A 57,233-nucleotide genomic window follows, 5' to 3' on the forward strand; every position below is an offset into this window, starting at 1 on the left:
GCCTCTAGCCGCACGCCCCCCCCCACTCTCGGGGTTTGGAGTGGCCTGCGCCCCGCACCACCGGCCGGGCGTCGCAGGCCACTCCAAACCCCGAGAGTGGGGGGGGGCGTGCGGCTAGAGGCGGGACTGGAGGGCGGCGTTCTTCTGCTCGACGGAGGCCGTGAGGTTCTCGCGGTAGGCCGTGAGGGCGTCGGCGAGCGAGGAGTCGGGCTCAGCCGCCGCGAGGATCTGCACCGCCAGCAGCGCAGCGTTCGTCGCCCCGCCGATCGAGACGGTCGCGACCGGGATGCCCGCGGGCATTTGCACGATGGAGAGCAGCGAGTCCATGCCGTCGAGGCGCGCCAGCGGCACCGGAACACCGATGACCGGCAGCGTGGTGACCGCCGCGAGCATGCCCGGCAGGTGCGCCGCTCCCCCGGCGCCCGCGATGATGACCCGCAGCCCGCGGCTCCGCGCCGAGCGGCCGTAGTCGATCATCTTCTCGGGTGTACGGTGCGCCGAGACGACCTGCACCTCGTGTGCGACACCGAAGTCCCGCAGCACCTCCACGGCCGCCTGCATGACCGAGTAGTCGGAGTCCGACCCCATGACGACACCGACGACGGGAAGTTCTCTGCTCATGCCGCCAGCCTACCGGCGGGCCTAGAGCGGGATGTTCCCGTGCTTCTTCGCCGGCAGCGACGCCCGCTTCGTGCGGAGGGCGCGCAGCCCCTTCACGATCGCCACCCGCGTCGCCGCGGGCTCGATCACGCCGTCGAGTTCGCCGCGCTCGGCCGCGAGGAACGGCGACGCCACGTTGTACGTGTACTCATTCGCCAGCTTCGTGCGCACCGCCGCGACATCCTCCCCCGCATCTTCTGCGCGCTTGATCTCGGGACGGTACAGGATGTTCACCGCACCCTGCCCGCCCATCACCGCGATCTCGGCCGTCGGCCAGGCGAGGTTGAGGTCGGCGCCGAGCTGCTTCGAGCCCATCACAATGTACGCGCCGCCGTAGGCCTTCCGCACGATGACCGTGATCAGCGGAACCGTCGCCTCGGCGTACGCGTAGAGCAGCTTCGCGCCGCGACGGATGACCCCGGTCCACTCCTGGTCGGTGCCGGGCAGGTACCCGGGAACATCCACCAGCGTCACGATCGGAATGGAGAACGCGTCGCAGAAGCGGACGAACCGCGCCGCCTTCTCGCCCGCCTCGATGTTCAGCGTGCCGGCCATCGCGTTCGGCTGGTTCGCGATGATGCCCACCGAGCGCCCCTCGACGCGGGCGAACCCGATGAGGATGTTCGGGGCGTACAGCGGCTGCACCTCGAGGAAGTCGCCGTGGTCGACGATGTGCTCGATGATCGTGTGCATGTCGTACGGCTGATTCGGGCTGTCGGGGATGATCGTGTTGAGCTTGTGGTCACTGTCGGTGATCTCGAGCTCGGCCGTCGATTCGTACACCGGCAGTTCGGCGAGGTTGTTGTCGGGCAGGTAGCCGAGCAGCGTGCGCACGTAGTCGAGCGCGTCGTCTTCGTCGCTGGCGAGGTAGTGCGAGACGCCCGAGACGGTGTTGTGCGTGAGCGCCCCGCCGAGCTCCTCCATGCCGACGTCTTCGCCGGTCACGGTCTTGATCACGTCGGGGCCGGTCACGAACATCTGGCTGGTCTTGTCGACCATGATCACGAAGTCGGTGAGGGCGGGTGAGTACACCGCGCCGCCCGCCGCCGGGCCCATGATGATGGAGATCTGCGGGATGACGCCCGACGCCTGCGTGTTGCGGCGGAAGATCTCGCCGTATTTGCCGAGCGCGACGACGCCCTCCTGGATGCGCGCCCCACCCGAGTCGAGCATGCCGATGATCGGCACGCCGGTCTTCAGCGCCAGGTCCATCACCTTGATGATCTTCTCGCCGGCCACCTCGCCGAGCGACCCGCCGAAGATCGTGAAGTCCTGCGCGTAGACGGCGACCTGCCGGCCGTGGATCGTGCCGGTGCCGGTGACGACCGCGTCACCGTAGGGGCGCTTCTTCTCCATGCCGAAGGCGTGGGTGCGGTGGCGCACGAACTCGTCGAGCTCGACGAACGAGCCGTGGTCGAGAAGCTGCTCGATGCGCTCGCGGGCGGTCTTCTTGCCCTTCGCGTGCTGCTTCGCGATCGCGGCCTCACCCGACTGCGTGACAGCCTCGTGGTAGCGGTTCTTGAGGTCGGTCAGCTTGCCGGCAGTGGTGTACATGTCGGGGCCTGAGGTGGTTTCGTCGCTCACGGGAGTTCACTCTACCGGCCAACACTTCGGGCGAGCCGTTGACGATTTCCTCCACATTCTCTCGGTGTTGCCAGAGGTTTCCGTGACCCGGGCACCCTAGGGTCGAGGTATGCACGCCGAGAAGAGCCGAACACTGGTGCCGCGCCTCGACTGGCTGGCCGAGGCGGGGTCGACGAACTCCGTTCTCGTCGCGCACGCGGGCGGGCCGGATGCCGCGGGCTGGCCCGATCTCTCTGTGGTCGTCACCGACAACCAGACCGCTGGCCGTGGCCGCCTCGGCCGCGTCTGGTCGGCGCCCGCGGGCGCCTCGCTCGCGATCTCGCTGCTGCTCCGCCCCGCGCTTCCCTCGGGCGCCCCGCTGCCCGTGTCGTCGCTCGGCTGGATTCCGCTGATCGGCGGCGCGGCGATGGCCAGCGCGGCGAACACCGTGCTGGCCGGAGCCGCGACTGCCTCGGTGAAATGGCCGAACGACGTTCTCATCGACGGTCGCAAGGTGTCGGGGGTGCTCTCCGAGCTCCTTGCCGGTCCGAACGGCGCCCCCGCGGGCGTCGTCGTGGGCGCAGGGGTCAACCTCTTTCTCACGGCCGAGCAGCTGCCGGTGGCCACCGCAACCTCGCTCGCCCTCGCCGGCGCCACCGGTTTCGGCGCAGACGATGTTCTCGCGGCCTACCTCGGCGCGATCATCCCGCTCTACCGCGCGTTCGTGGCGGCGAACGGGGATGCCGCGGCCAGCGGTGTGGCGGCGGCCGTCACGGCCCTCTGCGGCACCCTGGGCCAGTCTGTGCGGGTCGAACTGCCGACGGGCGAGACCGTCGTGGGCCGGGCCTCCGCCCTCGACTCCGACGGGCGGCTCGTGGTCACCCGCGACGACGGGCAGGGCACCCTGGTCGTGTCGGCGGGCGACGTGACCCACCTCAGGTACTGACGCCGATGACCGACTTCACTGCGGTCGTGCGCCCCGAGCTGCCGCCGGAGCGCATCGTCGCCCGGTACCGCTCACACAGCCGCGCGCTGTTCTGGCCGTCGGTCGCCCTGGTCGCCATCGCCACAGCGAGCGGGTACTTTCTCGGCCGGTTCGCGGTGGAGTGGCAGAACACGGCGGCGCTGGCGGCCGCGATCGTGCTCGCGGTGCTGTTCTGGCTGCTGCCGACGCTCCGCTGGCTCGCGAGACGGTGCACGGTCACCACGAGGCGGGTGATCAGCGTGCGCGGGCTCGTCGTGCGCGAGAGGCAGGAGGCATCGCTGCTGCGCGGCTTCGACGTGACGCTGCGGCGGCGCGGGCTGCAACCGCTCTTCCGCTCGGGGGATGTCACCGTGCACTCGGGCTCGGAGCATCCACTGGTCATCAGCGACCTGCCCGACGCCGGGCTGATCGTCGCCGCGCTCACCGAGCTGGGTGACGACGCCTACGCGCACGGGGCCCGGCGCCCGCAGTTCGAGTGACGGGGGTCGTCAGTTGCTGACGAGGGCCTTGTCGCGTTCGGCGGCGACGGCGGCGATCTTCTGCATGCCGTCGCTGCGCTGCTCGCCGTAGACCCAGTAGCGGTAGAGCACGAAACGGAACGCGGTGCCGAGAGCGAGGCCCACGACGTTCGCCGCGATGTTCGTGGCCAGCACGCTGGTCAGGCCGAGCACGTGGTGGGTGAACCAGATGCAGGCTTCGGCGATGACGAGGCCGCCCACCGAGACGAGGGCGTACTCGACGAGTTCGAGGCCGACGTTCTTGCGCCGGTTCTCCCGAAAGGTCCAGTAGCGGTTGCCGATCCAGTTGAAGACGATGGCGACAGAGGTGCTGATCAGCTTCGCGCCGATGGCCGTGGCGAAGAAGTGGCCCGTACCGAATGCGCCGAGGAACAGCAGGTTGAACAGGCCAACATCGATGAGGAAACCCGCGAACCCGACGACCCCGAACTTGACTGCGTAGGTGAGAAAGCCGTTCCAGGCGCGCTCAGCCAGTCGTTTCAACCCGTTCAAACCGTATGCTTTCCCGCGGCGCCCTGACAGGAATACGAATCGGCCCGCTGTTTCATGAGATTGTGTTTGTTCAACGACTATAGGTGACGCTCCCGTTCTGTGGCTGAATCTGAACACCCTCCCGTCACCTGCACAGCTTCAGTACAGTGGGTGGGTGACTTTACGCGTAGGTGTGATCGGTGGCGGCCAGCTGGCCCGGATGATGATTCCCGCGGCGGTGAACCTCGGCCTCGAGCTCGACGTTCTGGCCGAAACAGAGGGTTCCTCGGCGCGACTGGCCGCGACGGCGGTGGGCGACTACCGCGACGCCGAGACGGTTCTGCGTTTCGCCGAGACGGTCGACGTGGTCACCTTCGACCACGAACACGTGCCTGAGTCGATTCTCAGACAACTCGTCGCCGCCGGGCACTCCGTGCAGCCGGGCCCGGATGCGCTGCGCTTCGCGCAGGACAAGCTCGACATGCGCCGGCGCCTGGGTGAGCTCGGTGTTCCGATGCCCGACTGGGCCGAGGTGCGCAGCGAGCAGGAGCTCGAGGCCTTCCTCACCGACCACGGCGGCGAAGCGGTGGTGAAGACGGCGCGAGGCGGTTACGACGGCAAGGGTGTGCGCCTCGTCTCCGACGCCGCAGAGGCCGCGGACTGGTTCACGGCGCTGAGCGAAGACGGCCGGGGCGGTGCCCTCCTCGTCGAGGAGCGCGTCGACTTCTCGCGCGAGCTCGCGCAACTCGTGGCCCGGCGACCCTCCGGCGACACCGCCCTGTGGCCGGTCGTCGAGACGGTGCAGCGCCGCGGCGTCTGCAGCGAGGTGTTCGCCCCCGCGCCGGGAGTGTCGGCCCGCGTCGCAGAGGCCGCGGCATCCATCGCCACACTGATCGCCACAGAACTCGGGGTGACCGGCGTGCTCGCGGTCGAACTCTTCGAGACGACGGATGATCGGCTGCTCGTCAACGAACTGGCCATGCGGCCGCACAACAGCGGTCACTGGTCGATCGACGGCGCGGTCACGAGCCAGTTCGAGCAGCACCTGCGGGCCGTGCTCGACCTGCCGCTCGGCGACACCAGCCCCACCGCCCCGGTCAGCGTGATGGTCAACATTCTGGGTGGCCCGGCCACCGGCACCCTCGCCGACCAGTACCCGCACGCCCTGGCCGACCAGCCGGCGGCGAAGGTTCACAACTACGGCAAGGAGCCGCGACCCGGCCGGAAGGTCGGGCACGTCACCGTCGTCGGAGACGATCTCGACACCGCGGTCTTTCGGGCGCGGGCGGCCGCAGCCCTGCTCGGCGCCGACCTCGGAGACGGGGCGGCGTCGTGAGTGACGCGGAGCGCACCGGCGGCGCAGGGCCCACGGCCCACGCAGGGCCCACCCCCGACGCGCCGGCCGTCGTCGTGACGACCGGCAACGCGACCCCCGTCGAGATCGCTGCCATCACCGCCGTGATCAGCGGACTGCTCGCCGAAGAGGGCGAGGCGCGCCGCGAGGAGGAGCCCGTGGGCACGAGCGCGTGGCAGCGCAGCCAGCGCGCGCTTCGCGGCACCCTGCAGCCCGGCCCCGGGCGCTGGGTCGACTGACAGCCCCGTTCAGCCATCGCCCTCACAGGTGAGCGGAAACGTCGATTCCGACGTTTCGAACGAGTGTCCCCCAAAGTGCCGACTAGGCAGATTCCCTGCCTCGCGGCACTATTACAAGTGCTTGGTGTCTCTCATTCGAGTTTCACCGCCAGGCGCTCGCTATCTAGGGTAAGTAGGCGAGTGCCTGGGGGCGAGTCACGGTCGTATTCGGGTTACGACCGTGGCCCGAGAACTGCTGGGGGTTGGCGTTTCGCCGGCCCCCAGTATCTTTCGCAGGCACCGGGGGGTGCCTGGCGGGAGGGGCGTCGCAGCGCCCCTGTTCCGCCTATTTCGGAATCTCTAGCCACTCCGCCACTTCGGCGTCGTCGCCGCCGTTGCCGAGCACGGCTGCCGTGGGGTCGTCGCCGCCGCGCAGCCCCACCACTGTGACCGCGGCCGTGCTGCTGTCCACACCCGTCCGCACGATGAGCCGGTCGGCGTGGGAGCGCGAGATCTGGTCGGCCAGCCGGGAATGGATGCGGGTGCGGGCCCGGTCGGAGAGATCGTCGAGACCGCCGTCGTCGAGCAGCGTCACCTCGATTCCGCGCCGCCTCGCCGCCAGCACCTCTGTTCGCACGTCTTCGTTCAGCAGTCGACGGCCGCGGATCTCGTCGCGGATCGCCCCCTCGAGGTGCAGGCACTCGCGACGATCCTCCGCGCTGATCGATCCGCCGGAGTCGACGATGTGGTGCAGCATCGGGCCGGCGACCCTGTTCATGTTGTCGAGGCGGTAGCGCCCCTCGGTCAGCTGCGCCTCCTGCGTCGCGTGCCAGGCCGCCGCGTCGAGTTCCGCGCGGGCGAAGAGGCTGGTGTCGCGGGTCGCCCGGCCGAGAGCCCGGCTGAGCGCCTGGGCGACGGCGACCCACACAGAGCTGCCGATCCAGCCCGTCGTGGTGAGGGCGAGCGGGTTGGCCCACACCATGATGAGAACCGCAAGGCCGGCGATGCCGAGCCACGCGAAGGGGGCGCGGCGCCGCACGGCGGTGATCGTCAGCAGCGTTCCGACCGCCGCGACCGGCCAGGTGGCGTAGCCGTTCGTGACGGAGCCGTCGAGCTGTGACAGCACGAGCCCCGTGACCGCCATGCTCACGACCACGTTGAACACGGCTATCCAGAGCGGCATCTCGGTGGGGCTGCTCGGCCAGAGGCTCACGGCCGTCGCGACGGCGTAGAGCACCATCGCCACGATCACCGGCACGGGTGAGCGAGGGGTGTCGAGCGAGTACACCGCGAGAATCAGGTGATACGCCGAGAAGAGCGCGGCGAGCGCCAGTACAGACCAGCGGGCGATGGCGTTCACGACAGGGGCCGCCATTCGATGATGATGGATGTTCCGCCGCCCGGCATCGAGAGCACGCTGACCGTGCCGCCGACCGCCGCCATGCGTTCGCGGATCGAGACGCGAAGACCGAGGCGGGCGTGCGGAACCCCGTTCACGTCGAACCCGCACCCCGTGTCGGAGACCTGCACGGTGAGGCCGGACTCCGCGTTGCACTGCACCACCACGGTGCGCGCGACATCCCGCTCCTCGTCGCTCGGGCCGCCGGCTCCCGCAGCGCCCAGCCCGGTTGCGCCGCTCGCGCCGTTCGCGCTTGCGCCGTTCGCGCTCGCCTCGCTGCCGCCCGCCCCCGCGTGCTGCAGGCTGTTGATCAGCGCCTGCTGGGCCGCGGTGAAGACGGCCTCGGCGACCGGGCCGGGCAGCCGGGTGTCGTCGACTCCCGCCGACGCGAAGCCGATGCGCGGGCTGAGCAGCCGGGCGGCGTCGGCCAGCCGGTCGGCCAGCTGGCTCGCCGGCACCTCCTGCTCGGGGTCGAACGCCACGGGCGCCTCCTGCAGCGTCTGCAGGGCCCGTACGCTCATCTCGACGGCCGCGCGCCTGTCCTCCTCGGTCTCGGCCCGGGCCGCAGCGATGAGGGTGCTGAGCACCGTGTCGTGCACGAGGGCGTCGACGCGGGAGCGTTCGAGTTCTGCGGCGTGATTGCGCGCGGCCCGCGCGTACTGCTCCATCGCCGTGGACTGGGCGGCATCCACCCGCACGGCGGCCGCACGGATCGAGGTGATCGTCGCGAGCGCGAAGGCGCCGAGCAGCACGACGTAGAACCCGTCGAGCAGGGCGAGGGCCAGGGGCGCCGCGCCACCGGCCGGCTGCGTACGGATCAGAACGTAGATGACGGTGATGTCGACGATGTAGAGCACGGCCCAACGCGGCGAGAACGCGATCACGGCGAAGATCATCGAGATGGTGATGAGGTACCAGAGCCACGGTTGGTCGGCGACCACGGTCGGCCCGTGCAGCAACCCGGCCGGCCAGAGAGCGAGCGCGACCGTGTAGACCACGGTGAAGATTCCCATCACCACCTTCGCCGGGCGGGGGCCTCCGCGGTTCAGCGCCGCCAGAACCATCACGACGAACAGCAGACCGAAGAGCACGAGGGCGATCGCCAGCGCGAACCCGTCGTGCAGGTAGACCGACGACGCACTCACGGCGGGAATCGTCTGCACGGCGAAGACGAGCGCGAAGATGGCGGCGGCGCGCGTCAGGATGCGCTCGACCCGCGCACGGCTGATCGCACCGCGCAGGCGGAGCGGTGTCGGCCCGGCGGCAGCGGTCTGCCTAACGACCGACATTGCTCACATCGTCGATGGCGAGGATGCCGTCTTCGACGGCCCGTCTCAGCAGGTCGACCTTGGTCGGGGCCGGCCTGCCCACCTCGACGTACTTCGCGCGGACCCGGTCGAGGTACTCCCGGGCCGTCGACGGTGCGATGCCGAGCTGGGCGGCCACGGCCTTCAGCGGCAGACCGGAGGCGTAGAGATGCAGAACGTGCTGCTCCCGTGGGCCGAGCTGGGCCCTGGCGAACTCCTGGTCGGCGTCGATCGCGCTGGCCCACTCGAGGTTGTTCAGCACGTCGCCCCGCGCCACGCTCGCGATCGCCGCCATCACGATGCTGGTCGCGCTGGTCTTCGGGATGACGCCGGCCGCCCCTGCCGCGAGCGCCTCACGGATGCTCGCGGTGCGATCGGCGATGCTGTGCACGAGCACGGCCGCTCCCGTCGCCCGGGACCGCAGCACGTTGTCGGTGACGCTCGACCCGTCGCCGAGGCTCAGGTCCATCACGATCACGCCGGCGCGGTTGCCGCCGAGACTCTGCAGCAGGGCATCCACCGTCGCACCGGAGCCGACGACCTGGTAGCCGGCGTCGAGGCAGGCGGCGCGGATGCCGAGCAGCACGGACTCGTGGTCGTCGACGATGCCGACCCGCACCTGGGCGGCTTCGGCGGCGGCCGTCGTGGCTTCGGCGGCGGCCTCGGCTTCGGCGGCGGCTTCGGGGTTCGGGGTACCGACCATCGTGCCCATCACCCCCACCTCACGCCTCGTGGAAGCAATCGTAGTCCCGCAGGCCTCAGCCAGCAGGCGTCAGCACCGCCAGGGCCTCGACGTGGTGGGTGTGGGGAAAGAGGTCGAAGGCCCGCAGGCTCCGCAGCTCGTAGCCGCCGGCCGTCAGCTGCCCGAGGTCGCGCGAGAACGCGACGGGGTCGCAGGCCACGTACACGAGCTGCGCCGGCCGCATGCCGAGCAGACTCGAGATCACCTGCTTGCCCGCACCGGCGCGGGGCGGGTCGAGGATGACGGATGCCCGGCCGAAGCCCCGCCGGTCATCCGGAGTCGCAGCCTTTGCCACGCCCGTGAGGTACCGGTCGACGCGGGCGGTCACGGCGGTCGCCCTGCGCACGTCACGGAGGTTGTGGGCCGCGTTCGCGGTCGCGTGCCGGTCGCTCTCGACGGTCTCGATGCGGATGTTGCCGCCGAATCGGTCGGCCATCGCCGCGGCGAGCAGCCCGACCCCGCCGTACAGGTCGAGGTTCGGAGCGTCGGCGTCGAAGGCGTCGTCGAGGAGCTGGTCGCGGATGGCGCGGCTGAGCGTCTCGGGGGCGCCGTGGTGCACCTGCCAGAAGCCGAGCTCCTCGAGGCGGAACTCGCGGTCGCCCACCCGCTCGGTGATCGGGGCGCCCGGCTGCGCGCCTCTCGGTTTCCCGCCCTGCGGTTTCCCGCTCGCCCGTGTCCCGCCTGCCCGCGCACCGCCCTGCGGCCTCTCGCTCGCCGTGCGGCCCTCCGCGCGCACCACCACGCGCGCGCCCCGGCGGCCGTCGGAGATGACGTCGACGCGTTCGGCACCCATCAGCCGCTCGTCGAGCGGCGAGGCGTACTCCACGGCGGGGGTGGCCAGCGGCAGTGTGTCGACCGCGACCACGCGGTGCGAGCGGGCGGCGTAGGGGCCGACGATGCCGTCGTCGTCGACGTGCAGGCTGACCCGCGTGCGCCAGCCGAGTCCGTTCGCGGCGTCGTCGCCGGCGACGGCCTCGACCTCCACCTGCCGTGCCGGGTGGTTCTCGGCCAGCTTGCCGAACCGGCCGAGCGAGTCGACCAGCACCTGGCGCTTCAGCTCGCGTTGCCAGCCCAGCTCGATGTGGCCGAACTCCGCTCCCCCTGCGCGGCGTTCGGGCGCGCGCTCGAGGGCGGCGTCGGCCCAGATGTGCGGTCGGCGGTGCGGCGACGCCTCGAGCACCTCGACCGTCTCCGCCCGCCAGAACGAGGAGTGGTCGTCAGCCGAGATGCGCGCCCGCACCCGCTCGCCGGGCAGGCTGTCGGCGACGAAGACCACGCGGCCGTCGAGCCGTGCCACCGAGACCCCGCCGTGCGCGACGTTCACCACGTCGAGCTCCACCTCGCTGCCGAGGGGGACATCTGCGGCCGGGGTCGTGGCGTTCCGGGGGGAGTCAGTCATGCCTCAAGCCTCGCACGTTAGGCTTCCCGGCATGCGGCTCTACCTCGCCTCGACCTCCCCCGCGCGCCTCGCGCTGCTCCGTCAGATCGGCATCGAGCCGGTGATCCTGCCCTCGCAGGTCGACGAAGAGGCGGCGGTCATCGCCGCAGAAGCCGCCTCCGGGCCGCTCAGCGCACCCGCGCTGGTGCAACTGCTGGCGCGGTTGAAAGCCGAAGCCGTGCTGGCTGCCACACCCGGTGGCCAGCCGCTCGACGGCTTCGTTTTGGGTGGCGATTCGGCGTTCGAGTTCGACGGGGTCATCTACGGCAAGCCGCACCGGCCCGAGATCGCGAAGGAGCGCTGGCTGCGCCAGCGCGGGCGGTCGGGGGTTCTGCACAGCGGGCACTGGCTGGTCGACCGGCGGGCGGGTGCTGCTGTTGCTGCTGGTGCGGCCGGTGCGGCTGGAGCGGCTGGTGCGGCTGGTGCGGCCGGTGCGGCCGGTGCGGTCACGTCCGCCACTGTCGAGTTCGCCGCCGACATCGCCGAGGCCGAGATCGACGCCTACATCGCGAGCGGTGAGCCACTGGAGGTCGCCGGGGCGTTCACCGTCGATGGGCTCGCAGCCCCGTTCATCCAGAGCATCACCGGTGCGCCGTCGACCGTGATCGGGATGTCGCTGCCGACCGTGCGCGAGCTGCTCGGCGGGTTCGGGGTGAGCATCAGCGACTTCTGGGCACCGCCTTTGTAGGAGTTCGCGCCGTTCGCCGCGCAATTTTTGTGGGCACGTACCAAAGGGCGGAGTTCCGATGCGAATAGGCTGAGGGACTATGCCCCGAATAACGAAAGTTCTGATCGCCAACCGAGGCGAGATCGCCGTGCGCGTCATCCGGGCAGCGAAAGACAGCGGCATCGGGTCGGTCGCCGTCTACGCCGACCAGGACAGAGACGCCCTGCACGTGCAGCTCGCCGACGAGGCGTACGCCCTCGGGGGCACGTCGAGTGCTGAAACGTACCTCGTCATCGACAAGATCCTCTCGGTCGCCAAGCGTTCCGGCGCCGACGCCGTTCATCCGGGCTACGGCTTTCTCGCTGAGAACGCCGCCTTCGCCCAGGCCGTCATCGACGCCGGCCTCGTGTGGATCGGCCCCTCCCCCTCGGCCATCGAGCTCCTGGGCGACAAGGTCTCTGCGCGGCATATCGCCGAGCGCGTCGGCGCCCCCCTCGCCCCGGGCACTCTCGACCCCGTCTCGGGCGCCGACGAGGTGCTGGAGTTCGTCGCCGAACACGGCCTGCCCGTCGCGATCAAGGCGGCCTTCGGTGGTGGCGGCCGCGGCCTGAAGGTCGCCCGCACCGTCGAAGAGATCCCGGAGCTGTTCGAGTCGGCCACCCGTGAAGCGATCGCCGCCTTCGGGCGCGGCGAGTGCTTCGTCGAGAAGTACCTCGACCGCCCGCGCCACGTCGAGACCCAGTGCCTCGCCGACGAACACGGCAACGTCGTCGTCGTCTCGACCCGTGACTGCTCGCTGCAGCGCCGCCACCAAAAGCTCGTGGAGGAGGCGCCGGCGCCGTTCCTCTCCGCCGACCAGCTGACCGAGCTCTACCGCGCCTCGAAGGCCATCCTCAAAGAGGTCGGCTACGTCGGCGCGGGCACCTGCGAGTTCCTGGTCGCGGTCGACGGGACCGTCTCGTTCCTGGAGGTCAACACGCGGCTGCAGGTCGAGCATCCGGTCTCCGAGGAGATCACCGGCATCGACCTCGTGCGGGAGCAGTTCCGGCTCGCCGCCGGCGGCGTTCTCGACTACGACGACCCCGCGCCGCGCGGGCACTCGTTCGAATTCCGCATCAATGGCGAAGACGCCGGCCGCGGTTTCCTTCCGAGCCCCGGCCCCGTGCACGTCTTCAAGGCGCCCGGCGGACCCGGAATCCGCGTCGACAGCGGAGTTCAGGCGGGCGACGTGATTTCGGGGTCGTTCGACTCGCTGCTCGCCAAGCTGATCGTCACCGGTGCCACCCGCGAAGAGGCGCTCGAGCGGTCGCGCCGGGCCCTCGCGGAGTTCGAGGTCGCCGGGTTGCCGACCGTGCTGCCCTTCCACCGCGCGATCGTGCGCGACCCGGCCTTCGCGCCCGCCGACGGTGCGCCGTTCGGCATCTACACCCGCTGGATCGAGACCGAGTTCGACAACACGATCGAGCCCTGGAGCGGATCGCTCGAGGCCGCGGCCCCCACCCCCGTCTTCAACACGGTGGTGGTCGAGGTCGACGGCAAGCGCATCGAGGTCGTGCTGCCGGAACGCCTGATGGCCGCCGCCTCGGCAGGCGGGTCGGGCTCGGGGTCGGGTGCCGGCTTCGGCGCCGGGCGCTCGCTCGGCGCGGCGCCCCGCCGCCGCACGGGTTCGTCGGTGAGCGGCAGCGCGACCGGCAACGCCGTGAAGGCTCCCATGCAGGCGACCATCGTGAAGGTGTCGGTCGCCGAGGGCGACAAGGTCGTCAAGGGCGACCTCATCCTCGTGCTCGAGGCGATGAAGATGGAGCAGCCGATCCAGGCGCACAAAGACGGCATCGTGACCTCGATCGACGCCGCCGTCGGCGCCACCGTCTCGTCAGGCCACCGCCTGCTCGAGATCGCCGACGGGGCGGCGTAGCCGCCGGCGCGCCCGGCGCCCTCGCGGGCCGCGCACGTTGGCTCCCTATCAGGACACTCGTGACCCGATCCGGAGCCCTAATCGCGCGCGCACCCGGCGCGGTGTAGCTGCCCCCGCGTCCCAGCGCCCTGCCGCGGCGGCCTCGTGCACCCGCCCCGTCGGCGTAGCCGCCGCGGGCGCCCCGCCCGCCAGCTCGGCGCCCTGGCGCACCCGCGCGGCGGCTCCCGCGCAGCCCGCGTCCATCCCCGTTCCGGCGCACGTGCCCTGCGGCCGCCCACCCACGTCCACTCGGACACTCCTTAGCCAAACCAAGCCAGTATTCGCGTCGGACTAGCCGGGGAGTGTGTCCTGACGGCCACGCCACGGCTACGCCGCCCACAGCGCGCACTGCGACCCACCGCCGCGGCGGGCCGCGCACGTTGGCTCACCTACCAGGACACTCGTGACCCGATCCGGGGCCCTACCCGCGTCGGATCGGCTGGGTAATGTCCAGATGCACGGCGTCCGACCTCCAAACCATCGCGGGTCGACCACCGGGAAGTTCGGCGCGAAACCGTCGCCTCGGCAGAGGCAGTACCCGCGGCGTCATGGCACGTCGACTGAACCCTCCCGCCCGGACGGAGCTGAGCCGATGTGGCGCCGTATTTGCGCCGGATCGGCTCAGCTCCGTCCGGGCGGTTGCGAAGTGTGTTCGGCAAACGTGCGACGTGGTGCGCAACCGGCAGTGGCGGGGCAGACCGGGCGTGGCCAGGCGGGCCCGGGTCGTACGGAACGGAGCCGGGTCGGCGGGCCGGGGCGCGGCGGCGCTGGGCGGGGCGGCGGGGAGGGTGTCGGCGGCGCGTGAGATCATGGGGAGATGCCGACTGTCGCGTTTCCGCTGGTGGACGCCGCCGACATCGTGCGGCTGGTCGGGCGCGCGGCGTACGACCGCGGGCGTGACTCGGTGCGGTCCGAGTCGGTGCTCGACCTGCGGTGGAAGCCCGACACGGTGGCGGGCTCCGAGAACCCCACGACCTCCGTCGGCGCGGGCGGACGCGGCGTTTCCGTCGAGATCCGCGATGGGGCGGGCGGCGCCAGGAGCGAGGCGGGCGACGACGACGACTCGGCAGGGGTGGGTACGGCGCGGGCCGGTGCTGCGGGGGCGGATGCTGCGGTGTCGAGCAGCGCCGGGGCGCTGACGAGCCAAGTCTCGGGGAGCTCAGTCGTGCCGTACTTCTGTCGAGTGCGCCTCACGCGGATGGCAAACGGGTACTGGCTGCCGCTGAGCTCCACGTGTTCGTGCCCCGTGGCGTCCAACTGCAAACACGTCGCCGCCTCGTTGCTCAGCAGCAACCAGGCGCACCTCCGCGAGCTCGGACGATCCGGCGGAGGCGCCTTCGCGGCCCCGCGAGCGCACCTCTCGGCCGAGGCCGGCCCCGGTGGCGGTGTGCGCCTGCGCGCGCTGGAGGGCGACGAGGGTGGCACTCCGCACGGGAGTTCCGCGCAAGTGGGTTCGGCGCATCGTCCAGCCGACAACACCGCGCCGGCGACCGCGTCATCCGCCGTCGAAGACCGGAGCCGAGCTCGAGACGGCCAGGCGGGCGCGGCCGCGGGTCTGGGCGCGGGCTTGGGCGCAACCGGTAGCACGGGCACGGGCGCAGCCGGCGGCACGGCGTGGGTCGACCCCGGAACGGGCACCGTCTTCGGAGACGCCGAAGCCCTCACCGAGAGCGAGACGGAGGCCGCCGCCGCGAGGGCGTGGGATCGAGGTACGGAGTGGTATCCCTCCGCACCCGCCACGATCATCCAGAAGCCGGCCGAAGACGACGACTGGCGGGCGATCGTGGGTGCCGCCGCCGGGCAGGACGGTGCGGCGTCGCGGTCTGCGGCAACGGCGGACGCGGCATCCGGAGCCGGAGGCAGGCGCGCCCGGCGGGAGCCGAAGCTACCGACCCACATGGGGCTGCAGTTCGAGGTGCGCGAGTTCGTGCCGCGTTCGCGCGAGGCATGGCGGGGGCCCGCGTCGAGGCCCGCCCAAGTGCCGAAGGCGCGCGACGACACGCTCGCGCTGCCGCCGCGGCGGCTGGGCGTGCGGCCGGTCATCCGCTCGGATTCGGGCAGCTACATCAAGGCGAACGTGACGTGGTCGTCGTTCGCGCACCAGGTGAACAGGCTGAACCTCGACCCCGAGCACCTCCGCTGGTTTGCACAGTTCGCCGCCGTGCACCGGGCCACGAGGGAGCTGTACACGGGCCACGACACCGACTGGTTGTACCTCGACGAGTTCTCGAGCCCCCTGCTCTGGCACCTGCTGGACGAGGCGGCACGACTCGGCATCCCGCTGCTCGGAACCAAGAAGATCGCCGTCATCACACGCGGCACGGCGGCCGAGGTGCGGCTCGACGCCACACGTTCCGGCAATGGCGACGGCGACCTGCAGCTGTCGGCGGTAGCCGTCGTCGACGGTGCCGCCTTCGAGCGCGGCTCGGCTGGCGCGATCGGCAGCCACGGTCTCTACGCGTTCGATCTGGCGCCGAGCCTCCGCGTGACCTTCGCCCCCGTCGAGGGAGGGCTGACAGACCAGACGCTCGCGCTGCTCGAACGGCGCTCCGACATCGTCGTGCCCGAATCCGAGGTGACGGAGTTCTTCGACGAATTCCTGCCGCGGCTGCGGCTGGCGGTGCATGTCGACAGCCCCGACGCCTCTGTCGAGTTGCCGGAGGTGGTTCCGCCGGTGCTGGTGCTGTCGGCGCGGTTCCGGGCGAAGAGCGTGCTGTCGCTCGGCTGGACGTGGGAGTACCGGGCGGGCGCGCGCACGGTGCGGCTGCCGCTCTACGCCGACGGCCAGCTCGAAGAGGCGTCGCTGGCGGAGGCAGGGGATGCCGAACCGGCCGCCGAGAGCAGTGCGCGCGACGGCAGCCTCCCGCGCGATACAGCCACCGAACACGGCACACTCGCGCGCGTCGCGGAAGTGCTCGCCGACGAGCCCGACGGCGCCTCCATCGAGGCCCTCGATGCGTTCGGCGGCCTCGACGCGCACACGCGCGAACCGCTGAATCCGAGCCTCGCGCTGCAGGGCTACGACGCAGCACTCTTCACCGACAAGATGCTGCCGCGTCTCGAGCGGCTTGCCGGGGTGCGGGTGGATGTCGCGGGCACCCGCCCCGACTACCGCGAACTGAGCGGGGAACCCGAGCTGACCTTCACCACCGTCGAGAGCGACAAGCGCGACTGGTTCGATCTCGGCGTCGTCGTCAACGTCGGCGGGTACAAGGTGCCTTTCGGCCCTCTCTTCAAGGCGCTCGCCAAGGGCCAGAAGAAGCTGCTGATGGTGGACAAGACCTACCTCACCCTCGACCACCCCGTGTTCGACCGCCTTCGCGAGCTGCTCGACGAGGCGAGCACCCTCGACGAATGGGAGACCGGCGTACGCATCAACCGCTACCAGTCGAGTCTTTGGTCGGAGTTCGAACAGCTCGCCGAAGACACGGTTCAGGCGGAGGCCTGGCAGACCGCGGTCGCGGGGCTGAACGAGCTCAACGGCATCCCTCGCCCGGAGGTACCCGACGGAGTGCGCGCGACGCTCCGCCCCTACCAGCTCGAGGGTTACCAGTGGCTGGCCTTTCTCGAAGAACAGGGCCTCGGCGGCGTGCTGGCCGACGACATGGGGCTCGGAAAGACCCTGCAGACGCTGGCGATGCTCGCGAATGCTCGCAAGCGGGCTCCGGATGCCGCGCCCTTCCTCGTCGTCGCACCGACGTCCGTCGTGCCGAACTGGATCACCGAGGCCGCGCGGTTCACCCCCGGCCTCGTGGTTCGGGGTATCTCTGCGACGCAGGCGAAGAGCAGGCAGACCGTGCTGCAGGCGGCCGCGGGAGCCGATGTCGTCGTGACGAGCTACACCCTCTTCCGTCTCGACGCCTCGGCGTACCGGGCGGTCACCTGGTCGGGCCTGATGCTCGACGAGGCGCAGTTCGTCAAGAACCACACGTCGAAGCTGCACGAGTGCGCGAAGGAGCTTGACGCTCCCTTCAAGCTCGCGATCACCGGCACGCCGCTTGAGAACAACCTGATGGAGCTCTGGTCGCTCTTCGACATCGTCGCGCCGGGCCTGTTCCCGTCGGCCAACCGCTTCGCGGAGGGCTACGTTCGGCCGATCGAACGGATGCTGGACGACACCCTGCTGCCGAAGCTCCGCCGACGCATCCGCCCCCTCATGATGCGGCGTACCAAAGAGTTGGTGGCGCCGGAACTCCCGGCGAAACAGGAGCAGGTGCTGCAGATCGCGCTCTCGCCCGAGCACCGGAAGCTCTACGACGCGTTCTTCCAGAAGGAACGGCAGAAGCTCCTCGGGCTGGTCGACGATCTCGACCGCAATCGGTTCATCGTCTTTCGTTCGCTCACCCTGTTGCGCATGCTCAGCCTCGACGCGTCGCTCATCGACGAGAAGTACAGCTCCATCCCGTCGAGCAAGCTCGATGCCCTGCTCGTCCACCTCGACGACGTGGTCGCCGAGGGCCATCGGGCCCTGATCTTCAGCCAATTCACGTCCTTCCTGGGCTTGGCCGCTGCGCGGCTCTCGGCGAAGGGCATTCCCTTCGAGTATCTGGATGGGTCGACACGCAACCGCGGGAAGGTGATCGACTCGTTCAAGACCGGCACCGCACCCGTCTTCCTGATCAGCCTGAAAGCCGGTGGATTCGGGCTGAACCTCACGGAGGCCGACTACGTCTTCATGCTCGACCCCTGGTGGAACCCGGCCTCAGAATCTCAGGCGATCGACCGCACCCATCGCATCGGCCAGACCAAGAGCGTCAACGTCTACCGGATGGTCGCCCTCGACACGATCGAAGAGAAGGTGATGGCGCTGAAGGAGCAGAAGGCGAAGCTCTTCGACGCCGTCATGGACGACGACGCCGTCTTCAGCACTGCCCTGACGGCAGACGACATCCGCGGCCTGTTGGAGTAACGACCGCTGCCGGCCCGCCGCCGCCCAGCGCCCCGGTCACCCGTTGTCGCCTGGCCGCTCACCCATCGCCTCCTGCCCGCTTCTTCAGAATCCGCAGGCCTCGTGCCAGTACCAGCACCCGGTGCTGCCGGGCGCCGGCTCGACCGTGATGGTGACGCTCCGGCTGGTGGCGCCCACGGCGTTCGTCGCCGTGACCGCGAAGGTGAAGGCGCCGACCGTGGTCGGGGTGCCGGAGAGTGCGCCGGTTGCGGGGTCCATCGTCAGGCCCGGCGGCAGGGATCCGATCACCGCAAAGGCCATCGGGTCGAGGCCGGTGACGGCGAGCGCGGCTGAGTACGCCTCTCCGACTCGGGCGTCGGCGGCGCCGGTCGAGGCGCTCGCCGGCGAGAGCCCGAAGCGACTGACCGTGCTCGAAAGCGCATTCGCGGTGTAGAGCTGGCCGGTCGCGCTGACCGCGGCCGCCTCCGGCGTCTCGTCGCTCGAGAGCTGGGCCACGACCGGTGTGAAGCGCCCGCCGGGCTCGAACATCGCGAAGGAGGCCGTGCCGAGGTTGGTGACGAAGACGTCGCCCCGCGCGTCAGCCGTCACGTTGTACGGGTAGGAGTCCGGCGGCATCAGGGTGGTGGTCGCGGCAGCGGACCCCGCCGGGAGCAAGAGGTTCACTCCGCTCACGGTGTTGTCGCCCGAGTTGGCCGTGTAGAGCATTCCGTGGCCGTCGGCGACGATCGAGATCGGCATCGCCCCCGAGCCCAGCTCAGCGTAGCGGAGGGCGACCGACGCGGTTCCCGCTCCGTCGAAGTCGATGCGCGACACCGTGCTGTCTGCGGCGTTCGCCGTGTACACCGAACCGGAGAAGTCGCTCGTGATGTCGACCGGGCCCGAACCTGTGGCGAGCGGATAGCGCGCCACCACGTCACCGGTAGGCGCGATGCGCACGACCGCCTCGGGCGAGTGCGTCACCACGAAGACGGTACCGAACACGTCGACGGTCACCGACTGGGGCAGCTGGCCGTCGAGTTGCGTACCGAGGTGGCTCGAAAAGGCCGCATCGATGTCTCCCGTGCGGTCGTCGATGCGCCACACCGTGCTGCTGAGGTAGCTGGAGACGTAGAGCCCGCCGTGCCTGTCGCTGGCGAGCGCGTTGGGTTGCGAGAACGAGGGCAGCTCGGCGTGGAAGATCGCGTCGAAGGTGCCGTCGGGATGGAGCTTCGAGATCGACTCGTTGCCGGTGTTCAGGGTGAAGATGTCACCCGACGCATCGACCAGGATGTGTGACGGCTCGGAGCCCGCCGCCAGCTCGGCGAAGGGATTCGTGACGTCAGGCGCGGCAGATGCGGTGGCGACGCCGCCGAGCATCAGGGTGGCGAACAGGGGGAGAAAAGCGAGGGTGCGGAGATTCATGGAACTGACAATAGCTCAGTAAAACGCTCCGTGCCCGCTGTGGAAAAGCCGAGCATCCAGAGCCGCCTGTGAAGGAGGGGACGAACGACCGAACTCGACGAGACGCGGCTAGAGAACGATGTGCATCGCGCGCGCCGCGTCGGTGATCGACCCCGTCAGCGACGGATACACGGTGAACGCCCGCGACACCTGGTCTACCGTGAGGCGGTGCTCGACAGCGAGCGCGATCGGGAAGATCAGCTCCGAGGCCTTCGGCGCAACGATGACCCCACCGATGACGGTGCCCGATCCGGTGCGCGCGAAGAGCTTCACGAAACCGTCCTTGATGCCCATCATCTTGGCGCGCGGGTTCTCAGACAGCGGCAGTTTGTAGATATCGCCCTGCGCGATGCCCTCCTCGATCTGCCGCTGCGTCCACCCGACGGTCGCGATCTCGGGCTGCGTGAAGATGTTCGAGGCGACATTGCGGATCTCGGTGGGATTCACCGCGTCCCCCATCGCGTGGAACATCGCCGTACGCCCCTGCATCGAGGCGACGGATGCCAGCGGCAGGAAGGTCGTGCAGTCTCCGGCCGCGTAGATGCTCGGCACGCTGGTGCGCGCGACCCGGTTGACGCGGATGTGACCGCTCTCTGTGAGCTGCACGCCCGCTTCTTCGAGCCCGATTCCGGCCGTGTTCGGAACCGCGCCGACCGCCATGAGGCAGTGCGACCCCTCGACCGTTCGACCGTCGGAGAGCGTCGCGACGACGCCGTTCTCCGTGCGCACCACGGAGTCGGCGCGCGACTTCGAGAGCACGGTCATCCCGTTTCGGCGGAAGACGTTCTCGATCACGGCCGCCGCGTCGGCGTCTTCACCGGGCAACACCTGGTCGCGGCTCGAGATGAGCGTGACCTTCGAGCCGAGGGCCGTGTACGCCGAGGCGAATTCGGCGCCGGTGACGCCCGAGCCGACCACGATGAGGTGTTCGGGGATGGCCTGCAGATTGTAGAGCTGCGTCCAGGTGAAGATGCGTTCGCCGTCGGGAACGGCGCTGGCAAGGACGCGGGGGCTCGCTCCCACCGAGATGACGGTGGTGTCGCCTTCGATGCGGTCGAAGTCGATTGCGCCCGCACCGCGGCCGGTCGAGACGATCACCGCGTCGGGGCCGTCGAGACGCCCCTCGCCCTGAACGATCTTGACGCCCGAGCGGATGAGCGTCGACTTCATGTCTTCGGACTGCTGGCGCGCGAGCCCGAGCAGCCGCTTGTTGACGGCGGCGATGTTGACCGCGACCTCGGGTCGGATCGGCCTGCCCGTCTCGGTGCGGCTGAAGAACTGTACGCCGAGGTCGGCGGCGTCGCCGATGGCGCTGGCGGCCTCTGCCGTCGCGATCAGCGTCTTCGAGGGAACGACATCGGTGAGCACGGCCGATCCGCCGACTCCGACGCGCTCGACGAGCGTGACTTCACCGCCGAGCTGAGCGCCGGCGATTGCTGCTTCGTACCCGCCGGGGCCTCCGCCAAGAACGGTGATTCTCTGCTTGCGCTCGAATTCATAGGCCATACGTCTATTCTTCCCCAGGCGCGTATTCCCGACAAACTCTCCACAGGTTCCCGCTCGGTCGGGATGATGGCGATCGGGTTAACTACAGTAAAGGCATGTCATCTGCAGCAGCCCAGAATCCCCTCGACCAGCCCGACCTCAGCCCCTTCGAGATCGCCCGCGAAGCCGCCGGCCAGATCGCCGAGAAGAGCGGTATCGCCCAGCACGACATCGCCCTCACGCTCGGCAGCGGCTGGGCCAAGGCGGCCGATCTCATCGGTGAGACGGTCGCCACCATTCCCGCCACCGAGATCGTCGGGTTCAGTGCGCCGGCGGTCGTCGGGCACGTGGGGTCGCTCCGATCGGTGCGCCTGCCGAACGGCAAGCACGCACTGGTGATCGGCGCGCGAACCCACTACTACGAGAACCACGGGGTGCGCCGGGTCGTGCACAGCGTGCGCACGGCCGCGGCCGCGGGCGCGAAGGTGATGATTCTGACCAACGGCGCCGGCGGCATCCGGGAGACGTGGAAGCCGGGGAGCCCTGTGCTGATCAGCGACCACATCAACCTGACCGCAGACTCGCCGCTCGAAGGTGCGACCTTCATCGATCTGACCGACCTCTATTCGAAGCGCCTGCGCGACATCGCGCGGGGGGTGGATGCTGGGCTCGACGAAGGCGTCTACGTGCAGTTCCGCGGGCCGCACTACGAGACCCCGGCCGAGGTTCAGATGGCGAAGACGATCGGCGGGCACATCGTGGGTATGTCCACCGCGCTGGAGGCGATCGCCGCCCGTGAAGCAGGCATGGAGGTGCTCGGGATGTCGCTGATCACCAACCTCGCCGCCGGAATCCAGAAGACCCCGCTCTCGCACAAAGAGGTGCTCGAAGCAGGCCAGCAGGCCGAGCCGGTCATCAGCGCGCTGCTCGCACGCATCGTGGCGGCCCTGTGAGCGAGCGGGGCGAGCTCGCGACGGCCGCGCACGAGTGGATCGCCCAAGATCCCGACGAAGAGACCCGGGCAGAGCTGACCGCCCTGGTGGCCGGGGCGGAGGGCGGCGACGAACGAGCGGTCACCGAACTCGCCGACCGCTTCAGCACGAGGCTGACGTTCGGCACGGCCGGGCTCCGCGGCGCCATCGCTGCGGGCCCGAACCGCATGAACCGCGTGCTCGTCGCGCAGGCTGCCCGAGGGCTCGCCGACTTCCTGCTCGAACGCGCCGCGCCCGGCGAGGTGCCCTCGGTGGTCATCGGGTACGACGGCCGCAAGAACTCGGAGATCTTCGCCCGGGACTCGGCCGAGCTGATCGCCGGGGCCGGGCTTCGCGCCGTGCTCCTCCCCCGCCTGCTGCCGACGCCGGTGCTGGCGTTCGCGGTGCGACACCTCGACGTGAGCGCCGGGGTGATGGTCACGGCCTCCCACAACCCGCCGAACGACAACGGGTACAAGGTCTACCTGGGCGGGGCCGATCAGGGGTCGCAGATCATCTCACCCGTCGACGAGCAGATCGAGGCGCACATCGTGCGGGTGGCATCGGCCGGTCCGATCACCGATCTGCCGCGATCGAGCGGATACGAAACGGCGCCCGAGTCGGTGTTCGAGGCGTATGTGCACGAGACGGCGGCGGTGAGCTGGCTCCCGGCAGCGGAGATCGGCGCGCAGCCACGGGTCGTCTACACGGCGATGCACGGTGTGGGCTGGGAGACGTTCTCGCGCGTACTCGGGGCCGCAGGCTTCATCGAGCCCGACGTCGTCGAAGCCCAGATACGACCGGATGCCCGCTTCCCCACCGTCGCGTTCCCGAACCCCGAGGAGCCCGGGGCACTCGACCTCTCCTACGCGGCAGCCCGCTCGGGCGGGGCGCAGCTGATCATCGCGAACGACCCCGATGCTGATCGCCTGGCCATCGCCGTGCCCGACGCGACGAGCGAGTCGGGCTTCCGGCGGCTGAGCGGCAACGAGGTGGGGGCGCTGCTCGGTTGGCGGGCTGCTGAGGCGCACGCTGCCTCAATGCGGGCCGGCGCTGCGGCTGGTGCTGGCTCAGCTACTCCCCGACCGATGCTCGCCTGCTCCGTCGTCTCCTCCCCTGCCCTGGCGGCGGTTGCCGCGTCGTACGGGCTCGGTTTTCAGGAGACCCTCACCGGCTTCAAGTGGGTCTCCCGGGTGCCCGGCCTGCTCTTCGGCTACGAAGAGGCGCTCGGCTACCTCGTGAACCCGCAGACGCTTCGCGACAAAGACGGCATCTCGGCCGCCGTCACACTGCTCGCCCTCGCGAGCGAACTGGCGGTCGACGGCTTCACTCTCGACGACCAGCTCGACCGGTTCAGCGAGAAGTTTGGCCACTTCGGCTCGGCGCAGATCTCCGTGCGCGTGACCGACCTGAGCCTCATCGAGTCCGCGATGAAGCGGCTTCGCGCGCAGCCTCCGACGCGCATCGGCGGGGTGAGCGTCGCCTCCATCGACGATCTGGCCCTCGGCTCGGCCGACCTGCCGCCGAGCGACATCCTCCGCATCCGGTTGGCCGACGGGTCGCGCATCATGGTGCGCCCGAGCGGAACCGAGCCGAAGCTCAAGGTCTACATCGACGTGTCGAGCACGACGGGCAAGCTGGAGAAGCGCAAGAAGTTCGTCGCCCAGCGCCTCGCCGAGCTGGAGACCGGGATGCGCGAGCTGGTGTCGTGAGCGAAGGCACGGCGACGTCGCCCGCCGACAACGCGCTCCCGGGCCCGAGCAGCGGGTTCGTGCAGTCGCTCGCCCGGGGGCTGAGCGTCATCAGGGTCTTCGGCAAAGACCAGTCGCGCATGACGCTCAGCGACATCGCCCGGGCGACAGGCCTGACGCGCGCCACAACCAGACGGTTCCTGATGACGCTGATCGAACTCGGCTACGTGCGAAGCGACGGGCGGGACTTCGCCCTCACCGCGAAGGTGTTGGAGCTCGGCTTCAGCTACCTTTCGGGCATCACCCTGCCCGAGGTCGCGCAGCCGCACCTCGAAGAGCTCTCGCACAGCATCGGCGAGGCGACATCGGCGGCCATCCTCGACGGCTCCGACATCGTGTACGTGGTGCGGGTTCCAACGCACCGCATCATGTCGGTCGGCATCAACCTCGGCACACGACTGCCCGCCTACGCGACATCCATGGGGCGCGTTCTGCTCGCCGGTCTCGAGCCCGACGTGCTCGCCGACTACCTGCACGACGTGAAGCTGCAGGCGCTGACCGAGCGAACGGTGCACTCTGAGAGCGCCCTCCTCGCCGAGCTGGAGCGGGTGCGCGTCGATGGGTGGACGATCGTCGACCAGGAGCTGGAGCCGGGCCTCCGCTCGATCGCCGCACCGCTCCGCAATGCTGCCGGTTCGGTGATCGCCGCCATCAACGTGTCGACGGCCGCCTCGACCACCTCGAACGAAGCCGTGCGTGAGAAGTACCTGCCCGCACTCGAAGCGGCGGCCGCGGCGATCTCCGCCGACCTGGCCCTCGCGGAACGCGCCGAACACTCGGGGCTCTGAGCCCGGCCCCGCGCGGCGCTGCGCTCAGCCCAGCGCGACCTCGAGCTTCGCCGTCAGCTCGTCGACGTCGAAGTAGTTCTGCACCACGATCACGTCGGCATTCGTCTTGCCGAGTCGCTCGACGAACTCCGGCGACGTCAGAATCACCTGCGCATCCGCCGCGGCGACCGCCACGCTCTGGATGTCCGTCGCCGTCACCTCGGCCTCGATGTCGAGACGCGCCAGCGCGCGCTCGGCGTTCACCTTCAGGATGCCCGAGGTTCCGACACCCGCGCCGCAGATGGCCACGATCTTCATTTCACACTCCGAGAGACTTCGCCCACGAGCGACGATACTCCGCATTCACGCTGACACATCGAAGACCGCCCGCACCTCGGCCACCGACCGTGCGGTCGCCAGCCGGTCGATCGCCGTCGCGTCGTTGAACACGTTCGCCAGCTCTGCGACCCCGCTGACGTGGTCATCGGCGTTCGTCACGGCCAATCCGATGACGACCGACACCGGGTCGTTGTAGGGATGCCCGAATACCACCGGTTCCGCCAGCGTCACCACCGACATCCCCGACTCCCGCACATCGGGCCCCGGCCGCGCATGCGCCAGGGCGAGACCCGGAGCGATCACGATGTAGGCGCCGAACTCCTCGACCATCGCGATCATCCGTTCGCCGTACGATGCCTCCGCCACCCCGGCCGCCTCGAGCGCCGCGGCCGAGAGCAGCACGGCCGCGCGCCAGTCGTCAGCGGTCTGGCCGAGGAGGATCCCCGCGTCTGAGAGGGCGAGCATCCCGGTCTACGCCTCGTCGAACCCCTCGGAGATGACGTCGGCCAGCTCCTCGCGGTCTTCGATCGGCAGGAACGTGGCCGCCGCTGCATTCAACTGGAACGTCTCGAGGTCGGTGAGGTCGTAGTCGAATACGTCTGACAGCAGGGCAAGCTCACGGCTGATCGTCGTGTTGCTCATCAGGCGGTTGTCGGTGTTGACCGTGACCTTGAAACCGAGCTGGTAGAGCAGGTCGAAGGGGTGATCGGCCAGCTCGTCGCCCCAGCGCGTGATCGCGCCGGTCTGCAGGTTCGACGACGGCGCGAGTTCGAGGGCGATCTCCCGGTCTTTGACCCACTGCGACAGGCCACCGAGCGTCACGTAGGTGCTCTCGTCGTCCTGGCGTTCGATCGTTATGTCTTCTGCGAGCCGCACCCCGTGGCCGAGTCGCAGCGCGCGACCGTCGAAGAGCGCCCCGCGGATGCTGTCGAGCCCATCGGCCTCGCCGGCGTGCACAGTCACCGGGAAGTACTGGTGCGCGAGGTAGTCGAAGGCGGCCCGGTGATTGCCCGCCGGGAAGCCCAGCTCGGCACCGGCGATGTCGAAACCGACGACGCCGCGGTCGCGGTGCCGAACGGCGAGCTCGGCGATCTCCATGGCCCGGTCGGCGTGCCGCATGGCCGTGACCAGCTGGCCGATGCGGATGACGCGACCGTCGGCCAGCGCGTCATCGATGCCCTGCTCGATGCCGGCCTGCACGGCTTCGACCGTCTCGTCGAGCGTCAGCCCGGTCGAGAGGTGCTGCTCGGGCGCCCAGCGCACCTCGCCGTAGACGACGCCGTCGGCCGCCAGGTCTTGCACGAATTCCCGCGCGACGCGACTGAGACCCTCGCGGTTCTGCATGATCGCGATCGTCACATCGAAGGTCTTCAGATAGTCGACGAGCGAACCCGAGTCGGCGCTGGCCTCGAACCACTCGCCCAGAGCGTCAGGGCCGGCCGCCGGCAGTTCGAGCCCGATGGCGTCGGCGAGTTCGACGATCGTCTCGGACCGCGGGCCGCCGTCGAGGTGGTCGTGCAGCGAGATCTTGGGCAGGGAACTGATGCTGATGTCGGTTCCGCTCAGAAAATACTCTTCGCCTCTGTCTGACATCGGTTCCTCCTTGGTGAGGCGAGCGCCCCGTTGCGAACCCGCGCGCCACGCGTCGAGCAAGACACAATCTATCGGAACGAGCTGCCCGCGCTCTGCTCAGAATGTCTCATCTGCCGTTGCCGAGCAGACTTTCAGCGATCTCCCGGGCGGCCACCTCCGCGTGCCGCGCGACGAACGCGCTGGTGCGTTCGCTGAAACTGGTCGCGACATAGGGCACGGTCAGCACCGCGATCGCACGGTCGGTGGATGCCCGAGCCGTGGAGTTACGCTCGCCGGATGCCCGTGCCGGCTCCAGCACGGGAAAGACGATGTCGGTCACCCCGGGCTGCAGGGCGTCCGGCCGTTCGAGGTGCCCGCGCGCGCGTATCGCCGCGAGGTCGGACGCCGGAACACCGCCCACCCCGACCTCCGCCCCGGCCCCCGAGAACGCGAGCTGCACCAGCCCCGACGCCGTCGTCTCGACGGGGAACAGCGCGCCCACCCGCACCTGGAACCCGAAGTCGCTCGGGCTCACGACCTGCGCGACCACCCGCATCCGCCCCGCATCGAGCACGCTCAGATTGCACGACGACCGGGTCTCGTCGGCGAGCCGGCGCATCGGCGGGTGCGCGGCGGCGACCAGGGAGCGCAGCGGCTCCTGCCGGTGGGCGAGATCGAAGAGCCGCGTCGACAGCTGGTAGAGACCCGACTTCGCATCGCGATAGAGGTAGCCGCGTCGTTCGAGCAGGGTCAGCACGCGAAAGATCTGGGCGACGTTCCGCCCGATCTCCGCTGCGATCTCGGCCTGGCTCAGGCCCGTGTCGCTGTCGGCCAGCAGTTCGAGCACGTCGAGCGCCTTGTCGAGGGCAGGAACGGCGTACTCGGGGGCCGAACCCGTGCGGTCGGGCATCCGCTCGCCTACTCGGCGGCCGACATCGCCGCCAGCATACGCCGCGCGATGGTGCGCTCGATGTCGTCGGGAACGGGCTGCGCGCCCGCCGGCAACGAGCCCGACGCCGCCTCAAGCGCGACCCGTTCGAGCGAGAGGGTCTGCAGGAGGAAGCCGAGATCCATCGACTGGATCGAATTGCCCTTCGGCGACCGGCCCGCAAGATTGAACATACGCCCCTGCGCGATGAGCACGAGGTGGCGGCCATCGGGCAGCTCGATCCGGTCGATCGCGTCGTCGACCGCGCGGCTCGACGTCGACGATGCGAGCAGCGCAGGCACGTCGATCTCCCAGGGGAAGTGCCCGCAGTTGGCGAGAATGGCGCCGTCGTGCATCCGCTCGAAGACGGCTGCGCCGACCACGTTCGGCCGGCCCGTCGCCGTGATGACGACATCGGCCCACGGCGCGAGGTCGACGGCGGTCGACACCCGGAACCCGTCGAGCGCCGCTTCGAACGCCTTCAACTCGTCGATCTCGGCGACGGCGACCTTACCGCCGAGCGAGCGCAGGTAGTGCGCCACACCCCGCCCGCACCAGCCGTAGCCGACCACCACGAATCGGGTGCCCGGCATCATCAGGTTCGTGATGCGCATGAAGCTCTCGGCGACCGACTGCCCGACCGCATGCTTGTTCTCGCCGATCTGCTTCAGCAGGCTGTCGTTGATGACGATCACCGGAAAGGGCACCTGACCGGCGAGTTCTGTGCGCAGTCGGTCGCCGCCCGAGGTCGTCTCCTCCGTTCCGCCCAGGATGCTGCCGGTCACCCCGCGCGCGACGACTCCGGCCGCGAGGTCGCCGCCGTTGTCGAGCAGGATGCTCGGCTGCGCATCGAGCACGCGCAAAACGTTCGCGTGGTGCTGCTCGAGGTCGTCGTCGCGGCGGCCGAAGATCGTCATCCCCTGCCCGTTCAGGTAGGCGACGACGTCGTCCTGCGTCGACCCGTGGTTGCCGGTGCCGACGATCTCGGCGCCGCCCGCCGCCAGCGTCTCGACGAGAACCGCGGTCTTCGGCTCGACGTGCAGCGACATGCCGATGCGGTGGCCGGCGAACGGCTTGGAGCGCGCGAACTCCTCGCGGGCCTGGGCGAGCAGGGGCATGCGGGAGCGGATCCATTCGACCCGGCGGGCTCCGGATGCGGCGGCGTCGGTCATCTGCGTGTCGGTCATGCCGACCATCCTTTCATATATGAACGGTGCTTTCATATATGCTTTACCGACAACCTGCTCGGAACGGGCAGCTGTCGGACTCGACCGGGAGGACCCCATGGCGCGCAAGATCATCCTCGACTGCGACCCCGGGCACGACGATGCCGTGGCGATGCTGCTGGCGCACGGCAACCCCGACGTCGACCTGGTCGCTGTGACGACGGTCGTCGGCAACCAGACCCTGGCGAAGGTGACGAAGAACGCCCTCTCGGTGGCGCGGGTTGCCGGGATCACGGGCATACCCTTCGCGGCCGGCGCTGTCAGGCCGCTCGTTCGGCAGGTGGAGGTGGCCGAGAGCATCCACGGCGACAGCGGGCTCGACGGCCCGGTGCTGCCCGAGCCGACGATCGAGCTGGATCCCCGGCACGCGATCGACCTCATCATCGACACGATCATGGCGTCGGAACCCGGCGAGATCACCCTCGTGGCCACCGCCGGCCTCACGAACATCGCCATGGCCGTGCGCAAAGAGCCGCGCATCGTGCCGCGCGTGCGCGAGATCGTGCTGATGGGCGGCGCCTACGCGGGCGGCAACTGGAGCGCGACCTCGGAGTTCAACATCATCATCGACCCCGAAGCCGCACACATCGTGTTCAACGAGGCGTGGCCGCTGACGATGGTGGGGCTCGACCTGACGCACCAGGCACTGGCGACGCCGGAGGTCGCGGCGTCGATCGCCGCCATAGACACGGCGCCCGCGCGCTTCGTCGGCGAGTTGCTCGAGTTCTTCGGCGAGGCCTACCGCGAGCACCAGGGCTTCGACTCGCCGCCGGTGCACGACCCCTGCGCGGTCGCCTACGTCATCGACCCCACGATCATGACGACGCGAAAAGTGCCGCTCGACGTCGAGCTGACGGGCACGCTGACGCTCGGGATGACGGTGGCCGACTTTCGCGCGCCGGCCCCCGCCGACTGCACCACCCAGGTCGCGGTCACCCTCGACGCCCCGCGCTTCTGGGCGCTGGTGACCGACGCCCTCCGCCGCATCGGCGACCCCGCCCTCTAGCGCCGCCCGCCGCGACCGCTCCCTCGCGCTCCGCCAGCCCACGCCCACCCCCGCCCTCGGCGCGCCTCCCCTCGCCGAAGGGACGCATATTGTGGCCACGGCGCTCCGTTGGGACGATTTGCGTCCCCTCGATCGCTCACACTCAACCGCGTCACTCGGCGCCGCTGCATTTGAACGTCACCTCGCGAAAAAATAATGAGAAGTCGTCGCTTTGTGGGATGATTGCTTCATGCTGTATTTCGTCTTCGCGGAGCTGGAGCCACCGTTTGCAGAGCGACCGCTCCGCGCCCTGGCGGTGCGCGACACTGGGGTCGGCGACCTGAGGGGTGCGGTGGCCGCGTTCGCGGCCGTCGTAGCCGTCGGCTCCGGTCCAGAAGACAAGAACGTCGGGTGCGCCCGCTCATGACGCAGATCTCGGTGCACCTGGGGGACGACGTCGATGCCGGAGAGGCGCTGCGATTCTGTCTCGCGATCGTCAGCGACGCCCGATTCGTCGGCGCCAAGGAGATCCGACTGGCCCGCTCACGGGTGGATGTCTGGAGCGAGCCCGACGACGGTCCGGGAGAGCTGCACGTCGCGATCCCTGAGATGTCCAAGCAGGGCATGGCCGCGCTCGGATCGCTTCTCTTCCACTTGACGCAGAGGTACGCCCGTACCGGCTGGACACTCGACGACTGAGTTCAGACGGGCGAGACGGGGCGGTCAGCGGGACGGAGCGGAGCGGGCGGGTCAGCGGGGCGCGATGCGCTCCGCCACGAGGGGGCCGCGGGGCACGTACGAGGCGGCCGGGCCGATCGTGTAGGCGCCGTCGAGCGCCTCGAGGGCACGCTCGAAGCGCGACGGCTCGTCGGCGCTCAGCGTGAACAGCGGCTGGCCAGCGACGACCGTGTCGCCCGCCTTCGCGTGCAGGTCGATGCCGGCGGCGTGCTGAACAGGGTCCTCGGCGCGAGCGCGGCCCGCCCCGAGCCGCCAGGCCGCGATACCGAACGGCAGCGCAAGCTGTTCGAGCAGCACACCCGACGAGGGAGCCACGACCGTGTGCGTCTCGCGGGCGACGGGCAGCGCGGCATCCGGTTCCCCGCCCTGCGCCCGAATGACGGCCCGCCACGAGTCCATCGCCTGCCCCGACGCGAGCGCGCCCGCGACGTCTGCGTCGGGCTGCCCGGCCAGGGCGAGCATCTCGGAGGCGAGCGCCAGGGTCAGCTCGACGACATCCGCCGGGCCGCCCCCGGCCAGCACCTCGACCGACTCGCGCACCTCGTTCGCGTTGCCGATCGCCAGGCCGAGCGGGCGGTGCATGTCGGTCAGCAGGGCCGACGTGAGCACGCCCGCGTCGTTCCCGAGGTCGACCATCGTCTGCGCGAGCTCCCGCGAGCGATCGATGTTCTGCATGAACGCCCCCGACCCGAATTTCACGTCGAGCACCAGGGCCGCCGTTCCCTCGGCGATCTTCTTCGACATGATCGACGACGCGATCAGCGGAATCGCCTCGACGGTTCCCGTGATGTCCCGCAGCGCGTAGAGCTTCTTGTCGGCCGGGGCGAGGCCGCTGCCGGCCGCGCAGATGACTCCACCGACATCGCGCAGCTGCGCGAACATCTCCTCGTTCGTCAGCGACGCGCGCCACCCGGGGATGCTCTCGAGCTTGTCGAGCGTGCCGCCCGTGTGCCCGAGACCCCGTCCAGAGAGTTGCGGCACGGCCACACCGAACGACGCGACCAGCGGCATCAGGGGCAGGGTGATCTTGTCGCCGACGCCGCCGGTGGAGTGCTTGTCGACGGTGGTCTTGCCGAGCCCCTCGAAGCTCATCGTCTCGCCGCTCGCGATCATGGCGAGCGTCAGGTCACGGATTTCGTCGCGACCCATTCCGTTCAGAAGGATCGCCATCGCCATGGCTGCCATCTGAGAGTCTTCGACGTAGCCGCGGGTGTAGGCGTCGACCAGCCAGTCGATCTGCGAGGTGGTCAGCCGTCCGCCGTCACGCTTCGCGCGGATCAGGTCGATGACGTCGTGGGCTTCGGTGCTCATGTGGTGCTCTCTGTGCAGGTGACGATGGAAGTGGCGGTGACTGTCGCGACGTCGACGGCGACGGTGGCGTGGGCCAGGCCGACGGCGACGGCCATGGGGGCGACGACGACGGCGAATGGATGCTCGGGGCCGACCGCTGGCTCAGCCGCCCGTTGCCTCGCTGTACTCGACCAGGGTGCGCGGCCCGAACGCGTCGGGCAGCACCTCGTCGATGGTGCGGATGCCCGACACCGTCTCGAGCAGCATCCCCTCAGCCGAGTGCTCGTAGAGCAACTGCCGGCAGCGCCCGCACGGCATCAGCGCGCCGCCCTGCCCGTCGACGCAGGTGAAGGCGACCAGCTTGCCGCCGCCGGTCATGTGCAGCGACGAGACGAGCGCGCACTCGGCGCAGAGCGTCAGCCCGTACGACGCGTTCTCGACGTTCGCCCCCGAGATGATGCGCCCGTCGTCGACTATGGCCGCGACCCCGACGGGGAAGTGCGAATACGGAACATAGGCGTGCGTCGCTGCTTCGTTCGCAACGGCCCGCAGGGCATCCCAGTCGACCGGGGTGTCGGTCATGACGAGCTCCTTATGACTTGATGTACGGTCTGCCGGATGCCGCCGGCCCCCGCGAGCGGCCCACCAGCCCTGCCACGGCGAAGATGGTGAGCACGTACGGCAGCATGAGCATGAACTCGGAGGGCACCGGCGAGCCGATGATGCCGAGCACATTCTGCAGGTTCGAGGCGAACCCGAACAGCAGCGCCGCGAGCGTGGCCCTGATCGGATCCCACTGGCCGAAGATCACCGCCGCGAGGGCGATGTACCCGGCGCCCGCCGTCATCTCCTTGTTGAAGCTCGGCACCGAGACCAGCGTGAAGTACGCCCCACCGAAACCGGTGATCGCACCCGCCAGCAGCACGTTGCGAAAGCGGGTGCGGTTGACGTTGATGCCGACGGTGTCGGCGGCCTGTGGATGCTCGCCCACCGCCCGCACGCGAAGGCCCCACTTGGTGTGGAAGAGCCCGAAGAACACCGCAGCGACCGCGATGTACATCAGGTACACGACGATGGTCTGCCGGAACAGCGTCGGGCCGAGGATCGGGATCTCGCTCAGCAGCGGGATCGCGATGCGGTCGAAACGCGGCGGCGTGTTCAGCAGCTCGGCGTTCTTCGACAGAACCTGCGAGTAGAGAAAGTTCGTCAGGCCGATGACCAGCACGTTCAGCACGACGCCGACGATCACCTGGTCGACGAAGTACTTGATCGCGAAGGCGGCGAGCACGAACGACACGAGCATGCCGGCGACCATGGCCGCGACGAGGCCGAGCAGCGGCTGGCCGGTGAGCGACGCGATGACCGCCGAGGCGAAGGCGCCAGCGAGGAGCTGGCCCTCGATGGCGACGTTCACCACGCCGACCCGCTCGGAGATGACCCCGCCCATCGCTCCGAAGATCAGCGGAACGGAGAGCGAGACGGTTCCGACGAGCAGGCCGGGCACGGGGAGGGTCTGGCCCGCCGCCGCCCAGGCCAGGAAGCCGAACAGGAACAGCACGCCGAAGATGCTCGTGAGCCAGAGCGGCACGCGGCGATTGGCCCGCACCCGCAGCCAGGCGATGATCGCGATCACCAGCAACAGAACCGTGACGACGATGCCGGCCACGCGCGTGGGCGTCTCGACCGCCGGAAGCTGGATCAGGTCGCTGTCATTCGAGAGCCGGAAGGTCGAGACGCCGTCACGACCGAGGATGACGAACAGTACGAGCGCGATCAGCGTGAAGATGCCGAAGGCGATGGGCGCCTTCCACGATTTCACGATGGTGCGTTCGAGGCCGTTGGAGGAATCGGGATGCTCGTGCTGGGTCGCCGACGACACGGCAGCCGGGTCGACGACCTCGACCGCCAGGTTGCCCGAACCGGAAACGCTGCTCGAACCGGAAACACTGCCGGGGCCGGTAACACTGCCGGGTTCAGAAATGGGGGAACTCATTTCGCTGCCACCGCCTTCGCGAGCTTGACGGGCTTCTTCTTACGGGCGACACCGGGCGTCGGCAGCCGGAACACGGCACGCACGAGCGGCGGCGCCGCAATGAACAGAACGATCAGCGACTGGACGACGAGCACGATGTCGACCGGGATGCCCTGGCCTGCCTGCATCGCGAAGCCACCGGCCTTGAAGGCGCCGAACAAAATGCCGGCCACGAAGATGCCCCAGGGGCGGGAACGCCCGAGCAGCGCCACCGTGATCGCATCGAAGCCGATGCCCGCGTCTATTCCGGAGGAGAACCCGGTGGTCACCGTGCCGAGCACCTGGGCCACACCGGCGATTCCGATGAGCCCACCCGAGAGCAGCATCACCGTGATGTAGGAGTTCTTGACGTTGATGCCGGCCACGCGGGCTGCGTTCGGGTTGACACCGACGGCCCGGAACTTGAAGCCGAGGCTCGACCGCGACAGCAGCCACCAGACGAACACCGTGGCGGCGATCGACACCAGCAGCCCGGCGTGCAGGTTGTACGACGACCCCAGCAGGTCGGGGTAGACGGCGGTCGGCAGCATGGCCGGGGTCTTCGGGTTGTTCGAGCCGGGGGCCTGCAGCAGCCCCGGCGTGCGGAGCATGTACGACACCAGGTACACGGCGACGTAGTTCAGCATGATCGTCACGATGACCTCATGCGCACCGGTTCGCGCCTTCAGCAGCCCGACGATGCCGCCCCAGATCGCGCCTCCCGCGATGCCCGCGACCACCGCGAGGATGAGGTGCAACCCGTACGGCAGCGGGAACGAGTAGCCCACCCAGCCGGCAGCGGCCGCGGCGATGAGCATCTGCCCCTGGCCGCCGATGTTGAACATCCCCGCCCGGAAGGCGAGGCCGACGCCGAGACCGGCGGCGATCAGCGGCGTCGCGAAGGTGAGCGTGTCAGTCAGGGGCTTGATGCCCTTGGCGAAGTCGAGGGCGCCGAAGTTGTAGACCGAGCCCTGGAAGAGGGCGCCGTACGCGCCGGAGACGGCGACCCAGATGGCCTGGAAAGTGTCGCCCGGCCGGGAGAAGAAGTACCCCGACGCCGTCTGCACGTCTTCGTCGGTGACCGCGATCAGGATGCCGCCGGCCACCAGGGCGAGCAGCACCGCGAGGATCGAGATGACGACACTGCCACCCATGATGTCGCGGAGCACCTGGTTCGACTTCGGCGCGGGCGCCACGGCCTTCGCCGAATCCGGCGCGGGGCCTGATGCGGGTGCTGGCGCAACTCGGGTGTCGCTCACAGAAGCGCTCCTTCTACTTCGTCGGTGTCGACGGTGGTGATCACGTCGGGCACTTCACCGGCCATCATGAGGCCGAGCACGTCGCGCGAGGTGTTGCCGGGTACGATGCCGACGATGCTGCCGCGGTACATGACCGCGATGCGATCCGCGAGCGCGACGACCTCGTCGAGCTCTGTCGAGACCACGATGACCGGCACGCCGGCGTCGCGGGTCTCGACGATGCGCTTGTGCACGAACTCGATCGACCCGACGTCGATGCCGCGGGTGGGCTGCGCCGCCACGAAGAGCCGCAGGTCGCGGCTCAGTTCGCGGGCCAGCACGACCTTCTGCTGGTTGCCGCCCGAGAGCCGGCCGACGGGGGTCTGGATGCCCTGCGAACGCACATCGAACTCCTTCGTCTTCTCTTCGGCGAACTGGTTGAGGTAGTTCAGCTGCAGCGTGCCGCGCTTCACGAACGGAGCCGTATTCGAGCGGTCGAGCATCAGGTTCTCGGCGATGGTGAACTCCCCGACGAGCCCGTCGTGATTGCGGTCTTCGGGAACGAAGCCGACGCCGGCTTCGAGCACGGCGTTCACGCTCATGCCGACCAGCGACTGGCCGTCGAGGGTGATCGAGCCGAGCACCTTCTCCTGCAGGCCGATGATGGCCTCGCTCAGCTCCGTCTGGCCATTGCCCTGCACGCCGGCGATCGCGAGCACCTCGCCCCGGCGCACCTCGAAACTGACGTGGTTCACGACCAGCTGGCCGAGAGCATCCACCACCGACAGGTCGGAGACGACCAGGGCCGCGTCGCCGGGGTTCGCGAGCTCCTTGTGAACGGTCAGCTCGACCGCCCTGCCGACCATCAGCGAGGCGAGTTCGGCGTTCGAAGCGGTGGGCTCGGCCTCACCGACCACCTTGCCGAGGCGGATGATCGTGATGCGGTCGGCGATTTCCCGAACCTCGCGCAGCTTGTGGGTGATGAAGACGATCGAGGTGCCCGCATCGCGCAGCTGCCCCATGATGACCATCAGCTCATCGGTCTCCTGCGGGGTGAGCACGGCGGTCGGCTCGTCGAACACCAGTACCTTCGCGTCACGCGACAGCGCCTTGATGATCTCGACGCGCTGCTGCACCCCCACGGGCAGGTCGTCGACGAGCGCGTCGGGGTCGAGGTCGAAACCGAACCGCGCGCTGATCTCCCGCACGCGGGCACGCGCGGCGTTGAGGTCGAGCCGGCCGCCGGCCTTCGTCTGCTCGTTGCCGAGCATCACGTTCTCGGCCACGGTGAAGACCGGGATGAGCATGAAGTGCTGGTGCACCATGCCGATTCCGGCGTTCATGGCGTCGCCCGGGCCGGCGAAGTGCTGCTCCCGGTCGTCGAGCAGGATGTCGCCTTCGTCGGCCTGGTAGAGGCCGTACAGAACGTTCATCAGGGTGGACTTGCCTGCGCCGTTTTCGCCGAGCAGGGCATGGATCTCACCCGGCCGCACCACGAGGTCGATGTGGTCGTTGGCGACGAGGGCGCCGAAACGCTTCGTGATGCCACGCAGTTCGAGCTTCATTACTTCACCCTACCTGTGGGTCGAACGGTTAAAGAAAGGGTGGGGAAACCGGACGAATCCGGCTCCCCCACCCCCGTGCTGACGTGCTGACTACTTCGAGAGGTACGACTTCACGGGGATCTTGCCGGAGACGATGTCCGACTTGATCGAGTCGAGCTCACCCTGCAGGCCCGAGTCGACCTTGCTTTCGAAGTTGTGGAACGGCGCGATGCCGACGCCGTCGTTCTCGAGGTCGCCGATGTACGCGGCGGTGTCGAAGGTCGTGCCGGTCGCCGACGCCTTGACGACGTCGCTGGTCGCCTGCTTGATGCCCTTCAGCACCGAGGTGAAGTACAGGCTGTCGTAGGTCGGGAACGTGTCGAACACGTCAGCGTCGGCACCGAGCAGTGCGACATCTTTACCCGAGTCGGTGATGGCTGCGCCGGCGCTCTGGAAGATGGGGCCACCGACGGGCAGCAGAACGTCTGCACCCTGGTCGATGAAGTTCTGCGCCGTGGTCTTGGCCGTGTCGTTCGCCTCGAAGCCACCCGTGAAGGTCGCCGCGTCGGGGTTGGCCGAGTCGTAACCGAGCACCTGCACCGACTTCGACTTCTGCGTGTTGTAGTACGCCACGCCCTGGGCGAAGCCGTCCATGAAGATGGTGACGGTCGGGAAGTTCATGCCGCCGTAGGTCGCGACCTTGCCGGCCTTGCTGTAGCTCGCCGACGCGTAGCCCGCGAGGAAGGCGGCCTGCGCGGTGTCGAAGAGGATCGGCTTGATGTTCGGCGCGTCGGTCTTGCCGTCGAAGTCGTTGTCGGCCGCATCGTCGATGATGGCGAAGTCGACGTCGGGGTTCGCGAGCGCAGCGGTGACGGTCGCGGCCGAGAGCGCGAAGCCGACGGTGACGATCAGCGTGCAGTTCTGCGAGATCAGGCTGTCGATGTTCGGGGCGTAGTCGGTCTCTGCGTTCGACTGCACCTCGATCGGGTCGACGCCCACCGCGGCGGCGCCGTCTTTGAGGCCCTCGTCACCCAGCTGGTTGAACGACTTGTCGTCGAAGCCACCGAGGTCGGAGACCATGCAGGGCTTGAAGCCGGCGACGGCGGAGGCCGTCGGAGCGCTCGACGACGAGGTGGTGGGGGCCGATGCGCAGCCGGCGAGCAGTGCCGCCGTTGCGAGAGTGGCCAGGCCACCGAAGACGGCGCGGCGTGTGGTGTTGCTCAAGATGTCCTCCATAAAGTGCTGCCCGCTGACGGACGCAGGGTGCTGTGGGGTTACACGTTACCCAAAGTTACGTGCAGCGTCGTGCCCGCTCTGTGCTTTGCAGCGCAAGCGTTACAAAGCCGTGGCGGCTCGTTAATCTAGCGGAAATGTCCACGGCGGGTTTGCGCGTTCTGCGCAACGATCGTGCGTCGGAACGCCCCAGGCGACCGCTACTGCGGCTGGCTGGGCGAGGACACAACAACCTTGCCCGACACGATGTCGGCCTTCAGCGCGGCCACTTCGTCGGCCAAGCCGGCCGGCAGGCTCGCCTCGAGGTCGTGGTACGGGGCGAGATCGACCCCTCCGTTCGCCAGCGTGCCGACGTAGGCCGAACTGTCGAACGTACCCTTCGAGTCGTCTCCGACGATCTGTTCGACAGCATCGCCCGTCTTCTTCATCACGCTTGTGAGAAGAATCGGCTTGTAGTCGGCCGGCAGGGTGTCGTACCCATCGTTGTCGACCCAGATGATCTTCGCCGTCTTCGACTCCGACGCGGCAGCCGCGGCACCCTCACCGACCTGCCCTGCGACAGGCATGATCACGTCTGCGCCCTGGTCGATGAATGCTTGCGTGACGGTCTTGCCCTTGTTCACATCTTCGAAGTCACCGGTGAAGACCCCGTCCTGCACGTCTTTGCTCCAGCCGAGGGCCTGCACGCTCGTGCCGTGCGCGGCGTTGTAGGCGGCGACGCCGTCGACGAACCCGTCCATGAACAGGGTGACGGGAGGCTGATTGCCCCCGCCGAAGGTGGCGACCTTGCCGGTCTTGGAGACGCCGGCGGCGAGGTAGCCGGCGAGGTACGACGCCTGCGCAGTGTCGAAGAGGATCGACTTCACGTTCGGAGCAGTGACCTGTTCGTCGACGATCGCGAAGTGGGTGGAGGGGTGCGACGCCGCCTGCGCGCTCGTCGCGTCGGCCAACTCGTACCCGACCGTCAGCACGAACCCGCAGCCGCTGCCGACGGCCTGCTCGACATTCGGCGCGAGGTCGGTCTCGTTCGTCGAGACGAGCACCTCGGCCGCGATGCCGAAGTCGGCCTCCGCCTTCTGCAGCCCTTCCCAGCTCGACTGGTTGAACGAGCGGTCGTCGATGCCGCCCGAGTTCGTCACCATGCGCGCACAGAAGGCACTGGCCGAGGAGGTCGACTGTGTCGGTGCCGGCGAGCATCCCGCCAGAACCAGGGCAGCAGACGCGACGACAGAGAGAACGGAAACGGCACGGATGGTCGACTTCATAACGACAAACCTATCGGCCGACCGCGGAGCGGAACGCTGCCGTTGCCGAATCGAAACGTTAGAGAACGTCGCCCGAGCCCGAGAGCCGCAGGGCGTCGACGACCGCCTTCACCCGCTGCGCGTGCGCACTCGTCGTCACCAGCAGCGCATCCGGAGTGTCGACGACGACGATGTCCTCGACACCGATCAGGCTGATCACCCGGCCGCTGTGCGAGACCACGACGCCGCTCGACGAGTCGGAGAGAACGCGGGCATTCTTGCCCAGGATGGCGAGTTCGCTCTTGCGGCCACCCGAGTGCAGTTTGGCGATGGAGGCGAAGTCGCCCACGTCGTCCCAGCTGAACGTTCCCGGTACGACCGCGAGCTTGCCCTCCTTCGCGCTCGGCTCGGCGACGGTGTAGTCGATCGCGATCTTCTCGAGCTCTGGCCAGACGTTGTCGACGACGATGCCGCGGCGCGGGGTGTCCCACGCCTCGGCGAGCTCCATCAGCCCCGCCAGCATGTCGGGGCGCGAACGGCCGATCTGCTCGAGCAGAACGTCGGCGCGGGAGATGAACATACCGGCGTTCCAGAGGTACTTGCCGGTCTTGAGGTAGCGCTTGGCCGTCGCCAGGTCGGGCTTCTCGACGAAGCTGTCGACGAACTTCGCGTCGGCGGCGCCTTCGACGCCGAGCGGCTTCATGGCGTGGATGTAGCCGAAGCCGATCGACGGCTCCGTCGGCATGATGCCGATGGTCGTGATGTAGCCGGCGTCGGCCGTGATCAGCGCCTCGCGAACGACGTCGCGGAACTGCTCGGGCTGCCCGATCACATGGTCGGCCGCGAACGACCCGATGATCACGCCGGGTTCCCGACGGTTCAGGATGGCGGCGGCCAGGCCGATGGCCGCGGTCGATTCACGCGGCTCGCTCTCGAGAACCACGTTGGCGTCGGCGAGCGCCGGCAGCTGCCGCTCGACGGCGGCCCGGTGCGCACGCCCGGTGACCACCATGATGCGCTGCTCGCCCGAGAGCGGAACAAGCCGGTCCCAGGTGTCGCGCAGCAGGCTCTGCCCCGAACCGCTGAGGTCGTGCAGGAACTTGGGCGCATCCGCCCGCGACAGCGGCCACAGTCGCGAGCCGATTCCGCCGGCCGGGATCACGCTGTAGAAACGCTCAAGCAGGTCGTTGTGTGCACTCATGGGCCCCACCTTACCGATAGCCACCTGTGCACCCTGCGGCCACTCGCCATTCACACCGGTGCCACGTTCGGTTCCTAACGTGAGCCTCATGAGAGTTGCAATCGTGACCGAAAGCTTCCTCCCCACCGTGAATGGTGTGACCAACAGCGTCTGCAAGGTGCTCGACCACCTGGCAGAGACGGGGCACGAGGCGATCGTCATCTGTCCGTCGGCAGGCGCTCCCTCCCACTACCGCGGGTTCCCCGTCTTCGAGGTGCCCGCAGCGCGCTACCGCAGCTTTCCGGTGGGACTGCCGAACCTCCTCCTGCAGCGCCTCCTCGCGGAGTTCGACCCCGATGTCCTGCACGCCGCCTCACCGTTCTTCCTGGGCGCGCAGGCGATCGCCGCCGCCAACCGGCTCGGCGTGCCCTCTGTCGCCATCTTCCAGACCGACATGGCCGGGTACGCCAGACGCAACCACTTCGGCCCCGCCACCCGGCTCACCTGGAAGTTCGTGAAGTGGGTGCATGAGGGCGCCAGCCTCACGCTCGTGCCCTCGAGTGCGTCCATGGATGATCTGCAGGGCTATGGCGTACCGAGACTGAAGCACTGGGCCAGGGGTGTCGACCTCGACGCCTTCCACCCGAACAACAGGCACCGTGCGGGCGCTGCGGCGCTCCGTGAGCGGCTCAGCCCCGACGGGGAGGTCGTGGTGGGCTACGTCGGGCGCCTCGCGCCGGAGAAGCAGGTGGAACGTCTCGCCGAGCTGAGGGGGCTGCCGGGCATCCGGCTCGCCATCGTCGGCGACGGACCCTCACGGGCGTCGATCGAGCGCGCAACAGAGGGGATGCCTGTCACCTTCCTCGGCCGGCTGGGCGGCGATGCACTGTCTGAGGCGTACGCGAGCTTCGACCTGTTCGTGCACACGGGTACAGAGGAGACCTTCGGACAGACCCTGCAGGAGGCGCACGCCGCAGGTCTGCCCGTGGTCGCACCCCGGGCGGGCGGGCCGATCGACCTCATCGACGACGGGGTGAACGGCTACCTCTACGACCCGGCGGACCCGGCGGAACTCCGCCAGCTCGTCGACGACCTCGTGGCGAGCGAGACGCTCCGCCTGCGCTTCGGTGAAGCGGGCCGGCGCACAGTGCTCGGGCGAACGTGGACGAACGTCTGCGGCGAGCTCGTCAAGCACTACGAATCGGTCATCTCGACGCCTAGACTCGTGCTGCCAGCGCAGCGTCGAGTAAGGCTCTCCTAACAAGACATTTCACGATGCGAACACTATGCTTGAACAGAATTCGTGCGTCCCGGCAGTGCTCGAGGGGCCTCGAACCATCCTTAACCAAAGGGGGTTGCTCGTGCCCAATGAAGCGGTATCGACGCTAGCCACAGCCCGGAGTTCCTCGAAGCGTCCGGCCGGTACCCTGTACCGCGGCAACACAGGGATGTGGTCGTGGGTGCTGCACCGTATCACCGGTGTCGCCATCTACTTCTTCCTCCTCGTCCACGTGCTCGACACGGCGATGATCCGGGTGTCGCCCGGAGCGTACGACGCGGTCATGAGCACCTACAAGAACCCGCTGATGGGGCTCGGTGAGACCGCCCTGGTCATCGCCATCATGTTCCACGCGTTCAACGGGCTCCGCATCATCCTCATCGACTTCTGGAGCAAGGGCGCGAAGTACCAGCGCCTGATGTTCTGGATCGTCATCGCTCTGTGGGTCATCGGAACGGCCGGGTTCGCGCCGATCCATCTCCACAACGTCTTTACGGAGCCCCACTGATGTCCGCGATCATCGACTCCCCCCGCCAGCCCCAGCAGCGTGCCAGTAAGGGCCGCGTCAACTGGGAGAAGTGGGGCTGGATCTACATGCGCGCCTCGGGCGTGCTGCTGATCATCCTGATCTTCGGCCACCTGTTCGTGAACCTCGTGCAGGGCGACGGCATCAAGGCCATCGACTTCGCCTTCGTAGCCGGCAAGTACGCCTCGCCGTTCTGGCAGGTCTGGGATGTGGTGATGCTGTGGCTCGCCATGATCCACGGCTCGAACGGTATGCGCACGATCGTCAACGACTACGCCTCGAACCCGCTGGTGCGCCGCATCCTGCTCGGCGCCCTGTTCGTCGCAGCCGTCGTGCTGATCGTGCTCGGCACGCTCGTGGTGTTCACCTTCGACCCCTGCAGCACCCTGATCCCGGCAGACCAAGCCCTCTCGTTCTGCCCGGCCCCGTAGTACCCGAAACGAAGAAAGCACCCAGTGACTGAATACGCAGACGGCGCCGTCGTCGATGGCGTCACCTACCACCAGCACGATGTCATCATCGTGGGTGCAGGCGGCGCGGGCATGCGCGCGGCGATCGAAGCCGGCCCCAAGGCGAAGACCGCCGTGATCTCCAAGCTGTACCCGACCCGCTCGCACACCGGTGCGGCGCAGGGCGGCATGGCGGCGGCGCTCGCCAACGTCGAAGAGGACAACTGGGAGTGGCACACCTTCGACACGGTCAAGGGCGGCGACTACCTCGTCGACCAGGATGCGGCGGAGATCCTCGCAAAAGAGGCGATCGACGCGATCTACGACCTCGAGAACATGGGCCTGCCCTTCAACCGCACCCCCGAGGGCAAGATCGACCAGCGCCGGTTCGGCGGGCACACGCGCGACCACGGCAAGAGCCCGGTTCGCCGTGCCTGCTACGCCGCCGACCGCACCGGCCACATGATCCTGCAGACGCTCTACCAGAACTGCGTCAAGCACGGCATCAACTTCTTCAATGAGTACTACGTTCTCGACCTGGTCATGGTCGAGGTCGACGGGGTCAAGCGCCCCGCCGGCGTGGTGGCCTACGAGCTCGCCACCGGCGACCTGCACGTGTTCCAGGGCAAGTCGATCGTGTTCGCGACCGGCGGGTTCGGCAAGATCTTCAAGACCACCTCCAACGCACACACCCTCACCGGTGACGGCGTCGGCATCATCTGGCGAAAGGGCCTGCCGCTGGAGGACATGGAGTTCTACCAGTTCCATCCGACAGGGCTGGCCGGCCTCGGCATCCTGCTCTCCGAAGCCGCCCGCGGCGAGGGCGCGATCCTCCGCAACAGCGAGGGCGAGCGCTTCATGGAGCGCTACGCCCCCACCATCAAAGACCTCGCCCCCCGCGACATCGTGGCGCGGTGCATGGCGACCGAGATCCGCGAGGGTCGCGGCGGCGGCCCCAACAAGGACTGGGTCTACCTCGACATCACCCACCTCGAGCCCGCCGTCATCGACGCGAAGCTGCCCGACATCACCGAGTTCGCGCGCACCTACCTCGGCGTCGAGCCGTACACCGAGCCGGTGCCCGTGCTGCCGACCGCGCACTACGCGATGGGCGGCATCCCCACCAACGTCAAGGCCGAGGTGCTGAGCGACAACACCACCGTCGTGCCCGGGCTGTACGCCGCCGGCGAGTGCGCCTGCGTCTCCGTGCACGGCTCGAACCGGCTGGGCACCAACTCGCTGCTCGACATCAACGTGTTCGGCAAGCGGGCCGGCAACAACGCCGTCGAGTACGCGCTGACCGCCGACTTCGTGCCGCTGCCCGACGACCCGGCCCGGCCGATCCGCGAGCTCGTGCAGATGCTCCGTACGACCCAGGGCACCGAGCGCATGTCCGACATGCGCAAGGAGCTGCAGGACTCGATGGACCGGAACGCCCAGGTGTTCCGCACCGAGGAGTCGCTGATCGAGGTGACGAAGGTCATCGCCGGTCTTCGCGACCGGTACCGCAACGTCATGGTGCAGGACAAGGGCAAGCGGTTCAACACCGACCTGCTCGAAGCCATCGAGCTCGGCTTCCTGCTCGACCTCGCCGAAGTCACCGTCTACTCCGCGATGTACCGCAAGGAGAGCCGCGGCGGCCACTTCCGCGAGGACTACCCCAAGCGGGACGACGAGAACTACATGGTGCACACCATGGCCTACCTCTCGGGCGACGCACATTCCACCGATGCCGGAGACCACATCCGACTCGACACCAAGCCGGTAGTGGTCACGCGCTACCAGCCCATGGAGAGGAAGTACTGATCATGAGTACAGCAACACTGGACTCCCCACCGGCACCCGCCGAAGCCCCGGTCCCCACCTTCACGGTCACCATGATGGTGCGCCGCTTCAATCCCGAGGTCGACGAAGAGCCGCGCTGGGAGGACTTCGACGTCGAGCTCTACCCGACAGACCGGGTTCTGGATGCTCTGCACAAGATCAAGTGGGAGCAGGACGGTTCTCTGACCTTCCGTCGCTCCTGTGCGCACGGAGTGTGCGGTTCGGATGCCATGCGCATCAACGGCCGCAACCGTCTCGCCTGCAAGACCCTGATGAAAGACCTCGACATCACGAAGCCCGTGTACGTCGAGGCCATCAAGGGCCTGCCGCTGGAGAAGGACCTCGTCGTCGACATGGAGCCGTTCTTCGCCTCCTACCGCGAAGTGCAGCCCTTCCTGCAGGCATCGTCGAAGCCCGACAAGGAACGCCTGCAGTCGGCCGCCGAGCGCGCCCGGTTCGACGACACCACGAAGTGCATCCTCTGCGCCGCGTGCACGTCGTCGTGCCCCGTCTTCTGGACCGACGGGCAGTACTTCGGCCCGGCGGCGATCGTGAACGCGCACCGCTTCATCTTCGACTCCCGCGACGAGGCCTCCTCGGTGCGCCTCGACATCCTGAACGACAAAGAGGGTGTGTGGCGCTGCCGCACCACCTTCAACTGCTCCGAGGCGTGCCCCCGCGGCATCCAGGTCACGCAGGCGATCGCAGAAGTCAAGCAGGCGATCATGTTCGGCAAGCGCTGACCCGTCGATCTAGGCTTGTCGCGTGACCACTGTGACGAAAGACGCCAAGCCGAGTGACGTCGTCGAAGATGCGACAGACGATGCCGCCCATCGCTCCACGGAGCCGAAGGGCGGCATCGCTGGTCTGATCGCGAAGATCGTGGCGTCGAAGCCCGTTCGGGTCTTCCAGAACTACGCGAGCAACGGTGGGCCGCTGCTCGCATCAGGCATGAGCTACCAGGCCGTCTTCGCGATCTTCGCCGCTCTCGCCGTGGTGTTCTCCGTCTTCGGCATCGTCTTCTCGACGAACCAGGCGCTGCAGGATGCCCTGATCAGCCAGCTCAATCAGAGCGTTCCGGGGCTGATCGGCGAGAACGGGGCGATCAAGCCCGAGGCGCTGACCTCGGCGTCTCCCGTGCTCGGCTGGACGGGTATCGTCGCGGCAGCGGGGCTGGTGTTCACCGCCATCGGCTTTCTCGGGGCGATGCGGAGCGCCATCCGGCTGATCTTCAACCTCCCCGGCCCGACGACGAACTTCGCAGTGCTGAAGCTGAAGGACCTCGGCTTCGCGATCGTCTTCGCGGTCGTGCTGCTCATCTCGATGGCGATGACAGTGGCCTCGACGGCTGCGCTCGGGTTCGTGTTCGATCTGCTCGGTCTCGACAATGCCTCCCCGTTCGCCGAGATCGTCGGGCGGATCATCGGCCTCGTGGTGGTCTTCTTCTTCGACACCCTGGTGCTGGCGGGAATCTACCGGATCCTCTCCGGCGTGCCGATCCCCTTCCGTCAGTTGCTGCCCGGGGCGGCCATCGGCGGGGCCGCGATGGGCGTGCTGAAGGCGCTCGGCTCGACCCTGCTGGGCGGAGCGACCTCGAACCCGCTGCTCGCCTCGTTCGCGGTGATCATCGGGATTCTGATCTGGTTCAACCTGATCTGCCAGGTCGTGCTGATCGTCGCCTCGTGGATCACGATCAGCATGAACGATGCCGGGATCGACCCCCGCCAGCTGACACCGGAGCAGAAGGAGGCCGAGGCCCTGCAGACCGAGGCGGATGCCCACCGGCAGGTTCTCGAGGCGCAGCACGCGCAACTCACCTCCGAACTCGCGGAGTCATTCGGCCTGCGGAAGACGAACCTGCGTCGGGCCCTCAAGCGCATCGACAGGGAACTCGAGGCAGAGAAGAAGGCCCCGGCCATCGACCCGGCTGCCGCCACCCCGCCTCGGAAGCCCTGACCGACCGGCCCCCGCAGGGCGGCGTCGGGGGCTCCCTCTAGACTTGTCGCATGGCTTCTGGCACCACCACTCTCCGCGTCGCGTCGATCAACACCAACGGCATCCGCGCCGCATTCCGCAAGGGAATGGGGGCGTGGCTCGACGCCCGCGACGTCGACATTCTGGCGATCCAGGAGGTGCGCGCCTCCACTGAAGACCTCGAGGGGCTGCTCGGGCCGGAGTGGAACATCCTGCACGACGCCGCGACGGCGAAGGGCCGCGCCGGAGTCGCCATCGCGTCGCGGTCGGCGGCAAGCATCCACCGCGTCGCCATCGGCGAGGAGGAGTTCGACAGCGCCGGCCGGTGGCTCGAGGCCGACTACGAGGTGAACGGCCAGATCGTCACCGTCGTGAGCGCCTACGTGCACTCGGGCGAAGACGGTACCCCCAAGCAGGTCGAGAAGTACCGGTTCCTCGACGGCATGGAGAAGCGCCTGCCCGAGATCGCCGCCCACTCACCACTGGCAGTGGTCGTCGGCGACCTGAATGTGGGTCACAAGCCGCTCGACATCCGCAACTGGAAGGGGAACGTCAAGCGCGCCGGCTTCCTGCCGAAGGAGCGGGCCTACTTCGACCGGTTCTTCGGGGCGGAGGGCTCCGTCGTCGAGGGTGTCGACGGCTCGACCGGGCCCGGGCTCGGCTGGGTCGACATCGGGCGGGCGCAGGCCGGCGAGGTCGACGGGCCGTACACCTGGTGGTCGTGGCGTGGCCAGGCCTTCGACAACGACACGGGGTGGCGCATCGACTACCAGATGGCGACGCCCGACCTGGCCGCCCGGGTGACGAACTACTCGGTCGACCGGGCTGCCGCCCACGACGAGCGCTGGTCAGACCACACCCCCGTCGTGGTGGACTACGCGATATAGCCTCTTCTCGACCCTCTCTCTCTTAGGAACTGAACCCATGGCATCCAAGCCCCGCCTGCTCTCGGGCATGCAGCCGTCTGCCGAGTCGCTGCACCTCGGCAACTACGTCGGAGCCCTGCTCAGCTGGAAGGCGCTGCAGGAGTCGCACGAAGCGTTCTACATGCTGGCTGACCTGCACGCGATCACCGTGCCGCAAGACCCGGCCGAACTGCGGGAGAACACCCGCCGCACCGTCGCGCAGTACATCGCCGCCGGAATCGACCCCGCGCGCTCGACGCTCTTCGTGCAGTCGCACGTTCCCGCGCACGCCGAGCTGGCCTGGGTGCTGAACACGATCACGGGTTTCGGCGAGGCCGCCCGCATGACGCAGTTCAAAGACAAGTCGGCCAAGCAGGGCACCGACTCGACCTCGGTCGGGCTCTTCACCTACCCCATCCTGCAGGCGGGCGACATTCTGCTCTACCAGGCCGCCGAGGTGCCGGTCGGCGAAGACCAGCGCCAGCACGTCGAACTCACGCGCGACCTCGCCACCCGGTTCAACAGCCGTTTCGGCGACACCTTCGCCGTACCCGAGCCGTACATCCTGAAGCAGACGGCCAAGATCTACGACCTGCAGAACCCCGGGTCGAAGATGTCGAAGTCGGCCGAGTCGAAGGCGGGGGTCATCTGGATGCTCGACGAACCCTCGGTGACGAAGAAGAAGATCATGCGCGCGGTGACGGATGCCGACGGCGGCATCGTCTTCGACCCTGCGAACAAGGCGGGCGTCTCCAACCTGCTCACCGTGTTCTCGGTTCTCGGCGGCTCCTCGATCGCGTCGCTCGAGGCGGAATACGCCGGGCGCGGCTACGGCGACCTGAAGAAGTCCCTCGCCGAGGTCGTCATCGAGACGGTCTCTCCCATTCGGGAGCGCGCGCTCGAGCTGCTCGCCGACCCGGCCGAGCTCGACCGCATCCTCGCGTCGGCGGCCGACCGCGCGAACGAGGTCGCCGAGCAGACGCTCGCCACGGTCTACGATCGCGTCGGCTTCCTGCGCCGCCAGCGCACCCTCCCCTCCTGACTCGCCGCGCCGCGCGCCGCCGCGGCATCGACTCGGGGCTTTCTGTCGGTATCAGCGCCGGATAGCGACAGAAACTCCCGAGTCGAAAGCGCATACTGGGTGAGACCCCAAGGAGTGACCACGCCTGACATCTTCGTTCTGCTGAGCACCTGGCAGCTCGACCCCGCGGGGGTCGCCGCGATCGTCATCGTCGGCGTGCTCTACGGGCTCGGCATCCGGATGCTCGCCCGCCGCGGCGTGCACTGGTCGCTGAAGCGGTCGGCCGGGTTCTACCTGCTCGGGCTCGGCTCGTTCGCGGTCATCGAGTTCGGATTCCTCGGGGTCTACAGCCAGCAGCTGCGTTTCGCCTTCACGACCCGCATCGCGCTGCTGCTGTTCGCGGTTCCCGGACTCGTCGCCACGGGCAAGCCCGTCGCCCTGGCCCGCGAGGCGCTGAGCGGCAGCCCGCGGGGCGCACGGATGCTCGACCGCGTGCTCGAATCGCGGGTCATCGGCATCATGGGCAATGCGGTGTTCGGGCCGGTGTTCGCGCTCGTGGCCTTCTCGGTGTTCCTCACCCCCCTCGCGGGGAACCTGCGGGAGTCGCCGGTCGCCCAGGGCGTGATCTCGGTGGTCGTGCCGCTGATCGGTCTCATTCTGGTGCTGCCGCTCACCGAACTCGTCGTGGTGCGAACCAGCCTCTTCATCGCGGCAGAGTTCATGCTGGCGTTCGTCGAGCTCGTCGTGGATGCGATCCCCGGCATCCTGCTGCGGCTGAACGACCAGATCCTCGACCACGCGGGCCCGGTGCTCGGCGCCGTGCCGGGCTGGTTCCCGAGCGCCCTCCGCGACCAGCAGCTGTCGGGAGACCTGCTCTGGTTCATCGCCGAGGTCGCCGACATCCCCATTCTGATCCTGCTGTTCGTGCGCTGGTCGAAACACGATCGCACAGAAGCGAAAGGCCTCGACGACCTGACAGACGAGCAGATGGCGGCGCTGACCGAGGCGCATCTGAAGTCGTTCGGGCAGCGCTCGCCGGACTAGCCGGCCGGCGGCTCGGAGAGGTCCGCGGTCGCCTCGACGAGTTCCTCGTGGATGCGCCTCAGGTCTTCGAGCAGAAACCCGAGAAGCACCCAGTGCGCTGAACTCGGCACCGCGACCGTGAGCGGAGCGGTCAGGGCCGGCAGGGCATCCGGAACCGGAGCCTGCGGCAGCGAGGAGGCGGCAGGCGTGCCCGGCAGGTTGGCGCTGCGGATCACCAGGCGCAGGTCGTGCGAGGCCCGTTCGAGCTCGGAGACGATCTCCGCCACGAGCGGCTCGCCCACCAGCTCATCGTCGTAGTGGTCGACCACTCCCCTCGCCATACCGACCACGCGGGTGACGAGCACCGAGAGCATCGTGAGCAGTTCGCCGTCGCGGTCGAGCAGATCGCGGTGCACGGAGCGTCGCGGGTTGTACTTCAGGCTCTCCTCCCCTGCGGCGAGCGCGGCTGCCGCCTTCGCCCGCATCGGGGTCAGCAGCCTCGCCTCCAACAGCATCGTCGTGCGGTCGTTCGCGGTCGTCGGCGCACGCAGGATCCGCGCGAGGGAATCCAGGATGCCCGCAACCTCCTCGCCGAGCCTCGCAACCGACTCGTGCACCGGCTGCAGCGCCACCGGCGGCACGATCAGCAGGTTGACCGCGACGCCGATGAGGGCACCGATGATCGTCTCCAATATGCGGTTGAAGGCATATCCCGGCGTCGAGGCACCGAGCGAGAGCACGAGCATCGCGCTGATCGGAATCTGCACCGACGACGTCGGCCCGAGCTTCAGCACCCAGCCGAGCACCAACGCGACGATCACCGCCAGAAGCACCACCCAGGAGGTGGCGCCGAAGACCAGCCCCACCCCGTACGCCAGAATGACGCCGATGACCACGCCGACGCAGCGCTCGAGCGCCTTGCCGAACGATTGGTTGACGCTCGGCTGCACCACGAGAATGGCGGCGATCACGGCGAAGATCGGCACCTGGCCCTCGAGCAGCCAGGCCGTCGCGAGCCAGGCGAGAACGGCAGCGACGCTCGTCTTGACCACCTGCAGGAAGGGCACGCGCGAGGTGGAGAGGATGAGCCGCGCATAGCGTTCGGGTGAGAGCGCTGCCACGTTCATCCGCCGGGCGCGGAACCAGCTCGCATGCGGGGACTTGTCAGCGTTCACACGACAACCCTATGAGGCCGTGCCGTATATTGAAGGGCTCCCCCGAATTCCGAGCGCCGATGCAGGTGAGTTAGTGTGGGGAGGTTGCCTCTGCACAGGGGCGCACGTCAGAAAGGTAGCCCATTGGCCGGAGCTGTCGTCGTCATGCCGACCTACCGCGAGAAAGACACGATCGCCGCGATGATCGATCGTATCCTCAGCGCGAATCCCGCGGTCGACATCCTCGTCGTCGACGACTCGAGCCCTGACGGCACCGGGGAGATCGTCGACGCGATCGCCCTGACAGAGCCGCGCGTGCACATCCTGCACCGCACCGAGAAGAACGGCCTCGGCACGGCCTACGTCGCCGGCTTCGGCTGGGCTCTCGAGCAGGGCTACGACTACATCATCGAGATGGATGCCGACGGCTCCCACCAGCCGGAGGAGCTGCCGCGCCTGCTGAAGCTGCTCGACAACGGGGCCAACCTCGGCATCGGCGCGCGGTGGATTCCCGGTGGCAAGACCGAGAACTGGCCCTGGTACCGCAAGCTCATCTCCCGCTCGGGAACCACCTACGCCCGCATCATGCTCTCGTCGAAGCTGCACGACATCACGTCGGGCTACCGGGGCTTCACCGCCGACACGCTCCGCTCACTCGACCTCTCCCGGCTCGACAGCGCCGGCTACTGCTTCCAGATCGAACTCGCGTGGCTCGTCGAGCGCTCGGGCGGTGTCGTGCGGGAGTTCCCGATCACCTTCGTCGAGCGCCTCGAAGGCCAGTCGAAGATGACGAGCGGAATCGTGGTCGAGGCTCTCGCGAAGGTCACCTCGTGGGGCGTCGCTTCACGGCTCGGCCGCATCCCGAAGTCGCAGGCGCTGGCTGCGCCGAGAGACTCGACGCGCTGACCGCCGATCGGGTGCCCGACGAGATGAACGACGACGGCACCTCCGCGAGGCGTGCGACCCGCGTGAGCTTCGAAGTCGAGACGCTCGTGCCGACCGTGCACGGGGAGTTCCGGTTCCGGGCGTACCACGACCGCGTGGCCGGTACCGATCACCTGGCGGTCGTCTCCGGCGACCCATCGGGCCCGGGCGCGCTCGTCAGGGTTCACTCCGAGTGCCTCACCGGCGAGGCCTTCGGCTCGCTGAAGTGCGAATGCGGGCCGCAACTGGATGCTGCGCTCGACCTGATCGCCCAGCACGGCGGTGTCGTGGTCTATCTCCGCGGTCACGAGGGCCGCGGCATCGGGCTGCTGAACAAGCTCCGTGCCTACCGGCTGCAGGAGAGCGGCCTCGACACCCTCGAAGCGAACATGGCGTTACAGCTGCCGGTGGATGCCCGGGAGTACGGTGCCGCGGCGGCCATCCTCGCCGAGCTCGGGCTGACCGGCATCCGGCTGCTCACGAACAATCCCGACAAAGTGACCCAGCTCGAAGAGCACGGCATCACCGTCACCGAGCGCGTGCCGCTCATCGTCGGCCGCGGCGACGAGAACGCCGGGTACCTCGACACGAAGCGCGACCGCATGGGGCACCAGCTGCCCGGAGATTCACGGCCGAACCCCATGTCGCCGTAACCGAGGTATGGTATTACCGCGGTACACCACCGCTTCTCGTCACACCGCGGTTGACTGTGCGCCCGATCGACGCACCTCCCGCCGTGTCACTCGTGTACTCCTGTACCCCATTGCCTGAAAGCCGTCATGTCCTCAGCCAACGCCGTCGCCCCCTCCGCAGCACCTGCCAACACCCGCAACCGGGTGATCCTCGCCAGCCTCATCGGAACGTCGATCGAGTTCTACGACTTCTATGTGTACGGCACGGCGGCTGTGCTCGTGTTCCCGAAGCTGTTCTTCCCCGACAACTCGAACCCGACCGTCAGCCTGTTGTCGTCGTTCCTCGTGTTCGGTATCGCGTTCATCGCCCGGCCCATCGGGTCGATCATCTTCGGGCACTTCGGTGACCGTATAGGCCGCAAGAAGACGCTGGTCGCATCGCTGCTCACCATGGGGATCGCGACCGTTCTGATCGGGCTGCTGCCGACATATGCCCAGATCGGCATAGCCGCTCCCCTGCTGCTCACCCTCTTCCGCTTCGCCCAGGGCCTCGGCCTCGGTGGCGAGTGGAGTGGTGCCGCCCTGCTGGCGACGGAGAACGCGCCAAAGGGCAAGCGCGCCATCTACGGCACGTTCCCGCAAATGGGCGCCCCGATCGGCTTCATCCTCGCCAATGGCATCTTCCTGGTGCTGAGCCTCACCATGTCGGCCGACGCGTTCGCCAGCTGGGGCTGGCGCGTGCCGTTCGTGATCAGCGCGATCCTCGTCATCGTCGGCCTCTACGTGCGCTTCAAGCTCGTCGAGACGCCCGCCTTCCAGAAGGTCGTCGAGCGCGGCGAGGTCGCCAAGGTGCCGGTCGCCCGCGTCTTCAAGTCCAGCTGGCGCCCGCTCATCCTCGGAACGTTCATCATGCTGGCGACCTACACGCTCTTCTACCTGATGACCACGTACACGCTCACCTACGGAACGACGGCGACGAGCGCGGCGACCCCCGGCCTCGGCTACTCCCGCACCGACTTCCTCATCATGCTGATCATCGGCGTCGTGTTCTTCGGAATCTTCACGCTCGTCTCGGGTCCGCTCGCCGAGAAGTACGGCCGTCGCCTCACGCTCATCGTGACGACCGCGGGCATCCTCGTCTTCGGCCTGCTGTTCGTACCCCTGTTCGGCGGCGGCTTCGTCGGCACCATGGCGCTGCTCATCATCGGATTCACGCTGATGGGGCTCACGTTCGGGCCGATGGCATCCGTGCTGCCCGAACTGTTCCCGGCGAACGTGCGGTACACGGGGTCGGCGATCAGCTACAACTTCGCGTCGATCCTGGGTGCGGCCGTCGCGCCGTTCGTCGCCGTCGCACTGTGGGCCGCGGCATCCGGGAGCCCCGTGCTCGTCGGCGTCTACCTGTCGGTGATGGCCGTGATCACGCTGGTGGCGCTGCTGCTCAGCCGCGAGACCCGCGACGTGGAGTACGACAACAACCTCAGCTGAGCGGGCGCGGCCGCGGGGCCTTCCGACCGACATAAACTTGACGGGAAACCGAAAGTTGCCATGTCGAATACTGCAGAACCCCGCGGCCGTCGTCGGCGTGGTGCGAAAGATGCCGAAGGCCCCCGCGCCCGTTTCAGCGATCTGATCCCCTACCTCTTCGAGCACAAGAAGGTTCTCTCCTTCGTCATCGTGCTGAGCGTGCTGGGCGCCGCCGCAAGCCTCGCCCAGCCCCTGCTCGTGAGCCAGGTCATCACGCTGGTCACCGCCGGGTCGAGCCTCGACGGGCTGGTCTGGGGCCTCGTCGCCCTCGTGGTGGTCTCAGGCCTGATCAGCGGTTTTCAGCACTACCTGCTGCAGCGCACGGGCGAGGGCGTCGTACTCTCGTCGCGGCGCAAGCTGGTGGGGCGGATGCTCAACCTCCCCATCCGCGAATTCGACACCCGCCGCACCGGCGACCTGGTCTCGCGGGTCGGCTCCGACACGACCCTTTTGCGGGCCGTGCTGACGCAGGGCCTCGTGGAGGCCATCGGCGGCTCGCTCACCTTCGTCGGGGCGCTCATCGCCATGCTCATCATCGACCCGGTACTGCTCGGGCTGACGGTGCTCGTCGTCGGGCTCTCGATCGTCGTGGTTGTGCTGCTCTCTGCGCGCATCCGCGTCGCCAGTCGCCAGGCGCAGGAGAAGGTCGGCGACCTGGCCGCGAGCGTGGAGCGGGCCATCAGTGCGGTGCGTACGGTTCGCGCGGCGAACGCGACCGAACGCGAGATCGCAGCGGTGGAGAAAGACGCCGAGGGCGCCTGGCTGATGGGTATCAAGGTGGCGAAGATCTCGGCGCTGGTGGTGCCCGTCGCGGGAATAGCGATGCAGGTCGCGTTCCTCACGGTGATCGGGGTGGGCGGCTACCGGGTGGCGAGCGGGTCGATCACGATCGCCGCCCTCGTGTCGTTCATCCTGTTCCTGTTCATGATGATCCTTCCGCTCGGGCAGGCGTTTGGGGCGTTCACGTCGGTGAATTCGGCGCTGGGGGCGCTGGGGCGCATCCAGGAGATCATCGCGCTGCCGAGTGAGGGGCAGCTGGATCGGGATGTGGCGCCGCTGCATGCGGGTGCTGGTGGTGTGGCTGGTGCTGGCGGTATGGGTGGTGCTGGCGGCGGCGCGGGTGGCGCTGGCGCTGGTCTCGCGGCGTCGCGGGTGGCCTCCGTCGGTGAGCTCGCCGTCGAGTTCGACGACGTCTTCTTCGCCTACGCCGACGGAGCTGCGCCGGGCGACGGGGCTCCGGATGCCCGGGGTGACCTCACCGGGCCGGGCACAGTTCGGCTCGCAGCACGGGGCGCAGACGTGCAGGCTGAGCCGGGCATCCAGAGCCGGATCGGCGACGACGCACCGGTGAAGCTGTCCGCGGCGCCGACCCGCGCCGCGGCAGCCACCCGCGACGCCTCGCCCGCCTCCGCCGCACCCGCCGCACCCGTTCTTCGCGGAGTGAGTTTCAGCGTGCCCCGCGGCAAGCGCATCGCCCTCGTCGGGCCGTCGGGTGCCGGCAAGAGCACCATCCTCGCGCTCATCGAGCGGTTCTACGACGCGACGGGAGGCAGCATCCGTGTGGGCGGGGTCGACATCCGCGCCCTCGACCGGCGCGAACTGCGGGCGCAGATCGGCTACGTCGAGCAGGACGCGCCGGTACTGGCCGGCAGCATCCGCTCTAACCTGCTGCTCGCCACGCCCGACGCGACCGACGACCAGTGCGTCGCGGTGCTCGGTGCCGTCAACCTGCTCGAGGTGCTGGAGCGTTCACCTCTCGGCCTGGATGCGCCCGTCGGCGAGGAGGGAGTCATGCTCTCGGGCGGCGAGCGCCAGCGGCTCGCGATCGCGCGAGCGCTGCTGTCGGCCCCGCCCATCCTGCTGCTGGATGAGTCGACCTCGAGCCTCGACGGGCTGAACGAGCAGATGCTGCGCGAGGCGATCGACGCGGTCGCCGAGAACCGCACGCTGATCGTCATCGCGCACCGGCTCTCGACCGTCGTGGACTCCGACCGCATCATCGTGCTCGACCACGGCAGCGTGGTCGGGGTCGGAACCCACTCCGAACTTGTCGAGTCCACTCCCCTCTACCGCGAGCTCGCAAAGCGCCAGCTGCTCGTCTGAGCGGGCCGCTGTCGCCGCCCGCCGAGCGTCAGTCGGCGAGCGCGTACTGCAGTTCTGCGGCGCGCAGCGTGTTCGCGAGCAGCATCGCGATCGTCATCGGGCCCACCCCGCCGGGCACCGGAGTGAGGAGCGAGGCCACCTCCGAGACGCCCGCGAAGTCGACGTCGCCGCTGAGGCCCTCCGGCCCGCGGTGGATCCCCACGTCGATCACGACCGCACCCGGCTTCACGAAGTCGCTTGTGATCAGCCCCTTCACCCCGACCGCAGCCACGATGACATCCGCGGCACGGCAGACCGACGCGAGGTCGCGGGTGCGCGAGTGCGCGATGGTCACCGTCGCGTTGCGGTTGACCAGCAGCTGGGCGACCGGTCGCCCCACGAGCTCCGAACGGCCGACCACGACCACATTGGCGCCCTCGATCGGCACATCGTAGGCATCGAGCAGCTCGATCACCCCTGACGGCGTGCACGGCCGCAGCCCCGGCTTGCCTTGGGCGAGCAGCCCCACGCTCATGGTCGTGAGCCCGTCGACATCCTTCTCGAACGGAATCAGCTCGATCAGCGCCGCAGCGTTCAGATGCGCCGGCACCGGCAGTTGCAACAGGATGCCCGACACGGCGTGGTTCGCCGCCAGCTCCTTGAGCAGGCTCTCGACCTCCTCCTGCGTCGCATCCTCGGGGAGGTGCTGGTGCAGATCGGCCATTCCCGCAGCGACCGACGACCGGCGCTTGTTGGCCACGTAGACCTCCGACGCAGGATCGCCCCCGACGAGCACGGTGGCGAGGCCCGGCTGGATGCCCGTACGAGCGAGGAAGTCGGCGACATCAGTCTTCAGCTGGTCGCGCACGCGCGCCGCGACGGCCTTCCCATCGATGATTCCGGCTGCAGCCATGCTCTTCTCCTTCACAATCACGATTTCGTCGGCGTTCTCCACCGATCCTCTGAACCCGTCTGGGTGGCCTAGAGGATGGTGGTGGAATTCCGGTATGTCATCACTCGATCCTCACAATGCCACTGCACAGCACGGGCCAGAACGCTCCGCTCCACCTCGGCGCCACGCCGTTCCAGCTCACCGACGCTCTCGCGGTGGCTGACGCGCACCACGTCCTGTTCGATGATCGGCCCCTCGTCGAGGTTGGCCGTGGCGTAGTGCGCGGTCGCTCCGATGAGCTTCACTCCGCGTTCCTTCGCCTTCAGGTAGGGCCCAGCGCCGGCGAACGCCGGCAGAAAGGAGTGATGGATGTTGATGACCGGGCACCCGACGTTCGCCAGGAAGTCGGCCGACAGAATCTGCATGTACCGGGCCATCACCACCAGGTCGACCTTGCCGGTGAGCAGCTCCAGCTGCTCGGCCTCGGCAGCGGCCTTGGTCGCCTTGCTCACCGGGATGTGCACGAACGGCACTCCGAAACTCTCGGCGTCGGCACGGAGGTCATCATGATTCGAGATGACGAGTGTGATGTCCATGTCGAGGTCGCCACTCTTGTTCCGCCAGAGCAGTTCGAGCAGGCAGTGGTCGTACTTCGAGACCATGATCGCGACCCGCTTCGGCGACGCCGCGCTCGTGAACGTGTACGACATCCCGAACCGCCGGCCGACTTCGGCCTCGAAATCGCGGTCGAGCTCCGAGAGCCGATCGGCCAGGTTCTCACGGTGGAAGACCGTGCGCTGAAAGAACTCGCCGTTCTCGGAGTCGGTGCTGAACTGGCCGAGCTCGACGATGTTCGCGCCGTGCTCCGCGAGAAACCCGGCCACCGCGGCGACG

The 57,233-nt window shown here is 68.6% G+C and carries 50 protein-coding genes and 1 pseudogene (1 of these 51 running past the window's edge); 26 read left to right on the top strand and 25 right to left on the bottom strand.

The features are described from left to right. Positions 1 to 114: 114 nt before the first annotated feature. Both purE and C5B96_RS09225 read right to left on the bottom strand, forming a co-directional pair. Positions 115 to 621 (bottom strand): 5-(carboxyamino)imidazole ribonucleotide mutase, encoded by a 507-nt coding sequence (gene purE, locus C5B96_RS09220; RefSeq protein WP_104245077.1) that lies wholly within the window; start codon positions 619 to 621, stop codon positions 115 to 117. A gap of 21 nt (positions 622 to 642) precedes the next feature. Beyond that, on the bottom strand, positions 643 to 2,214 hold the full coding sequence (locus C5B96_RS09225) for an acyl-CoA carboxylase subunit beta (RefSeq protein ID WP_104245078.1): 1,572 nt from the start codon (positions 2,212 to 2,214) through the stop codon (positions 643 to 645). 139 nt (positions 2,215 to 2,353) lie between these two features. Between C5B96_RS09225 and C5B96_RS09230 the strand changes: the two genes are divergently transcribed. After that, positions 2,354 to 3,169, top strand: a complete 816-nt coding sequence (locus C5B96_RS09230; protein WP_104245079.1) for a biotin--[acetyl-CoA-carboxylase] ligase — start codon at positions 2,354 to 2,356, stop codon at positions 3,167 to 3,169. Positions 3,170 to 3,174: 5 nt separating this feature from the next. Beyond that, on the top strand, positions 3,175 to 3,687 hold the full coding sequence (locus C5B96_RS09235) for a PH domain-containing protein (protein ID WP_104245080.1): 513 nt from the start codon (positions 3,175 to 3,177) through the stop codon (positions 3,685 to 3,687). A 9-nt stretch (positions 3,688 to 3,696) separates the two neighbouring features. Here C5B96_RS09235 and C5B96_RS09240 read toward each other — a convergent pair whose 3' ends face one another. After that, positions 3,697 to 4,209: a GtrA family protein gene (locus tag C5B96_RS09240; RefSeq protein ID WP_158507153.1), complete on the bottom strand. Its 513-nt coding sequence runs from the start codon at positions 4,207 to 4,209 to the stop codon at positions 3,697 to 3,699. A gap of 163 nt (positions 4,210 to 4,372) precedes the next feature. On the opposite strand from C5B96_RS09240, the gene C5B96_RS09245 reads away from it, so the two are divergent. Together C5B96_RS09245 and C5B96_RS09250 are read left to right on the top strand one after the other, a co-directional pair. Next, positions 4,373 to 5,533 (top strand): 5-(carboxyamino)imidazole ribonucleotide synthase, encoded by a 1,161-nt coding sequence (locus tag C5B96_RS09245; protein WP_199176611.1) that lies wholly within the window; start codon positions 4,373 to 4,375, stop codon positions 5,531 to 5,533. After that, positions 5,530 to 5,790 (top strand): acyl-CoA carboxylase subunit epsilon, encoded by a 261-nt coding sequence (locus tag C5B96_RS09250; protein ID WP_233189101.1) that lies wholly within the window; start codon positions 5,530 to 5,532, stop codon positions 5,788 to 5,790. Before C5B96_RS09245 ends, C5B96_RS09250 begins: the two co-directional genes overlap by 4 nt. A 325-nt stretch (positions 5,791 to 6,115) precedes the next feature. Here the strand turns inward: C5B96_RS09250 and C5B96_RS09255 are convergent, their stop codons facing one another. The 4 genes from C5B96_RS09255 to C5B96_RS09270 are packed head-to-tail and all read right to left on the bottom strand — an operon-like array spanning position 6,116 to position 10,616. Next, the gene (locus C5B96_RS09255; protein WP_104245083.1) at positions 6,116 to 7,144 is read right to left on the bottom strand and encodes a hypothetical protein; all 1,029 of its coding nucleotides are present in this window, start codon (positions 7,142 to 7,144) and stop codon (positions 6,116 to 6,118) included. After that, entirely contained in the window at positions 7,126 to 8,457 is a 1,332-nt protein-coding gene (locus C5B96_RS09260) for a sensor histidine kinase (RefSeq protein WP_104245084.1), read from the bottom strand. Before C5B96_RS09260 ends, C5B96_RS09255 begins: the two co-directional genes overlap by 19 nt. After that, positions 8,444 to 9,187, bottom strand: coding sequence for a response regulator (locus C5B96_RS09265; RefSeq protein ID WP_369826460.1), 744 nt, complete (start codon positions 9,185 to 9,187; stop codon positions 8,444 to 8,446). The genes C5B96_RS09260 and C5B96_RS09265 overlap by 14 nt, the downstream gene beginning before the upstream one ends. Before the next feature lie 46 nt (positions 9,188 to 9,233). Beyond that, a complete protein-coding gene (locus tag C5B96_RS09270) occupies positions 9,234 to 10,616 on the bottom strand; it encodes a class I SAM-dependent RNA methyltransferase (protein WP_104245085.1) in 1,383 nt (460 codons plus the stop codon). A gap of 31 nt (positions 10,617 to 10,647) precedes the next feature. On the opposite strand from C5B96_RS09270, the gene C5B96_RS09275 reads away from it, so the two are divergent. The 3 genes from C5B96_RS09275 (at position 10,648) to C5B96_RS09285 (ending at position 18,185) form a co-directional block, all read left to right on the top strand. Further along, positions 10,648 to 11,343: a nucleoside triphosphate pyrophosphatase gene (locus C5B96_RS09275; protein WP_104245086.1), complete on the top strand. Its 696-nt coding sequence runs from the start codon at positions 10,648 to 10,650 to the stop codon at positions 11,341 to 11,343. A 79-nt stretch (positions 11,344 to 11,422) separates the two neighbouring features. Then, on the top strand, positions 11,423 to 13,237 hold the full coding sequence (locus tag C5B96_RS09280) for a biotin carboxylase N-terminal domain-containing protein (RefSeq protein WP_104245087.1): 1,815 nt from the start codon (positions 11,423 to 11,425) through the stop codon (positions 13,235 to 13,237). Between the two features lie 856 nt (positions 13,238 to 14,093). Then, entirely contained in the window at positions 14,094 to 18,185 is a 4,092-nt protein-coding gene (locus C5B96_RS09285) for an SNF2-related protein (RefSeq protein WP_233189102.1), read from the top strand. Between the two features lie 84 nt (positions 18,186 to 18,269). Here C5B96_RS09285 and C5B96_RS09290 read toward each other — a convergent pair whose 3' ends face one another. Beyond that, positions 18,270 to 19,586, bottom strand: coding sequence for a putative Ig domain-containing protein (locus tag C5B96_RS09290; RefSeq protein ID WP_104245088.1), 1,317 nt, complete (start codon positions 19,584 to 19,586; stop codon positions 18,270 to 18,272). Positions 19,587 to 19,694: 108 nt separating this feature from the next. Further along, positions 19,695 to 21,131, bottom strand: a complete 1,437-nt coding sequence (locus C5B96_RS09295) for an NAD(P)H-quinone dehydrogenase (RefSeq protein WP_104245089.1) — start codon at positions 21,129 to 21,131, stop codon at positions 19,695 to 19,697. A 95-nt stretch (positions 21,132 to 21,226) separates the two neighbouring features. On the opposite strand from C5B96_RS09295, the gene C5B96_RS09300 reads away from it, so the two are divergent. Genes C5B96_RS09300 through C5B96_RS09310 form a run of 3 tightly spaced genes read left to right on the top strand, consistent with a single transcriptional unit; the run spans position 21,227 to position 24,620 of the window. Beyond that, positions 21,227 to 22,063, top strand: coding sequence for a purine-nucleoside phosphorylase (locus tag C5B96_RS09300; protein WP_104245090.1), 837 nt, complete (start codon positions 21,227 to 21,229; stop codon positions 22,061 to 22,063). Continuing rightward, a complete protein-coding gene (locus tag C5B96_RS09305) occupies positions 22,060 to 23,793 on the top strand; it encodes a phospho-sugar mutase (protein ID WP_104245091.1) in 1,734 nt (577 codons plus the stop codon). Before C5B96_RS09300 ends, C5B96_RS09305 begins: the two co-directional genes overlap by 4 nt. Then, on the top strand, positions 23,790 to 24,620 hold the full coding sequence (locus C5B96_RS09310; RefSeq protein WP_104245092.1) for an IclR family transcriptional regulator C-terminal domain-containing protein: 831 nt from the start codon (positions 23,790 to 23,792) through the stop codon (positions 24,618 to 24,620). Before C5B96_RS09305 ends, C5B96_RS09310 begins: the two co-directional genes overlap by 4 nt. 24 nt (positions 24,621 to 24,644) lie before the next feature. Here the strand turns inward: C5B96_RS09310 and C5B96_RS09315 are convergent, their stop codons facing one another. The 5 genes from C5B96_RS09315 to C5B96_RS09335 all read right to left on the bottom strand — a co-directional run bounded on the left by C5B96_RS09315 (position 24,645) and on the right by C5B96_RS09335 (position 28,625). After that, on the bottom strand, positions 24,645 to 24,917 hold the full coding sequence (locus C5B96_RS09315) for a PTS sugar transporter subunit IIB (protein WP_104245093.1): 273 nt from the start codon (positions 24,915 to 24,917) through the stop codon (positions 24,645 to 24,647). A gap of 45 nt (positions 24,918 to 24,962) precedes the next feature. After that, positions 24,963 to 25,403 (bottom strand): PTS sugar transporter subunit IIA, encoded by a 441-nt coding sequence (locus tag C5B96_RS09320; protein WP_104245094.1) that lies wholly within the window; start codon positions 25,401 to 25,403, stop codon positions 24,963 to 24,965. A 6-nt stretch (positions 25,404 to 25,409) separates the two neighbouring features. After that, entirely contained in the window at positions 25,410 to 26,531 is a 1,122-nt protein-coding gene (locus tag C5B96_RS09325; RefSeq protein ID WP_104245095.1) for an adenosine deaminase, read from the bottom strand. Positions 26,532 to 26,637: 106 nt separating this feature from the next. Next, positions 26,638 to 27,420 (bottom strand): IclR family transcriptional regulator, encoded by a 783-nt coding sequence (locus C5B96_RS09330; RefSeq protein ID WP_104245096.1) that lies wholly within the window; start codon positions 27,418 to 27,420, stop codon positions 26,638 to 26,640. Between the two features lie 8 nt (positions 27,421 to 27,428). Next, positions 27,429 to 28,625 (bottom strand): adenosylhomocysteinase, encoded by a 1,197-nt coding sequence (locus tag C5B96_RS09335; RefSeq protein ID WP_104245202.1) that lies wholly within the window; start codon positions 28,623 to 28,625, stop codon positions 27,429 to 27,431. A 97-nt stretch (positions 28,626 to 28,722) separates the two neighbouring features. Between C5B96_RS09335 and C5B96_RS09340 the strand changes: the two genes are divergently transcribed. From C5B96_RS09340 to C5B96_RS09350, 3 genes are all read left to right on the top strand, one after another. Beyond that, positions 28,723 to 29,670 (top strand): nucleoside hydrolase, encoded by a 948-nt coding sequence (locus tag C5B96_RS09340; RefSeq protein WP_104245097.1) that lies wholly within the window; start codon positions 28,723 to 28,725, stop codon positions 29,668 to 29,670. A 229-nt stretch (positions 29,671 to 29,899) separates the two neighbouring features. Next, complete coding sequence (locus C5B96_RS17370; protein ID WP_158507154.1) at positions 29,900 to 30,076, top strand: hypothetical protein; 177 nt, start codon at positions 29,900 to 29,902, stop codon at positions 30,074 to 30,076. After that, positions 30,073 to 30,348: a hypothetical protein gene (locus C5B96_RS09350; protein ID WP_146078136.1), complete on the top strand. Its 276-nt coding sequence runs from the start codon at positions 30,073 to 30,075 to the stop codon at positions 30,346 to 30,348. Before C5B96_RS17370 ends, C5B96_RS09350 begins: the two co-directional genes overlap by 4 nt. Positions 30,349 to 30,399: 51 nt before the next feature. On the opposite strand, the gene C5B96_RS09355 is transcribed toward C5B96_RS09350, so the two are convergent. From C5B96_RS09355 to C5B96_RS09390, 8 genes are all read right to left on the bottom strand, one after another. After that, positions 30,400 to 31,698, bottom strand: a complete 1,299-nt coding sequence (locus C5B96_RS09355; protein ID WP_104245100.1) for a thymidine phosphorylase — start codon at positions 31,696 to 31,698, stop codon at positions 30,400 to 30,402. A gap of 141 nt (positions 31,699 to 31,839) precedes the next feature. Further along, entirely contained in the window at positions 31,840 to 32,259 is a 420-nt protein-coding gene (locus C5B96_RS09360; protein ID WP_104245101.1) for a cytidine deaminase, read from the bottom strand. 10 nt (positions 32,260 to 32,269) lie between these two features. Then, positions 32,270 to 33,670 carry an ABC transporter permease gene (locus tag C5B96_RS09365; protein ID WP_104245102.1) on the bottom strand — a complete coding sequence of 467 codons (1,401 nt, stop codon included), beginning with the start codon at positions 33,668 to 33,670 and terminating at the stop codon, positions 32,270 to 32,272. Continuing rightward, positions 33,667 to 34,947, bottom strand: a complete 1,281-nt coding sequence (locus tag C5B96_RS09370) for an ABC transporter permease (protein ID WP_233189103.1) — start codon at positions 34,945 to 34,947, stop codon at positions 33,667 to 33,669. Before C5B96_RS09370 ends, C5B96_RS09365 begins: the two co-directional genes overlap by 4 nt. Continuing rightward, entirely contained in the window at positions 34,944 to 36,491 is a 1,548-nt protein-coding gene (locus C5B96_RS09375; protein ID WP_104245103.1) for an ABC transporter ATP-binding protein, read from the bottom strand. Before C5B96_RS09375 ends, C5B96_RS09370 begins: the two co-directional genes overlap by 4 nt. A gap of 90 nt (positions 36,492 to 36,581) precedes the next feature. Further along, complete coding sequence (locus tag C5B96_RS09380) at positions 36,582 to 37,694, bottom strand: BMP family protein (RefSeq protein ID WP_104245204.1); 1,113 nt, start codon at positions 37,692 to 37,694, stop codon at positions 36,582 to 36,584. A gap of 209 nt (positions 37,695 to 37,903) precedes the next feature. Next, positions 37,904 to 38,968, bottom strand: coding sequence for a BMP family protein (locus C5B96_RS09385; protein WP_104245104.1), 1,065 nt, complete (start codon positions 38,966 to 38,968; stop codon positions 37,904 to 37,906). 58 nt (positions 38,969 to 39,026) lie between these two features. Continuing rightward, complete coding sequence (locus C5B96_RS09390; RefSeq protein WP_104245105.1) at positions 39,027 to 40,148, bottom strand: mannose-1-phosphate guanylyltransferase; 1,122 nt, start codon at positions 40,146 to 40,148, stop codon at positions 39,027 to 39,029. Positions 40,149 to 40,236: 88 nt separating this feature from the next. Here C5B96_RS09390 and C5B96_RS09395 point away from each other — a divergent pair, with 88 nt between their 5' ends. From C5B96_RS09395 to C5B96_RS09435, 9 genes are all read left to right on the top strand, one after another. Then, complete coding sequence (locus C5B96_RS09395; RefSeq protein ID WP_104245106.1) at positions 40,237 to 41,388, top strand: glycosyltransferase family 1 protein; 1,152 nt, start codon at positions 40,237 to 40,239, stop codon at positions 41,386 to 41,388. A 100-nt stretch (positions 41,389 to 41,488) separates the two neighbouring features. Beyond that, a complete protein-coding gene (gene sdhC, locus C5B96_RS09400) occupies positions 41,489 to 41,914 on the top strand; it encodes a succinate dehydrogenase, cytochrome b556 subunit (protein ID WP_255414723.1) in 426 nt (141 codons plus the stop codon). Further along, the gene (locus tag C5B96_RS09405; RefSeq protein WP_104245108.1) at positions 41,914 to 42,363 is read left to right on the top strand and encodes a succinate dehydrogenase hydrophobic membrane anchor subunit; all 450 of its coding nucleotides are present in this window, start codon (positions 41,914 to 41,916) and stop codon (positions 42,361 to 42,363) included. The genes sdhC and C5B96_RS09405 overlap by 1 nt, the downstream gene beginning before the upstream one ends. 24 nt (positions 42,364 to 42,387) lie before the next feature. Beyond that, a complete protein-coding gene (gene sdhA / locus C5B96_RS09410) occupies positions 42,388 to 44,187 on the top strand; it encodes a succinate dehydrogenase flavoprotein subunit (protein WP_104245109.1) in 1,800 nt (599 codons plus the stop codon). 2 nt (positions 44,188 to 44,189) lie between these two features. Continuing rightward, on the top strand, positions 44,190 to 44,948 hold the full coding sequence (locus C5B96_RS09415) for a succinate dehydrogenase iron-sulfur subunit (RefSeq protein ID WP_104245110.1): 759 nt from the start codon (positions 44,190 to 44,192) through the stop codon (positions 44,946 to 44,948). Positions 44,949 to 44,970: 22 nt separating this feature from the next. Next, entirely contained in the window at positions 44,971 to 46,161 is a 1,191-nt protein-coding gene (locus C5B96_RS09420) for a YhjD/YihY/BrkB family envelope integrity protein (RefSeq protein ID WP_104245111.1), read from the top strand. Between the two features lie 50 nt (positions 46,162 to 46,211). Then, on the top strand, positions 46,212 to 47,066 hold the full coding sequence (locus C5B96_RS09425) for an exodeoxyribonuclease III (protein ID WP_104245112.1): 855 nt from the start codon (positions 46,212 to 46,214) through the stop codon (positions 47,064 to 47,066). A 37-nt stretch (positions 47,067 to 47,103) separates the two neighbouring features. Continuing rightward, entirely contained in the window at positions 47,104 to 48,126 is a 1,023-nt protein-coding gene (gene trpS / locus C5B96_RS09430) for a tryptophan--tRNA ligase (RefSeq protein WP_104245113.1), read from the top strand. 114 nt (positions 48,127 to 48,240) lie between these two features. Then, positions 48,241 to 49,149, top strand: a complete 909-nt coding sequence (locus tag C5B96_RS09435; protein ID WP_104245114.1) for a cytochrome c oxidase assembly protein — start codon at positions 48,241 to 48,243, stop codon at positions 49,147 to 49,149. On the opposite strand, the gene C5B96_RS09440 is transcribed toward C5B96_RS09435, so the two are convergent. After that, complete coding sequence (locus tag C5B96_RS09440; RefSeq protein ID WP_233189104.1) at positions 49,146 to 50,303, bottom strand: aromatic acid exporter family protein; 1,158 nt, start codon at positions 50,301 to 50,303, stop codon at positions 49,146 to 49,148. The genes C5B96_RS09435 and C5B96_RS09440 overlap by 4 nt on opposite strands. A 123-nt stretch (positions 50,304 to 50,426) precedes the next feature. On the opposite strand from C5B96_RS09440, the gene C5B96_RS09445 reads away from it, so the two are divergent. The 4 genes and pseudogenes from C5B96_RS09445 to C5B96_RS09460 all read left to right on the top strand — a co-directional run bounded on the left by C5B96_RS09445 (position 50,427) and on the right by C5B96_RS09460 (position 55,468). Next, on the top strand, positions 50,427 to 51,188 hold the full coding sequence (locus C5B96_RS09445; RefSeq protein WP_233189105.1) for a polyprenol monophosphomannose synthase: 762 nt from the start codon (positions 50,427 to 50,429) through the stop codon (positions 51,186 to 51,188). 50 nt (positions 51,189 to 51,238) lie between these two features. Further along, positions 51,239 to 51,859 (top strand): annotated as a pseudogene (gene ribA, locus C5B96_RS09450) (GTP cyclohydrolase II); the annotation flags it as partial. Positions 51,860 to 51,985: 126 nt separating this feature from the next. Then, positions 51,986 to 53,326, top strand: a complete 1,341-nt coding sequence (locus C5B96_RS09455; RefSeq protein WP_104245116.1) for an MFS transporter — start codon at positions 51,986 to 51,988, stop codon at positions 53,324 to 53,326. A gap of 60 nt (positions 53,327 to 53,386) precedes the next feature. Beyond that, positions 53,387 to 55,468 carry an ABC transporter ATP-binding protein gene (locus tag C5B96_RS09460; RefSeq protein WP_104245117.1) on the top strand — a complete coding sequence of 694 codons (2,082 nt, stop codon included), beginning with the start codon at positions 53,387 to 53,389 and terminating at the stop codon, positions 55,466 to 55,468. Positions 55,469 to 55,496: 28 nt separating this feature from the next. Here C5B96_RS09460 and folD read toward each other — a convergent pair whose 3' ends face one another. After that, complete coding sequence (gene folD, locus C5B96_RS09465; RefSeq protein WP_104245207.1) at positions 55,497 to 56,360, bottom strand: bifunctional methylenetetrahydrofolate dehydrogenase/methenyltetrahydrofolate cyclohydrolase FolD; 864 nt, start codon at positions 56,358 to 56,360, stop codon at positions 55,497 to 55,499. 68 nt (positions 56,361 to 56,428) lie between these two features. Next, positions 56,429 to 57,233 carry the 3' portion of a formyltetrahydrofolate deformylase gene (gene purU / locus C5B96_RS09470; RefSeq protein ID WP_199176614.1) on the bottom strand. 53 nt of this gene lie beyond the right edge of the window, so the window shows 805 of its 858 coding nt (coding positions 54-858); its start codon lies off the right edge, out of view; the stop codon is at positions 56,429 to 56,431.

It is taken from the genome of Subtercola sp. Z020 (assembly GCF_002931235.1).
Classification (GTDB): domain Bacteria; phylum Actinomycetota; class Actinomycetes; order Actinomycetales; family Microbacteriaceae; genus Subtercola.

Coding starts and splice junctions, on each gene's coding strand:
- C5B96_RS09315 (WP_104245093.1), bottom strand. CDS start 24,917: ATGAAGATCGTGGCCATCTGCGGCGCGGGTGTCGGAACCTCGGGCATC.
- C5B96_RS09395 (WP_104245106.1), top strand. CDS start 40,237: ATGAGAGTTGCAATCGTGACCGAAAGCTTCCTCCCCACCGTGAATGGT.
- C5B96_RS09295 (WP_104245089.1), bottom strand. CDS start 21,131: ATGGCCTATGAATTCGAGCGCAAGCAGAGAATCACCGTTCTTGGCGGA.
- C5B96_RS09270 (WP_104245085.1), bottom strand. CDS start 10,616: ATGACTGACTCCCCCCGGAACGCCACGACCCCGGCCGCAGATGTCCCC.
- C5B96_RS09460 (WP_104245117.1), top strand. CDS start 53,387: ATGTCGAATACTGCAGAACCCCGCGGCCGTCGTCGGCGTGGTGCGAAA.
- C5B96_RS09320 (WP_104245094.1), bottom strand. CDS start 25,403: ATGCTCGCCCTCTCAGACGCGGGGATCCTCCTCGGCCAGACCGCTGAC.
- C5B96_RS09335 (WP_104245202.1), bottom strand. CDS start 28,625: ATGACCGACACGCAGATGACCGACGCCGCCGCATCCGGAGCCCGCCGG.
- C5B96_RS09375 (WP_104245103.1), bottom strand. CDS start 36,491: ATGAAGCTCGAACTGCGTGGCATCACGAAGCGTTTCGGCGCCCTCGTC.
- C5B96_RS09225 (WP_104245078.1), bottom strand. CDS start 2,214: ATGTACACCACTGCCGGCAAGCTGACCGACCTCAAGAACCGCTACCAC.
- C5B96_RS09385 (WP_104245104.1), bottom strand. CDS start 38,968: ATGAAGTCGACCATCCGTGCCGTTTCCGTTCTCTCTGTCGTCGCGTCT.
- C5B96_RS09340 (WP_104245097.1), top strand. CDS start 28,723: ATGGCGCGCAAGATCATCCTCGACTGCGACCCCGGGCACGACGATGCC.
- C5B96_RS09260 (WP_104245084.1), bottom strand. CDS start 8,457: ATGTCGGTCGTTAGGCAGACCGCTGCCGCCGGGCCGACACCGCTCCGC.
- C5B96_RS17370 (WP_158507154.1), top strand. CDS start 29,900: ATGCTGTATTTCGTCTTCGCGGAGCTGGAGCCACCGTTTGCAGAGCGA.
- C5B96_RS09355 (WP_104245100.1), bottom strand. CDS start 31,698: ATGAGCACCGAAGCCCACGACGTCATCGACCTGATCCGCGCGAAGCGT.
- trpS (WP_104245113.1), top strand. CDS start 47,104: ATGGCATCCAAGCCCCGCCTGCTCTCGGGCATGCAGCCGTCTGCCGAG.
- C5B96_RS09365 (WP_104245102.1), bottom strand. CDS start 33,670: ATGAGTTCCCCCATTTCTGAACCCGGCAGTGTTACCGGCCCCGGCAGT.
- C5B96_RS09455 (WP_104245116.1), top strand. CDS start 51,986: ATGTCCTCAGCCAACGCCGTCGCCCCCTCCGCAGCACCTGCCAACACC.
- C5B96_RS09235 (WP_104245080.1), top strand. CDS start 3,175: ATGACCGACTTCACTGCGGTCGTGCGCCCCGAGCTGCCGCCGGAGCGC.
- C5B96_RS09285 (WP_233189102.1), top strand. CDS start 14,094: ATGCCGACTGTCGCGTTTCCGCTGGTGGACGCCGCCGACATCGTGCGG.
- C5B96_RS09415 (WP_104245110.1), top strand. CDS start 44,190: ATGAGTACAGCAACACTGGACTCCCCACCGGCACCCGCCGAAGCCCCG.
- C5B96_RS09325 (WP_104245095.1), bottom strand. CDS start 26,531: ATGTCAGACAGAGGCGAAGAGTATTTTCTGAGCGGAACCGACATCAGC.
- C5B96_RS09405 (WP_104245108.1), top strand. CDS start 41,914: ATGTCCGCGATCATCGACTCCCCCCGCCAGCCCCAGCAGCGTGCCAGT.
- C5B96_RS09390 (WP_104245105.1), bottom strand. CDS start 40,148: ATGAGTGCACACAACGACCTGCTTGAGCGTTTCTACAGCGTGATCCCG.
- purE (WP_104245077.1), bottom strand. CDS start 621: ATGAGCAGAGAACTTCCCGTCGTCGGTGTCGTCATGGGGTCGGACTCC.
- C5B96_RS09360 (WP_104245101.1), bottom strand. CDS start 32,259: ATGACCGACACCCCGGTCGACTGGGATGCCCTGCGGGCCGTTGCGAAC.
- C5B96_RS09300 (WP_104245090.1), top strand. CDS start 21,227: ATGTCATCTGCAGCAGCCCAGAATCCCCTCGACCAGCCCGACCTCAGC.
- C5B96_RS09265 (WP_369826460.1), bottom strand. CDS start 9,187: ATGGGCACGATGGTCGGTACCCCGAACCCCGAAGCCGCCGCCGAAGCC.
- C5B96_RS09425 (WP_104245112.1), top strand. CDS start 46,212: ATGGCTTCTGGCACCACCACTCTCCGCGTCGCGTCGATCAACACCAAC.
- C5B96_RS09230 (WP_104245079.1), top strand. CDS start 2,354: ATGCACGCCGAGAAGAGCCGAACACTGGTGCCGCGCCTCGACTGGCTG.
- C5B96_RS09290 (WP_104245088.1), bottom strand. CDS start 19,586: ATGAATCTCCGCACCCTCGCTTTTCTCCCCCTGTTCGCCACCCTGATG.
- C5B96_RS09255 (WP_104245083.1), bottom strand. CDS start 7,144: ATGGCGGCCCCTGTCGTGAACGCCATCGCCCGCTGGTCTGTACTGGCG.
- C5B96_RS09280 (WP_104245087.1), top strand. CDS start 11,423: ATGCCCCGAATAACGAAAGTTCTGATCGCCAACCGAGGCGAGATCGCC.
- folD (WP_104245207.1), bottom strand. CDS start 56,360: ATGGCTGCAGCCGGAATCATCGATGGGAAGGCCGTCGCGGCGCGCGTG.
- C5B96_RS09275 (WP_104245086.1), top strand. CDS start 10,648: ATGCGGCTCTACCTCGCCTCGACCTCCCCCGCGCGCCTCGCGCTGCTC.
- C5B96_RS09330 (WP_104245096.1), bottom strand. CDS start 27,420: ATGCCCGACCGCACGGGTTCGGCCCCCGAGTACGCCGTTCCTGCCCTC.
- C5B96_RS09350 (WP_146078136.1), top strand. CDS start 30,073: ATGACGCAGATCTCGGTGCACCTGGGGGACGACGTCGATGCCGGAGAG.